The 57,671-nt window shown below is 43.9% G+C and carries 35 protein-coding genes (2 of these 35 cut by a window edge); 12 read left to right on the forward strand and 23 right to left on the reverse strand.

What is annotated here, in order from left to right; genetic code table 11:
• The 3 genes from ACRRMM_RS16585 to ACRRMM_RS16595 all read left to right on the forward strand — a co-directional run.
• Positions 1 to 1,061, forward strand: the 3' portion of a protein-coding gene (locus ACRRMM_RS16585; protein WP_047946163.1) for an MDR family MFS transporter. Its footprint begins 373 nt before the window's first position; only the last 1,061 of its 1,434 coding nucleotides appear in the window; the start codon falls outside the window, past its left edge; its stop codon occupies positions 1,059 to 1,061.
• A 174-nt stretch (positions 1,062 to 1,235) separates the two neighbouring features.
• Positions 1,236 to 2,612 (forward strand): aspartate kinase, encoded by a 1,377-nt coding sequence (locus ACRRMM_RS16590; RefSeq protein ID WP_008347247.1) that lies wholly within the window; start codon positions 1,236 to 1,238, stop codon positions 2,610 to 2,612.
• A 152-nt stretch (positions 2,613 to 2,764) separates the two neighbouring features.
• Positions 2,765 to 3,610 (forward strand): GAF domain-containing protein, encoded by an 846-nt coding sequence (locus ACRRMM_RS16595; RefSeq protein ID WP_025206746.1) that lies wholly within the window; start codon positions 2,765 to 2,767, stop codon positions 3,608 to 3,610.
• Positions 3,611 to 3,796: 186 nt separating this feature from the next.
• Here the strand turns inward: ACRRMM_RS16595 and ACRRMM_RS16600 are convergent, their stop codons facing one another.
• Together ACRRMM_RS16600 and ACRRMM_RS16605 are read right to left on the reverse strand one after the other, a co-directional pair.
• Positions 3,797 to 5,224, reverse strand: a complete 1,428-nt coding sequence (locus tag ACRRMM_RS16600) for a sensor histidine kinase (RefSeq protein WP_007498154.1) — start codon at positions 5,222 to 5,224, stop codon at positions 3,797 to 3,799.
• A complete protein-coding gene (locus ACRRMM_RS16605; protein WP_217816174.1) occupies positions 5,214 to 5,909 on the reverse strand; it encodes a response regulator transcription factor in 696 nt (231 codons plus the stop codon). The genes ACRRMM_RS16600 and ACRRMM_RS16605 overlap by 11 nt, the downstream gene beginning before the upstream one ends.
• Before the next feature lie 146 nt (positions 5,910 to 6,055).
• Between ACRRMM_RS16605 and ACRRMM_RS16610 the strand changes: the two genes are divergently transcribed.
• Entirely contained in the window at positions 6,056 to 6,187 is a 132-nt protein-coding gene (locus ACRRMM_RS16610; protein ID WP_255201828.1) for a hypothetical protein, read from the forward strand.
• Between the two features lie 89 nt (positions 6,188 to 6,276).
• On the opposite strand, the gene ACRRMM_RS16615 is transcribed toward ACRRMM_RS16610, so the two are convergent.
• The 9 genes from ACRRMM_RS16615 to ACRRMM_RS16655 all read right to left on the reverse strand — a co-directional run bounded on the left by ACRRMM_RS16615 (position 6,277) and on the right by ACRRMM_RS16655 (position 15,718).
• The gene (locus tag ACRRMM_RS16615) at positions 6,277 to 6,825 is read right to left on the reverse strand and encodes a GNAT family N-acetyltransferase (RefSeq protein ID WP_017358525.1); all 549 of its coding nucleotides are present in this window, start codon (positions 6,823 to 6,825) and stop codon (positions 6,277 to 6,279) included.
• 272 nt (positions 6,826 to 7,097) lie between these two features.
• Positions 7,098 to 8,432, reverse strand: a complete 1,335-nt coding sequence (locus ACRRMM_RS16620; RefSeq protein ID WP_428828779.1) for an MmgE/PrpD family protein — start codon at positions 8,430 to 8,432, stop codon at positions 7,098 to 7,100.
• Positions 8,423 to 9,580 carry an amidohydrolase gene (locus ACRRMM_RS16625; RefSeq protein ID WP_025206742.1) on the reverse strand — a complete coding sequence of 386 codons (1,158 nt, stop codon included), beginning with the start codon at positions 9,578 to 9,580 and terminating at the stop codon, positions 8,423 to 8,425. The genes ACRRMM_RS16620 and ACRRMM_RS16625 overlap by 10 nt, the downstream gene beginning before the upstream one ends.
• Before the next feature lie 33 nt (positions 9,581 to 9,613).
• On the reverse strand, positions 9,614 to 10,360 hold the full coding sequence (locus ACRRMM_RS16630; RefSeq protein WP_008347264.1) for an amino acid ABC transporter ATP-binding protein: 747 nt from the start codon (positions 10,358 to 10,360) through the stop codon (positions 9,614 to 9,616).
• A 12-nt stretch (positions 10,361 to 10,372) separates the two neighbouring features.
• Entirely contained in the window at positions 10,373 to 11,047 is a 675-nt protein-coding gene (locus tag ACRRMM_RS16635) for an amino acid ABC transporter permease (protein ID WP_007498163.1), read from the reverse strand.
• Positions 11,048 to 11,071: 24 nt separating this feature from the next.
• Positions 11,072 to 11,866: an amino acid ABC transporter substrate-binding protein gene (locus tag ACRRMM_RS16640; protein ID WP_007498164.1), complete on the reverse strand. Its 795-nt coding sequence runs from the start codon at positions 11,864 to 11,866 to the stop codon at positions 11,072 to 11,074.
• A 22-nt stretch (positions 11,867 to 11,888) separates the two neighbouring features.
• On the reverse strand, positions 11,889 to 12,392 hold the full coding sequence (locus ACRRMM_RS16645) for a GNAT family N-acetyltransferase (RefSeq protein ID WP_007498165.1): 504 nt from the start codon (positions 12,390 to 12,392) through the stop codon (positions 11,889 to 11,891).
• 17 nt (positions 12,393 to 12,409) lie between these two features.
• Positions 12,410 to 13,735, reverse strand: coding sequence for an LLM class flavin-dependent oxidoreductase (locus tag ACRRMM_RS16650; RefSeq protein ID WP_428828778.1), 1,326 nt, complete (start codon positions 13,733 to 13,735; stop codon positions 12,410 to 12,412).
• A gap of 198 nt (positions 13,736 to 13,933) precedes the next feature.
• Positions 13,934 to 15,718, reverse strand: a complete 1,785-nt coding sequence (locus tag ACRRMM_RS16655) for a right-handed parallel beta-helix repeat-containing protein (RefSeq protein ID WP_366965085.1) — start codon at positions 15,716 to 15,718, stop codon at positions 13,934 to 13,936.
• Positions 15,719 to 15,981: 263 nt separating this feature from the next.
• On the opposite strand from ACRRMM_RS16655, the gene ACRRMM_RS16660 reads away from it, so the two are divergent.
• Positions 15,982 to 17,475: a peptide MFS transporter gene (locus ACRRMM_RS16660; protein ID WP_144610442.1), complete on the forward strand. Its 1,494-nt coding sequence runs from the start codon at positions 15,982 to 15,984 to the stop codon at positions 17,473 to 17,475.
• 44 nt (positions 17,476 to 17,519) lie between these two features.
• On the opposite strand, the gene ACRRMM_RS16665 is transcribed toward ACRRMM_RS16660, so the two are convergent.
• Entirely contained in the window at positions 17,520 to 18,953 is a 1,434-nt protein-coding gene (locus tag ACRRMM_RS16665) for an amino acid permease (protein WP_008347282.1), read from the reverse strand.
• A gap of 288 nt (positions 18,954 to 19,241) precedes the next feature.
• Positions 19,242 to 19,862, reverse strand: coding sequence for a dienelactone hydrolase family protein (locus tag ACRRMM_RS16670; protein WP_428828777.1), 621 nt, complete (start codon positions 19,860 to 19,862; stop codon positions 19,242 to 19,244).
• A 361-nt stretch (positions 19,863 to 20,223) separates the two neighbouring features.
• On the opposite strand from ACRRMM_RS16670, the gene tcyA reads away from it, so the two are divergent.
• Genes tcyA through ACRRMM_RS16685 form a run of 3 tightly spaced genes read left to right on the forward strand, consistent with a single transcriptional unit; the run spans position 20,224 to position 22,474 of the window.
• Entirely contained in the window at positions 20,224 to 21,039 is an 816-nt protein-coding gene (gene tcyA, locus ACRRMM_RS16675) for a cystine ABC transporter substrate-binding lipoprotein TcyA (protein ID WP_007498178.1), read from the forward strand.
• Complete coding sequence (locus ACRRMM_RS16680) at positions 21,026 to 21,718, forward strand: amino acid ABC transporter permease (protein WP_035390475.1); 693 nt, start codon at positions 21,026 to 21,028, stop codon at positions 21,716 to 21,718. The genes tcyA and ACRRMM_RS16680 overlap by 14 nt, the downstream gene beginning before the upstream one ends.
• 12 nt (positions 21,719 to 21,730) lie before the next feature.
• Positions 21,731 to 22,474 (forward strand): amino acid ABC transporter ATP-binding protein, encoded by a 744-nt coding sequence (locus ACRRMM_RS16685; protein ID WP_007498183.1) that lies wholly within the window; start codon positions 21,731 to 21,733, stop codon positions 22,472 to 22,474.
• 39 nt (positions 22,475 to 22,513) lie between these two features.
• Here the strand turns inward: ACRRMM_RS16685 and ACRRMM_RS16690 are convergent, their stop codons facing one another.
• The 3 genes from ACRRMM_RS16690 to ACRRMM_RS16700 all read right to left on the reverse strand — a co-directional run bounded on the left by ACRRMM_RS16690 (position 22,514) and on the right by ACRRMM_RS16700 (position 27,089).
• Complete coding sequence (locus tag ACRRMM_RS16690) at positions 22,514 to 22,798, reverse strand: AbrB/MazE/SpoVT family DNA-binding domain-containing protein (RefSeq protein WP_428828776.1); 285 nt, start codon at positions 22,796 to 22,798, stop codon at positions 22,514 to 22,516.
• 109 nt (positions 22,799 to 22,907) lie between these two features.
• Positions 22,908 to 23,468 (reverse strand): class D sortase, encoded by a 561-nt coding sequence (locus tag ACRRMM_RS16695; protein ID WP_041091092.1) that lies wholly within the window; start codon positions 23,466 to 23,468, stop codon positions 22,908 to 22,910.
• 6 nt (positions 23,469 to 23,474) lie between these two features.
• Positions 23,475 to 27,089, reverse strand: coding sequence for an isopeptide-forming domain-containing fimbrial protein (locus ACRRMM_RS16700; RefSeq protein WP_432450911.1), 3,615 nt, complete (start codon positions 27,087 to 27,089; stop codon positions 23,475 to 23,477).
• Positions 27,090 to 27,635: 546 nt separating this feature from the next.
• Between ACRRMM_RS16700 and ACRRMM_RS16705 the strand changes: the two genes are divergently transcribed.
• The gene (locus ACRRMM_RS16705) at positions 27,636 to 28,280 is read left to right on the forward strand and encodes a YczE/YyaS/YitT family protein (protein ID WP_007498187.1); all 645 of its coding nucleotides are present in this window, start codon (positions 27,636 to 27,638) and stop codon (positions 28,278 to 28,280) included.
• 85 nt (positions 28,281 to 28,365) lie between these two features.
• Positions 28,366 to 28,956 carry a hypothetical protein gene (locus ACRRMM_RS16710; protein WP_428828774.1) on the forward strand — a complete coding sequence of 197 codons (591 nt, stop codon included), beginning with the start codon at positions 28,366 to 28,368 and terminating at the stop codon, positions 28,954 to 28,956.
• 25 nt (positions 28,957 to 28,981) lie between these two features.
• Here the strand turns inward: ACRRMM_RS16710 and ACRRMM_RS16715 are convergent, their stop codons facing one another.
• Positions 28,982 to 29,842 carry an effector binding domain-containing protein gene (locus ACRRMM_RS16715; protein ID WP_428828773.1) on the reverse strand — a complete coding sequence of 287 codons (861 nt, stop codon included), beginning with the start codon at positions 29,840 to 29,842 and terminating at the stop codon, positions 28,982 to 28,984.
• Between the two features lie 143 nt (positions 29,843 to 29,985).
• On the opposite strand from ACRRMM_RS16715, the gene ACRRMM_RS16720 reads away from it, so the two are divergent.
• The gene (locus ACRRMM_RS16720; protein ID WP_428828772.1) at positions 29,986 to 30,687 is read left to right on the forward strand and encodes a 4'-phosphopantetheinyl transferase family protein; all 702 of its coding nucleotides are present in this window, start codon (positions 29,986 to 29,988) and stop codon (positions 30,685 to 30,687) included.
• Here the strand turns inward: ACRRMM_RS16720 and ACRRMM_RS16725 are convergent.
• Positions 30,674 to 32,011 carry a PLP-dependent aminotransferase family protein gene (locus tag ACRRMM_RS16725; protein ID WP_428828771.1) on the reverse strand — a complete coding sequence of 446 codons (1,338 nt, stop codon included), beginning with the start codon at positions 32,009 to 32,011 and terminating at the stop codon, positions 30,674 to 30,676. The genes ACRRMM_RS16720 and ACRRMM_RS16725 overlap by 14 nt on opposite strands.
• A 131-nt stretch (positions 32,012 to 32,142) precedes the next feature.
• Here ACRRMM_RS16725 and ACRRMM_RS16730 point away from each other — a divergent pair, with 131 nt between their 5' ends.
• A complete protein-coding gene (locus ACRRMM_RS16730; RefSeq protein ID WP_098680845.1) occupies positions 32,143 to 33,057 on the forward strand; it encodes a DMT family transporter in 915 nt (304 codons plus the stop codon).
• Between the two features lie 38 nt (positions 33,058 to 33,095).
• Here the strand turns inward: ACRRMM_RS16730 and ACRRMM_RS16735 are convergent, their stop codons facing one another.
• The 5 genes from ACRRMM_RS16735 to ACRRMM_RS16755 all read right to left on the reverse strand — a co-directional run.
• On the reverse strand, positions 33,096 to 33,836 hold the full coding sequence (locus ACRRMM_RS16735) for a thioesterase II family protein (RefSeq protein ID WP_411232070.1): 741 nt from the start codon (positions 33,834 to 33,836) through the stop codon (positions 33,096 to 33,098).
• A gap of 6 nt (positions 33,837 to 33,842) precedes the next feature.
• The gene (locus ACRRMM_RS16740; RefSeq protein WP_428828770.1) at positions 33,843 to 42,041 is read right to left on the reverse strand and encodes an amino acid adenylation domain-containing protein; all 8,199 of its coding nucleotides are present in this window, start codon (positions 42,039 to 42,041) and stop codon (positions 33,843 to 33,845) included.
• A gap of 13 nt (positions 42,042 to 42,054) precedes the next feature.
• Positions 42,055 to 52,197 (reverse strand): amino acid adenylation domain-containing protein, encoded by a 10,143-nt coding sequence (locus tag ACRRMM_RS16745; RefSeq protein WP_428828769.1) that lies wholly within the window; start codon positions 52,195 to 52,197, stop codon positions 42,055 to 42,057.
• A gap of 62 nt (positions 52,198 to 52,259) precedes the next feature.
• Positions 52,260 to 56,093, reverse strand: a complete 3,834-nt coding sequence (locus ACRRMM_RS16750; protein ID WP_428828768.1) for a non-ribosomal peptide synthetase — start codon at positions 56,091 to 56,093, stop codon at positions 52,260 to 52,262.
• A 45-nt stretch (positions 56,094 to 56,138) separates the two neighbouring features.
• Positions 56,139 to 57,671 carry part of the coding region annotated (locus ACRRMM_RS16755; protein WP_432450915.1) for a condensation domain-containing protein on the reverse strand (this coding region is incomplete at its 5' end). Its footprint extends 684 nt past the window's final position, so 1,533 of the 2,217 annotated nt are shown.

The raw sequence follows: 57,671 nt of genomic DNA on the forward strand, positions 1-57,671 counted from the left end.
TCTTAACCATTTTCCCAAAAGAAAAACGCGGGCAAGCCATGGGTATGGTCGGACTAGTGATTTCATTCGCACCGGCGCTTGGACCAACACTTGGCGGCTGGATTGTCGATTCCTTTAGCTGGAAGTTCTTATTCTATATTGTTCTTCCAATCGGTATTATTGATCTCATTCTTGCTTTCTTCTTAATGAAAAATGTCACACAGCAAAGAGACACTCGTATCGATGTCTTATCGGTGATCCTGTCTTCCTTCGGATTTGGTGGACTGCTGTACGGATTTTCAAGTGTCGGAACGTATGGCTGGACGAGTGCGACCGTTCTGATTTCACTCATTGTCGGCGCTGTGAGCTTGTTCTTCTTTATCCTGCGTCAGTCGAATTTGAAAAGACCGATGCTTGAGTTTGGCGTCTTTAAGTTTGCGATCTTTAGCTTAACGACCTTCCTCGGTATGCTCGTCTTTGCTTTACTGATTGGAACAGAGACGATTCTGCCGCTCTATACGCAGAATGTCAGAGGGTTATCAGCCCTTGATACAGGGCTGATCTTATTGCCAGGGGCTCTCTTTATGGGATTCCTATCGCCGATTATCGGACGAATTTTTGACAAAGTAGGCGGTAAAGGGCTGGCTCTAGGCGGATTTACGATATTAGCTGTCACTTCCCTGCCATTTATGATGCTCAGCCTTGATTCATCGATTACCCTCATTACAGTGGCCTACACACTTCGCTTAATCGGGGTTGGAATGATCATGATGCCGCTGACAACAGCCGGTATTAACTCGTTACCACCGCATTTGATTCCGCACGGGACAGCAATGAATAATACGATGAGACAAATGGGCGGCTCTATCGGGACGGCTGTGCTTGTCTCCATTATGAGCAGCTCTGCTGCCAATGCAGCATTATCCGATCCAATGAAGTCAGCCGTTCATGGCATGAATACGTCATTTATCGTGTCTGGTGCTATTGCGGTGATTGGACTTGTCCTCTCATTCTTCTTAAAAGAAAAACGTGAAAACAAAGTGATGAAGCAGGAGCTATCTTCTTCGTCCTCTTCTTCATAAAGACAAAGAGCTCGGCATATAGCCAGCTCTTTTTTCATATATTCACACATAACGTCCTCCCTAAAAACACATTTGTTCATATAGAGAAGAAAAACCTTGATAATTTGAAGAAAAGAGTTGATAATAGAAACTATTCAATTTGTGAGAAAATTTTTACTATAGGAGATGTATGCATTGAAGGTCGTTAAATTTGGTGGCAGTTCTCTTGCTTCTGGCAAGCAGCTGCAAAAGGTATTTGACATTGTCACAGCAGATCCAGCTCGAAAAGCAGTCGTTGTTTCCGCACCAGGAAAACGGCATTCAACGGATACGAAGGTCACCGATCTATTAATTAGCTGCGGTGAACAATATTTACGTTTAGGTGAAGCACACGATTTACAAGAAGCTGTCATCGAGCGATATGCATCGATTGCGGATGAGCTGGGGTTAGGTCATGACATTATTGACACCATCCGGCAAGATGTAAACACGTTATTACAGGCTGATTCTTCTCATCCTGAGCGTTATCTTGATGCGATTAAAGCAAGCGGTGAAGATAATAACGCAAAGCTGATTGCAGCCTACTTTCAGCATCAAGGCGTCGAAGCGCACTATGTGAATCCAAAAGAAGCCGGTCTATTTGTCAGCGACGAGCCTGGTCAAGCGCAAGTCCTTCCAGAATCGTATGATCATTTGTACAAATTAAGAGAACGCTCTGGCATCATTGTGTTCCCTGGCTTTTTCGGTTTTAGTCTAGCGGGTGATATCGTCACTTTTTCCCGCAGTGGATCAGACATTACCGGTTCCATTTTGGCAAATGGACTGAAGGCAGATGTGTATGAAAACTTTACGGATGTGGATGCAGTCTACGCCGTCAATCCAACGATCGTTCATGAACCAAAGGAAATCACAGAGCTGACGTACCGTGAAATGCGTGAATTGTCCTATGCGGGTTTTTCTGTATTTCATGATGAGGCACTTATTCCAGCCTTTCGGGCAGGCATTCCTGTTCAGATTAAGAACACCAATAATCCAACGGCCAAAGGTACGAAAATTGTAAATCAACGGGATCATACGAATGGCCCTGTTGTGGGAATCGCATCAGACAATGGATTTTGCAGTATTTATATCTCCAAGTATTTGATGAACCGAGAAGTGGGCTTTGGACGTAAGGTGTTGCAAACGTTAGAGGAATATGGACTTACGTATGAACACGTGCCTTCTGGCATTGATGATATGACCATTATTTTAAGACAGGATCAGCTGGAGGAGCAGCAGATTGAACAAGAGCTTTTAGACCGATTAAAGCTTGTACTTGATGCAGATGAAGTGGTTTTAGAGCGGAACCTCTCGCTTATTATGGTCGTAGGAGAAGCGATGCGTCATAATGTTGGTACAACAGCAAGAGCAGCAAAAGCGCTGTCAAAAGCCAAAGTGAATATTGAAATGATCAACCAAGGCTCTTCAGAGGTGAGCATGATGTTTGGCGTCAAAGCGGCTCAAGAAAAAGAAGCCGTTCAAGCCTTATATGAGGAATTTTTCTCTATGTCCACGGTGCCTGTCTCCATTTAATCAGCAGACTGTCAGATCTCCGGATCGGCAGTCTTTTTGATCTCGCACGATTTGCGCATTAAAGTATATCTATTTCTCGTTTGATTTTGTATGATAGAGACAAATCAACTATTGTTCCGGCCATTGATCGGAGCTACAAGGAGTCCTAATCCATGCCTCGTCAACAACTATTAAAACAGTTTCGCAATTTTCATGATGCTTCTACAAGTATTTTAAACATGATGAGTCAATTCATTCATGTGAATACACTGTTTATTGCTAAAAATGATCAAAACACCAATCAGATTGTGAAAGTGCTAAATCAAGACGAGCAGCTTCTTGAAGAAGGGGAAGAAAATCCTTACGAGAAGACATTTTGCAAGCTGGCGGTCGATCATCGCGATACGCTGTTGATCCCTGATATCCGCTTGGACGAGCGTTCAAAAAACTTAGACGTCACGAAACAGCTGCAAGGCGGATCATTTATTGGGGTTCCCATCGATTTTACTGATGGTACGAACTATGGAACCATTTGTGGACTTGATCTAAGGCCGCAGCAATTTACAGAAGAGCATGTTCATATGTTTGAAACGATGGCATCTTTGTTGAGTTACGTCTTAGAACTCGACCAGGCCAATCGGCAGATTCAGCAATTATCTGTACCGATCGTACCTGTTGTTGACGGTGTCGCCGTGCTCCCTCTTCTTGGTGATATCGAAGAGACACGTGCGCAGCATATTTTAGAAACCATTTTACAGGAAAGCTACAGGCTGTCGCTCTCTCATTTGGTCATTGATGTTTCAGGGACAAAACGACTCAATGAACAAAGCATTCAATACTTGGTCAGCTATGCGCAAACGTTAAGACTTTTAGGCATTTCAGCTGTTTTAACAGGAATAAAGCAAGACCTTGCGCTAAATGCGATTCAATCGAATATTTCATTTAAAGACATCACCATTCGTAAGGATTTACCGCAGGCACTTGCTCATATCGGCCTAACGTTTTCCAAAACAGAATAAGTGATGATACACCAAAAAGGGCTAAACCGAGTTTAGCCCTTTTCTTCTTTTCAGCGTGATAGAAAACCTTTGCAGCCCTAGGAAAGACGAGTACCGGCGCGGAGCGAATTTCACATTCGTGAGCACCGGCACGCAGGACTGACACCGAATGCGAGGGTTTGTCTACACGCTGAGGCTAAACGGAGTTTAGCCCTTTTCTTGTGGGAGCGGTAAACGAATGATAAATGTTGTTCCTTTATGTTTTTCGCTTTTTAAATCAATCTGTCCGTCATGCAAGTCCACAAGCTGTTTGACAATTGACAGGCCAAGTCCGTATTCTCCGTATGGTGTATTCGTTCTCGAAATATCCGCTTTATAAAAACGTTCCCAAATGTGTTTGACTTCTTCAGGTGCGATGCCGATTCCCGTGTCTTCTACTTCAATGATCGTTTCCCCATTCTCTTCTTTCCCTCTCAAAGAAATACGGCCGCCTTCTGTAAATTGAATGGCGTTCTTTGTGATGTTGACGAGAATTTGAATGAGCCGGTCATAATCTGCGTATACCTTTTGTTCAGGGTGAACCTCTACCATGAGCTGATTGTTTTTCTCTTCAGCCATTCGGCTCAGCTGCTCCTTAATCACTTCAAACGTATCAATGAGTGGATAGTGAAATTTTTGAAGGGTGATTTGATTCGACCTGATTTTCTCATAATCCATATTTTCATTGACGAGACGCAACATTCGTTTTGTTTCATCAGTGATGAGCGCATAGCATTTCTCTTTCTCTTCTGCCGGCACATCCGCAGTATTCAGCCATTCGACCAATCCTCGAATGGTCGTCAGCGGTGTTTTCAATTCGTGAGACACATCTGCGATGAATTGTCGCCTACGCTTTTCGAGCCGGTCAATTTCCTCTCTTGACCGTTGAAGACGATTGGCCATCATATTAAAATCCTCACCTAGTGTACCAATTTCATCAAGGTGTTTGTTTTCAAGATGAATGTTGTAGTCACCATGCGCAATTTTCTCAGTTGCCTCTCTCAGTTTTTTGATACGATTCACATGGAACTTCGACAGAAACAGACTGAGAATAAAGGTAATCGTCAATGCCACAAACACGATGATATATAAATACCGGTTCATTTGAGCAATCAGCTCTTCTGCTCCTTGAATAGGAGCTATGAGCACCACCCCGCCCTTCAGCTTTCCGTCTTCCATGACAGGAAGTGCCACAAGTGATGCTTCTTGATCAAGCCGGCGTGAATCACTTCGCTTGACAATAATTTCTTCTCCTTTTGCGAGCTTGGCCCACAAATCTTTTGTGAGTAACGCTTCATGCGGCGGCATCTCTTGCTGCTGAGATAGCACAGTCCCTTTTTCATCAAAGACGAAAAAACGGATTTGTCTCGTCGAAAGAATGTCTTCAAATGGACGCAAACGGAAGTTCATCTCGGCTTTCGACAATTGTTTAAAATTCTCCAAAATTTCATTCCCATACGAACTCATTTCGTCTACCCTATTTTGATAAGCAATATCTTTCACAAAATGAGACATCAAGGTGCTGATAATAATGATGGCAATGAGCAATAACCCAAGGTGACTAATCAGCAACTGGTAAAAATATTTAATCTTCATCGAACTTATACCCTACGCCCCATACCGTATACAGAAAGGGCTTAGACCCGTCTCCGATTTTTTGGCGCAATCGTTTAATATGAACATCAACCGTTCGTTCATCACCATAAAATTGGTATCCCCAAATTTGCTCAAGCAATTGTTCTCGTGAAAATACTTGCCGAGGATGCTGTATAAAAAAGCACAGCAAATCGTATTCCTTTGGTGTTAAATTTTCGATCCGTTTCCCCTCTAGAAACACTTCTCTCGTTTTTTTATCTAACTGAAAATGTTCGGTCTCTAGCCGTTCACCCTCTTTCGCTCCTTCTTGAGTAGATGTTGTTTGAGCAAAACGTCGTTTCACTGCTTTGATTCTTGCCATTAAGGTGAGCGGACTAAAGGGTTTTGTCACATAATCATCAGCCCCAAGATCGAAGCCCAGCACCTGATCAGATTCCGTTTCCTTTGCTGTCAGCATAATAATCGGAACATCACTAATCTGGCGTACTTTTTGACAAATGGTCAGTCCATCCATTGAAGGAAGCATGACATCTAAGATGAGCAGATCCCAATCCTCCTCTTGCTTAAATCGATTCAATCCTTCTAATCCATCATGGACGAATTCCGCTTGAAACCCTTCTCGTTGAAAAAACATATCCGTCATTGTACAAACACTCTGGTTATCTTCAATCATTAATATTTTCATCATCAGCCTCCGCTGTTGCCTTTGTTTTTCTTTATGTAGCTTTATTTTACATGTTCCTTCTCAAATCTCAATTGGATTGATACGATTTCATGAACTTATCATGCTTTGGTCATCTTTTATTCATACTTTTTGATGGAGCTGAAATTTTGGAGAATCACATTGTTCTTTTTAATATAGTAGAATGGAAAAATGAAGGGATTGCAGAGGATAGTCTAGATGAGGACAGTGTCATTTACACTCTTTCAGATGAAGAAGTCTCCCCTGTAGTAAAAGAATGAAATGACACGCTTCCTGATCGTTATAAATGGTCTATATAAAACAGTTTGGAACTGGACATGCATATCGAGGGCGGTGTGCCCTAACGAAGTTAATTGTGATTTTCTATAAGGCACCCCATTTCGATGCGAATTTCCTTTTTCTTTATATCTTCATTTGAATAAGAGTTGACATTTAATCCAATCAGTTGAAAGCCATTTTTCAAATAAAACTGGATAGCTGGAAAATTGGATGATTGGGTTTCTAATACAATCATTCTAACTCCCAATTCACGAGCTCGTTTTTGTGCCATTTTAATGAAAGTGCTGCCAATACCTTTTCTTTTAAATTGTTTATCCACATATAAATCATGAATGAGTAATGTATTATTCCATTTCATGTGTTGAATGACTATAATTCCAGTTTCTTCACAATTCATCTCTGACACGTAAACCTCTGAACCCTCTTTATATGGATCGAAAATCTCCTCTTTTAGATTTTTTTTAACTGGCGCTTCAAATACTTCTTCTGTAAGGGAGATGTTCCAACCATTGTGACTGGTTTCCATATGAATTTCATAGTATTTTTCAGATGTATATTGATAATATACTTGTTTTCCTTTAGGATAATTTTTTTGATAGATACGACGAATAGTTAACATTTCATACTCCCTTCATTTCAATGATTTAAATCTTTGAACGTACTACTAAATTCGTCGATTTGCGATTTGATACCTTTAAAAATAAACCTAAAAGATAAAACTCGTTTTGCCTCTGTCATAGAATAGGGTCGTTTTTAAATGTGATTGTTGTAGATCAAGATCAATTGTTCACCTGACGAAGGAATATCTTCTTTGACGTCATAGAGTATATTCACTCTTATAAAAATAAGGACATTTAAAAAGCTCATCTCCAAAGATGAGCTTTTTTCATATCACACGAGCAACTTCAGATAAGCAGCGTCATTCCCCTCTTCAACCGCCTGTAAAAGCTGCTTTGCCTGTGATGTGCTGGTGACGCTGCTTAACTTTTGTATGATGTCTTCTGTCGATAATGCACAGCCTGGTGCTCCCCGGGGGATATCGACTCGTTTGCTGATGGTGGACCCGTCAGATAAGGTGAGCTTTACAATCGTAAATCGCCCTTTTGGTACTGCGTCTGGATGGGGTTTTATCGTTTGATCATATACTCTATTTACCCGCTTCATCCATGTACGCAGCTCCGGTGAAATGGCTTTTTTCGTAAAAGCATCCAGTGATAAAGGTTGTCCAAACACCGCTAGTGCGATGACATACTCGACACTAAATCGTCCCTCTTCTCCTGTCAAAGGTGCCCGCTCCGTTAGTGCGGCATCTCCGCCAGGCGGAAACATGACGTCGACCTGTTCGATCTTCTCCTGTAAGGAAGAGTGTTCTTGTACTAATGACTCAATCGCATCGGCTGCATGATGCGCCGCTGAACAGAACGGATACACTTTAAACCATAGACCTGGCGACACGATACGCCATGCAGTGCCATAGTCCTCTAGCAGACGTCTTTCCGCCAGTTTCTGATCCCCATAGAGAGAAAAGAAGCCCAGCTCCCCATCTAGAAGCGATTCACTCCCGCCAAAACCTGAGCAAGCTAAATCCATGGACCATACGGCGGTTTGAGCGGCGAGGCCAGCTTGTAATGGTTTCATATCAGCCCCAAACTGCTTTCGCATTCCAGCTGATTGCGCACCTGCAAAGCCGATCGCTTTCGCCAGCTCTTTCTGTGAAACTTGTTTCAAATAACCAATCGCACAGACCGCTGCAATGGCTCCGAGAGTTCCGGTATTATGCCAGCCCCTCTCATAATGCGACTTGCCGATGGATTCACCTAGCCTTGCCATCACTTCGACGCCAGTAATGTAGGCTGCTAGAAATCGATCACCGTACGCCTCCCCGTTGGTCAGCTGGGAAAGCAAGGCCGGAATGATCACCGCACTTGGGTGTCCTCTCACATCAGAATGCACATCATCATAATCAAGGGCGTGAATCAGGTAGCCATTTAGCATGGCTGCGGATTGGCGGCTGACCTTCTTCCCTTGTCCAATGACGGGAATTTGAGCTGCTCCGCCTTCTTGTTCCACAAGTGCTATGAGCTTTTGAATTCCTTCATCCTCTTTCGCGGCAAGCGCTGCCGCCGCAGCATCTAATAGACCGTTTCGAGCCATTTGAACGGCTCGTTGATCTTGCAGCGGATCAGCAGAGAGCACTGCCTCTGCGAGCTGTTTCGTTAGTTCCATGATCGTGACTCCAATGCCCGAACCGCAAGCTCTGCAAAGAAGGCAGCAGCGACTGGAAGTGCCTCTTCATTTAACGTAAAGGCAGGGTGATGCCATTCCTCGGTACCGCTTGTCCCCATCCAGACGAAAAAGCCTGGAATGCGCTCTTGGTAAAGAGCAAAGTCTTCTCCGCCTGGTGACTGCTCTGCCTCTACTACTGCGAGATCAAGCGCTCCTGCTGTTTCTTCCACAACCTTTGTCAAACGCTCGTCATTCATCACAGAAGGCAAATACGGATGCCATTTCACTTCTGCCTTTGCGCCAAACCCTTCTGCGATACCGCTCACGATTTGTTTCATGAGACCTGGAATCATCGCTCTCACTTCAGGTTCAAACGTCCGAACGGTCCCTTCCATCTCGACGCGATCAGGTATCACATTCCATGATGTGCCGCCTTGAATACGTGTGATGCTGACAACCGCATGATGCAAGGAACTAATGCGGCGGCTGACAATTTGCTGTAGGGCGCTTGTGATCTGACCGCTGATGGCAATCGGATCAATTGTGTGATTTGGAATTCCAGCATGACCACCCGTCCCTTTAATGTCAATTTCAAACCGATCGACGCTCGCCATTAATGCTTTTTCTCTTATCCCGATGGTGCCAACTGGCAGGTTAGGTTTATTGTGCATACCAAATATCGCATCCACTCCATTTAAGACGCCCGCCTCTATGACGTGTTTCGCTCCTTGCGCCACTTCCTCAGCCGGCTGGAACAAAATGCGCACTGTTCCCTTGAGCTCATGTTTCCGTTCGTTTAATAGGACGGCCGCACCTAAAATCGAAGCGGTATGGAAATCATGACCGCATGCATGCATTTTTCCTTGTATCTTTGAAGAAAATGGTTCGCCAGATGCTTCTTCAATTGGAAGTGCGTCAATATCGGCTCTCAGAGCAATCGTTGGTCCCTCTTGTTCTCCTTTGATTTCACAAACGACCCCTGTTTGAAGATCTGGAAAATCGAGTACAGTGATCCCTTCCTCTTCTAACCAGCCTCGTAGTTTTTTTGTCGTTTCATACTCTTCAAATGCCAGCTCTGGATGCTCATGAAGCGCTCGGCGTATGTTAATTAAACGTTTGTTTAAAGCTTCATTTCCTAATGATTTCACTGATACTCACCCCTCTAAAGAGTAAAAAGCAGCTTATGCTTCTTCAGCCGCTGCTTCTTTTTGGATAAATCGTTTTGTTCGTTCATTCTTCGTTTCGTCAAATAGTTCGGTTGGCGTTCCCTGCTCAATGATATGACCATCTGCCATAAAAATCACATGATCTGCTACTTCTCTTGCAAACGCCATTTCATGTGTCACGATGATCATCGTTGTTTCTTGAATGGCAATGGATTTAATCACTTGAAGCACACCTGAGACAAGTTCTGGATCTAGTGCTGACGTTGGTTCATCCAGCAAAATCGCATGTGGATCGACCGCTAACGCACGGGCAATCCCAATTCGCTGCTGCTGACCGCCGGATAGTGTAACCGGATAGCTGTCCGCTTTTTGTTCTAGCCCTACTTGTTTCAATAGCTCCATGCCGATCTCATTTGCTTGCTGTTTTGTCATTTTTTTCGTCACAAGCAGTGACTCGGTAATGTTTTGCAAGGCTGTTTTGTTTTTGAATAAATTATAGTTTTGAAACACCATGGCCGTTTGCTGACGCAGGTGATGGGCTTCTTTACGTGTATATTTAGACGCATTCAGCTTCGCATCGCCAATTTCAATCGTACCTTCATCTGGCGTTTCTAATAGATTTAGACAGCGCAGCAATGTTGATTTACCGGAGCCAGAAGGTCCGATAATGGCCACAACCTGCCCTTTTTGCACGTCAAGATTAATTCCGTCTAAGACGACAAGGTCGCCGAATGATTTTTTCAAATTGGTGAGCTTGATCATGTCCACACCTCCTTAATTCCGGTAAGGTTTGCTGATTTTTCGTTCAAATAGGTCTTGCAGGAAACTATAAATGATGGTGAGCACCCAATACACAATGCCAACCGCTAAATACGTTTCAAAGTACTTATAGTTGGCCGATGCAATCATTTTTCCTTGCGCAAACATTTCTGCCACCCCAATGGTAAAGGCAAGCGATGTTTCTTTTAAAAGACCAATAAAGGTATTCCCCGTCGCTGGAATGGCATTTCTGACGGCCTGCGGGAAAATAATTCTGACGTAAGACTGCCATCTTGTCATGCCGACAGATAAACAGGCCTCAAGCTGCCCTTCATCCACTGAATTAAGAGCCGCTCTAAAAATTTCTGCTAAGTACGCTGAGTTTTTAATACTTAAACCGATAATGACCGCTGTTAAGGCATCCATTGAGGTCATCGCAGGGAATAGCTGCGGAAGACCAAAATAAATGAGAAAGAGCTGAACCAAAGTTGGAACCGCTCTGAAAAAAGAAATATACAGCTTGGCAAATTGGTATAAGACAGGTATCCGGTTTTTCGTTATAAGCGCGAATACCACACCAATGATAATGGCAAATACCATGGAGACAATCGCCATGAAGATCGTTATCGGCAAGTATTGAATCAAGGTTGGAAAAACCGTCACCATATACTGCCAATCAATGTGATTCATGTCTGCTTTTCACCGCCGCTGTTGTTATTTTTTAATCGGCACTGTGACATCGTCTTTGAAATATTTCTCAGACAATTTCTTCAGTGTTCCGTCTTCTCTTAATTCTTTGATCGCTTGATTGAATTCTTCTCTTAGCTTGTCGTGCTTTTCATCTTTGGCAAATGGGTAGCCGACTTCTTCATATACGATTGGGTTGCCGACGATTTTGAGTGGAAGTCCTGTTTTTTCAATTTGAGCTAACAAGACACTGCGTCCGTTGACGTAAGCATCTACACGGCCATTTGCAACTTCATTTAAGACACCGTCTTGTGTTTCATATGTTTTGATGTTGATTTTCTTGTCTGGGTCTTTGCTCTCTAGGTTTTTGGCATGGTTTGAGCCAAGAACAGCCGCCACCGTTTTTCCTTTTAAGTCGTCAAGTCCTTTAATGTCCTTGTTGTCCTTCTTGACAATGATTTGTGTTCCTGCGTATGCATACGTATCTGTAAAGTTGAACGTTTGTTTACGCTCATCTGTAATCGCAACTTGGTTTGATACGGTATCCAGCTTACCAGATGTCAACTGGCCCATCAGTCCGCTGAATTCACTCAGCTGCCAGTCTAGTTTGTAGCCTAGTTTTTTCGCAATGGCTTCTGTGACTTCGACATCAAATCCTACTAGTTTGCCGTTTTCTTTATAAGCAAATGGATAGCTTTGGCCTGTAGCGCCCACTTTAAGCACTTTCTCATCTTTTCCTTCACTCTGATTGCCCCCGCCGCATGCCGCTAACACCGCAAGCATTGCCGCAAATAAAACAACTAGCCACTTTTTGTTTTTCATGTTCGTACACCCTTCTTTCCTCTTATGGTTGTGTAATATCTGATCGTAATTGTTTTTTAAAATAAATGGTGATATGGCCTTTGCCTAGATCCTTTTCACCTGCTCTGACATAGCCTTTACGCTCATACATGTCCATGAGCCACGGATGCTTATCAGCTGTACCGAGAGAGACATATGGTACCTTTAGTGTGTCCCTTAGCACTTCAGTTTCAACCCACTCAAGCAAGGCTGAGCCTGTGCCTTTTTTTGCCGCTGGTTCTGAAGCAAACCACCATATATGCGGAACGCCGAATGGTCCTGGCTGTTCTCCCCAAGGCATACGGAGTGATAAGGTGGAGAGAAGCTCTCCATTTTCTTCCATTACATAGCAAAGGTTCTTTTGTACATTTTTCTGAACGAGGGCGATATCTGCATGTGCTGCTTGGAACTGAATGCCGAGCTCACGAATCGGCTCATAGGCTCTTGTTGTCAGTTCAAGCAGCGCTTCTATATCATCCTCAGTTGCCAGACGAAACGTATATCCCAACGTTAGTCACCTCACCTTTATGTCGTGTAGCGATTTTTTGGCTGTTTTAATCCGAGATTTTCTCGTAAAGTTTGTCCTGTGTATGCTGTTTTGAACAGGCCTCTTTCCTGAAGGATCGGAACGACGCGGTCTACGAAGGCATCAAGGCCTTCTGGCAATAATGGCGGCATCACGTTAAAACCGTCGGCTGCTTCTTCAACGAGCCATGTCTCCATCACATCTGCTAGTTGCTCTGGTGTTCCAATGAAGATATGGTGCCCGCGGGACCCTGCAACAGATTGGTAGAGCTGGCGAATGGTCAGGTTGTCCTTTCTCGCCATATTCATCACAAGGTCAAAGCGGCTTTTCACGGCATTTGACGCGCTTGGATCAATCTCTGGAAGCGGTTCGTCTAGTGGATACTGCGAAAGATCAATACCCCCTAAGTAGTTTTGTAAAATGCTAAGGCCGATCTCTGGAACAATCAGCTCTTGTAATTCTTCATACTTCGCTTTTGCCTCTTCTACTGTCTCGGCAATAATTGGGAAGATGCCCGGCATGATGCTGACATCTTCTCTCGCTCGTCCAGCAGCCTCTACTTTCCCCTTCAAGCTTTGGTAAAATTCCTTCGCTTTGTCGAGATCGTTTTGTGCCGTGAAAATGAGCTCAGCCGTTTTAGCCGCAAGCTTTTGACCATCTTCAGAAGACCCTGCTTGAATGATCACCGGCTGTCCTTGAGGGGTGCGTGATACGTTAAGCGGACCCCGTACGGAGAAAAATTCACCTTTGTGCTGCAGCTCATGAAGCTTACTAGACTCAAAGAATTCTCCTGTTTCTTGGTTTCTGATAAGTGCGTCCTCTTCCCAAGAATCCCACAGACCTTTGACGACATCGACGAATTCTTCAGCTCGCTCGTATCGTTTGTGGTGCGCTAAATGCTCTTCTCCGCTAAAATTTTTCGCTGTTTCTTCAATAGAAGATGTGACCACATTCCATGCTGCTCGTCCGCCTGATAAATGATCGAGTGAGGCAAACTGTCTCGCAATATGGAACGGCTCACTGTATGTAGTTGATGCTGTTGCTGCTAAACCAATTGTTGAGGTAGACTCTGCAATCGAAGAAAGCAGGGTGAGCGGTTCAAATCTCGTTAATACATTTGGATGAGATGTATGATTAATTGATAAGCTGTCGGCTAAAAAGAGCAAATCCAGCTTCCCTTCCTCGGCCTTTTTCGCTAATTGTTTAAAGTAATCAAGATTCATGGCTGCGTCTGGTACTGCTTTCGGATGTCTCCAAGAGGCGACATGATGTCCAGTTCCTGCGATGAATACGCCTAGCTTGAGCTTCCGTTTCGGCTGTGACACTTGTTCTTCATCCTTTCTATATCTTCCTTGTATCAAGTTATTATTTTACAAGATACATTTTTCTGATTGAATTAATCGGTTTTATCCATAAAAAAAGGGCAAATGTTGTGAAAAATGAAAAATAATTATTACTATATGCCCTTTTTACATGATTGTCAACCGCCTTCTGAACCTCCAAAAAAAGGGATTTACAGGCGTTTACGGCGGATCAATTTCAATATTTCCGATGAGCCGGTCCGTGGAGTGTGTCATCAATTGACTGCGCTCCAGTACATTATGGGCAATCACCGAATGAGTGGAAGATACGGTGCGGACGGCAATCGCTTTTTGAGGAGAGAGATTAATGATGTTATTCCGTAGCACACGTGCTGAGACAACCTCATCAAGAAAAACGGCTGTTGGCTGTCCGATCGAACGATTTAAATAAAAGCGGTTATCTCCAATTTGGGGTGAGCCATTTTTAATATACATCACCACATATAAGGACGTTTCTTCAAAGGAATTGTCTTTAATCTCTAAAGGAGCGGTCGTATTGCTGTAGACGGCATAGTTTTGATAGTGCTTAAAACGATTCTGCCATATGAAAGCCTTTGCAGCTCCTGTCACGCTGATCGTATACGAAGATGCGAGCTGTGAATGTCCTTCTTGAATAAAGTGATTGCCGTTGATCCCTGCTTCTCCCTCCTGCACCCATATCCCTCGGCTGAATTCCTTGAATTGATTATGCTGAATGAGAATATTCGTTCCTCTGACCATCGCCGCATCGATGACAGAGTAGACGGTATTGTTTGAAAAAACAATGCTGTCTGATTGATAAATACGCAGCGATGTACTTCTAAGCCGTGTGTTTGTCCCTGACTCAATATGGTTTCCTTCTATTAAAATACGATTGGCCATATAGACAGACACAGCCGCATCTTCAAAAAGACTAATTTTATTACCTGTGATGTGCACGCTGTCTCCCCTCACATCAATCCCCTTTTCAAACCCTTCAATCATATTGCCAATAATGATCACATTGTTTTCCGATTGATCAAGCGGCACGCCTAAGCTCGTAATCCCTGCTTTTGTCACGCCTCCACCCACTGCACGAATCAAATTATTCGCAATGATCATTTCAGTGGCGAAGCCATAGGAGATACTGCTGTCCGTTTGATTGCCTTCAATGATCACACCATAGCCATTGAAATTATAGATAGAGCTGGCTGCGCCGCCTCTGACTATGTTGTTTCGAATTTGAATATTCAGCGGTTCCTCCAAGTTGGTCGCATTTTCTCCGTATCCTTCAATATCAATGCCCATTTTTGGCTCGACCCCATTTACCCCTGCCCTTTCAAGCAAACAGTCTTCCACAATGACACCATCACAGCCTGTAATAGAAATATTGTTTCGCCTTGAGTCAGTGATGGTGCAGCCAGAAATATGAATAGACGAAGCAGGCGAGTACGATTCGATATGGGTCAATAAACCGTGCGGACTGACAATGATGCCGTCTCCCGTACAATTGTTGATTTGAACACGATCGATATTCACATGGGAAGCACCTTCAATACACACCCCGAAGCCCCATTCATGTGTTTTTCTTTCTGGCGGGAGTGCCTTGTACACATGCTCATCACGGTCGCCTTCAATCCGCCCGCCCCGAATGGTCACATGCTCTACCTCTCCAATATAAAAGGCTGCATATCCCCACGAATCATTTGGTTTCACTTTGATAACGGCATCTGATGCCATCTCAATACAAATATGACTTGGCACTCGTATGCCGGCATTACGAAAAGGAAAAAATTGATCCCCCCTGTACACCGCATCTATTAGATACGTTCCGCTCGGCAGCCAGACGTGGGAGTAGCCCTGTGCTTTTGTCCATTCCAGGCATTCGTTCAGTTTCGCTGTACAGTCCGTTTTCCCGTCAGCAATCACGCCAAAGTCTAATACATTGACAATGGGTTTCTTCAGATCAGATTCATTTACATCCCCCAATGAAAACCCCTCCTTTTTACACATGTCCTCTTGTCATCCTATGCATGTGTAAAAGGTTTGCTTGTACGATATTTCAAATTTTATATAAATTCTTCTGGAATAGCTTTCCGATGATTTTCACTTGAGCGAATTTTTCATTTTTTTGAGTCTTTACGCCTATTGAACTAACATTTTCCTGTTTTAGAATAGTTTTATATTGACACAAGAACTATACAAGAATATCATTTTTCTCATATCTCTTTTTTTAAGAAAGGATCTATGCCATGTCTACAATTGACCACGATAAAATTGTTAAAAGTGTTCCTCAAAAAGGGTTTTTTGGACATCCTAAAGGACTTTACACACTGTTTTTCACTGAATTTTGGGAGCGTTTTTCTTATTATGGCATGCGTGCACTGCTTATTTATTATATGTACACAGAGGTGACAAAAGGCGGTCTTGGCTTCGACCAGACAACCGCTAATTCGATCATGTCTGTCTATGGTGCGCTTGTCTATATGTCAGGCATTATTGGCGGATGGCTTGCCGACCGGGTATTTGGTTCGTCCAGTACGGTCTTTTATGGCGGGGTTTTCATTATGCTTGGTCATGTCATTTTGGCACTACCTAGCGGTGCAACAGCGCTCTTTATTAGTATGGGGCTGATTATTATTGGGACAGGTCTCCTAAAGCCGAACGTATCAAACATAGTCGGCGACCTGTATACAAAAACAGACCCTCGCAGGGATTCGGGATTCAGTATTTTCTATATGGGGATCAATATGGGTGGTTTTATCGCCCCATTAATTGTCGGAACACTCGGTCAAAAAGTGAATTTCCACCTTGGTTTCTCACTCGCTGCCGTTGGTATGCTTGTTGGACTGATTACGTTTGTGATCACGAAAAAGCCGAATCTTGGACTTGCCGGCACTTATGTCACAAATCCACTATCAGCTACTGAACGCAAGAACTTCAAAATTTTCGGTACATTGATCGTGATTGTACTTGCTGTTTTTGCTGTCATCGGCATTCAAACAGGAGCGCTCACGATTAATCTATTCACTTGGTTTGTCAGTGTCCTTGGTGTGCTGATTCCAATTGTTTATTTTATTGTGATGTATTTTAGTCAAAAAACGAGTGCAGTGGAGCAGTCGAGGGTACTCGCTTATATTCCATTGTTCCTAGCTGCGGTGATGTTCTGGGCCATTCAAGAACAAGGCTCAAATATTTTAGCGACATATGCAGATCAGCGAACAAACTTGAATTTCCTTGGCATGACATTAGCCTCTTCTTGGTTCCAATCATTGAACCCAATCTTTATTGTGCTCCTGTCACCAGTATTTGCTTGGTTATGGGTCAGACTCGGTAAGAAACAGCCGTCTACCCCGATTAAATTCTCACTTGGTCTTCTGTTCGCAGGATTGTCCTTTATCATCATGATCATTCCTGCCTACATGTCTGGACCAAATACACTTGTAAGCCCACTATGGCTCGTTCTAAGCTTCTTCCTTGTCGTCATCGGAGAACTTTGCTTATCACCAGTTGGGCTGTCAGCCACAACAAAACTGGCACCTGCTGCCTTCTCAGCGCAAACGATGAGCCTTTGGTTCCTTTCAAATGCGATGGCACAGGCGATCAATGCACAAGTGGTCAAGCTGTTTGATAAAATACCAGAAACCGTCTATTTCGGGATCATCGGCATGCTCGCTATCGTTTTATGTGGCGCTATGCTTCTGCTTACACCGGTGATTAAGAAAGCGATGAAAGGCGTGCATTAAATTGAAAAAGAAGCCTCCCAAATGGGAAGGCTTCTTTTTTTGAATTAAAACCGAATCTCATCATCTCCGTGGATTTGCAACTGGAGCGGTTCACTTTTCACCTGATGTTTTTTCACATAGCGGTGATAGACAACATATCCAATGATCATGAGCGGTACGCCGACATACAGCCCAATCCGCTGCTCCGCATCAAAGGCAAGACTGATTAGCACAATCGAATTCAGCGTGATCGCAATGATCGGCAGTACCGGATAAAGAGGGGTTTTAAATTTTAGGTTTTCCAGCTTTCCGCCTGCTTTCAAATATCTTCTGCGGAAAAGCAGCTGTGATAATGTAATCGTAATCCAGCCGGTTTGGGCACTCATGCCCGCAATAGACACGATCCAAGCAAAAACGGTTTTCTCTGCAAAGAATCCTGATAATAACGAAATACCTGTAAACAGGAAAGTGAGCAGTAATGCATTCATCGGGATGCCCCGCTGATTGACTCGTCTAAACGCCTTCCCTGCCATTCCTTCCTTCGACAAAGAGTACAGCATTCTCGTAGAGGCATATAGGCCAGAGTTCGCCACAGATAATAAAGCAATGATAATGACAAAGTTCATGATATCTGCCGCATAAGGAATGCCCGTTCTCTCAAACACAGTGACAAATGGGCTTTGCAGCACACTTGCTTCCTTCCAAGGCACCATGCCCGCTAAGACAAAAATAGATAAAACGAAAAAGACAAGGGTGCGCCAAACCGTCTGATGAATCGAGCGAGGCACGGTTTTCTCTGGATTTTCACTTTCTCCTGCCGCAATCCCGATCAGCTCCGTTCCTTGAAACGAAAAATTCACCGTGATCATCGTGACGACAACGGCGAGCAAGCCATTCGGAAACAGACCGTCACTCACAAAATGACTAAAGTAAGGAGCTGGTTCCCCGCTCGTCGTTTGAATAAAACCAAACATCGCCGCTCCGCCTACGCCAATAAATAGTAAGATGGCAACAATCTTAATGGTTGAAAAGAAAAACTCCGACTCCCCGAACGCTTTCGCTGACCTGGCATTTAATAAGAACAAACACAGCCCAAATATGAGACACCAAATCCACACATCCACTTGTGGAAGCCAGCGTCTCATCAGCTGCCCTGCTGATAAAAATTCCAGCGCCACAGTGGCTGCCCAGCCAAGCCAATAAATCCAGCCAACAGCAAATCCTGCTGCAGGACTCACAAATTTCGTCGCATACGTATGAAACGACCCCGACACAGGAAGCGCGACTGAGAGCTCTCCAAGACACAGCATGGTTAAATACATAATCAATCCGCCCACAATATAGGAAAGAACAGCTCCAACTGGCCCTGCTTGTCCAATCGTATAGCCCGTTCCAAGGAAAAAGCCTGTCCCAATGACACCGCCAAGAGAAATCATAAATAAATGGCGGGAGGTCATCGCCCTTTTCAATTGTTCGGGCTGATTTTGTCCAACATCCACAATGATGCCCTCCTTCTTCTAAGATGTTCTGTTATCAAAACATGTCTCCATGTGATTATTCCATTTTCAAAACAACCTACTAATTATACATCTTTTATAATAAATATGCTTCCTTCTATCGTCACTGTAACAAAGTCTTTATTTTAGTAATGTTCGCACAACTATACGGTGATTTTGATCATTTGATAGGATGCCTAATATCCAACAGAATTGTACGAAAAAACCAGCATGCAAACTTACATGAGACACTGGTTTCATTTCCCTCTATTCGAGTCTCATTTCAAACAGTCATGAGTCATTTTCCTTTTGTAGACACTCTTTGATAAAACCATCGATTTCTTGAAAGCAGCGATTTTTAGATTCAGCGTGAAAAGTCGTAGAATCTGGATTGGCGAACCCATGCTGCCCCTTTACTATTTTCACGCAAAGCTTTTCCTTTTTCTCCAAAACATTCGCAACCTCCCGTGGGTTAAAAGATGCTTCAACTTCCGAGAAAAATAACAACGTATTGCAGGCAGGCTTCATATCGAGAAAATCTCTTATCCTTGAACCATAAAATCCAATGACTCCGGTAAACAACTGATCATATTGGCTGCATTGCCAAGCAATTGTTGCCCCCACACTAAAACCTATCAGACATATGTCTCTCTCTGCATTTTTCGTTTTTAACTCTTTTGCCACATTCAATACGATCTTTACCGATTCATCAAAACCAACATTATTCATAAAGTAGTCATATGCCTCATTCTCACTGGCATAAGGGAAGTGTTTAGCCTGTCCTAATAAATGAGGACAATAAACCTCAAAACCAGCTTTGTCAAAATGATCGATCATACTCTTCATATGATCATTTATTCCGTATATTTCGTGTACTAAAATCATGACAGGTTTTTGTTTCGATGTATGCAAATGATCACACTTCCCTTTTATTTCGTTTGTTCACTGGAGGATCGTGTACTTTAAAAAGTCATTTAAGTCGACTGATCAACACTCACATAAACTTCTTTCGATGTGAAAATCATAGCATATTTTTCCATTAAATAGTCTATCTCACATTCTCATCAATCGAACTCTCTTCATCATCGTTTGAGAATGCGTTTGGTTTTATCCACCTTTTGTTTTGGGTATAGTTCTATCGTTTATCCGTTCAACCAGTTCAAGGCATAAAGTTGGTGAGATTCGCTCAAGCTAGTTTCAAATGCTTTACTTTTAGGTTGCTTCTCTGTAAGATCATATGTTGTAAATACCAACAAGAAAAGTGGGGAATAAAATGAAAAAAATGTTCTTTGCCATTATTTTAGGCGCTTGTGTTGCATTGATCACAGCATGTGGATCAGCTGCAAATGACAGCGCAAATAAACAATCTGGGTCTAAGGAATCGGGTGACCTTTGGAAATCCATTCAGGATAAAGGCGTATTAACCATCGGTACAGAAGGTACATATGCTCCTTTCACCTTCCATGACAAAAAAACAGATAAATTAACTGGCTATGATGTCGAGGTCATCACAGAAGTCGCAAAACGTCTTGACTTAAAACCAGAATTCAAAGAAACACAATGGGACAGCATGTTTGCTGGTCTGAATTCTAAACGTTTTGATGTGGTAGCGAACCAAGTTGGTAAAACTGGACGTGAAAATCAATATGATTTCTCTGATAAATACACAACGTCTCAAGCCATTGTTGTGACAAAATCAGATAACAATGACATCAAGAAACTTTCTGATGTGAAAGGCAAAAAAGCAGCGCAATCATTAACAAGTAACTATAACAAATTAGCTACAGATGCTGGCGCTAAAATTGAAGGGGTTGAAGGTCTTGCACAATCCATTCAATTGATTCAGCAAGGGCGTGCTGATTTGACGTTCAATGATAAATTAGCTGTCTTGAATTACTTGAAAACAAGCGGTAACAAAAACCTAAAAGTTGCATTTGAAACAGGAGATCCACAAGAAACGTATTTTGCCTTCAGAAAAGGTAGCGGCGAAGTCGTTGACAAAGTGAATGGCGCATTAAAAGAAATGAAGAAAGACGGTACACTCGCTAAGATTTCTAAGAAATGGTTTGGTGAAGATGTTACAAAGTAATACCCTAGGAGTCGTCATTCCTTGGGATCTTCTTCAGCAATCTTTTTGGCCAATGGTGATGCAGGGGATTTATTATACAATCCCCCTTGCCATCATTGCCTTCATTATTGGTCTTTTTATCGCGCTTGTGACAGCTCTTGCTAGAATGTCTAAAATCAAAGCCCTCAGATGGATTTTCTCCATCTATGTGTCGGCCGTTCGCGGAACGCCGCTTTTTGTGCAATTGTTTATTATTTTCTATTTCTTTCCGACATTTAATATCACACTAGATCCATATCCAAGTGCCATTATTGCTTTTTCATTAAACGTAGGTGCGTATGCGTCAGAGATTATCCGTGCATCCGTCCTGTCTGTTCCTAAAGGACAATGGGAAGCTGGTTATTCAATTGGGATGACCCATCGCAAAACGCTCATCCGCGTGATTTTACCGCAGGCAGTGCGTGTATCGATTCCGCCGCTGTCTAATTCATTCATTAGTTTGGTGAAAGATACATCGCTTGCCTCCCAAATCCTCGTGGCAGAGATGTTCCGTAAATCACAGGAAATTGCTGCGGCGAACTTGGATCAAATTTTATTTATTTATATGGAAGCAGCCCTGATCTATTGGGTATTCTGCTTCATTCTATCGCTCGTTCAACACCAAATTGAAAAACGACTTGATCGATATGTCGCAAGGTAAGGAGGGAACGACATGCTAACAGTCAAAGGCTTAAACAAATCCTTTGGTGAAAATGAGATTTTAAAGTCGATTGATTTTACGATCAACAAAGGGCAGGTTGTGGCGATTCTTGGTCCATCAGGTTCAGGAAAAACAACGATGCTTCGCTGTTTAAATGCACTTGAAATTCCAAATGCAGGCTCCTTTACCTTCGATGATTTCTCGATTGATTTTTCTAAAAAAAATAAACAAGCTGATTTGCTCAAGCTTCGCCGGAAGTCAGGCATGGTGTTTCAAGATTATCATCTGTTCCCACATCGCACTGTTCTTGAGAATGTGATGGAAGGTCCAGTCCAAGTCCAGCGCCGTCCGAAAGAAGCGGTGCGAAAAGAAGCGATTCAGCTTCTGCAAAAGGTAGGACTTGAGGATAAAAAAGATTTGTATCCCTTCCAGCTGTCAGGCGGTCAAAAGCAACGTGTCGGCATTGCCCGAGCACTTGCCATTCAGCCAGAGCTTATGCTTTTTGATGAACCAACCTCTGCGCTTGATCCTGAGCTTGTCGGGGAAGTCTTAAAGGTCATGAAAGATTTAGCGAAAGAAGGCTGGACGATGGCGGTTGTCACACATGAAATCAAGTTTGCCCAAGAAGTGGCGGACGAAGTGATTTTTATTGATGGTGGCGTCATCGTCGAACAAGGTCCTCCTGAAGAAATCTTCAAACGACCAAAGGAAGAACGAACAAAACAATTCTTAAATCGGATTTTGAATCCAGTATGATCAAAAAGGCTGTTCTCATCATGTGAGAACAGCCTTTTTTTATATCTCTTTTTGCAGCCGCAGCGCTAGTAAATCTTGCAGGAGCAGTCTCGCTCCCTCTGGGCTGACAACTACACCACCTGACAGGGCCTTATTGGAACAGGTGACTTGCCCTGTAACGATACAAGGTTTATCCTGCCAATAAGGCTTTATCACAATGTGACTTTCTTCTTGATAGATTTCTATAAAGTCTTGCGGTCGAATTTTTAATTGTTTTCTAATATCTGTCGGGAGAACAACTCTCCCAAATTTATCTATATACCGTACATAGTCTTCATTTATCAAATTGATCCCCTCCTGCATCTATAGATACTATATAGACGATCACCTCCTTATCAGACGATCTGCTCGATCGGCGGGAAAATGAAGGAGGAGCCGCAGGCTGGATCAGTGTCTACACACGCTTTCCATATATAATATATCTGTTTGGTGCAGGACCAATAAAAGAAAAAGGATAACATGTGGTTAAGACAAGTTCTTCTTTTTTATGCTGCAATGTAATAATACTTGTATCCTCTTTTTTGACAACCTTTGTTTTCTCAATTTCATAGACAAATCGACCGTATGAAAGCTCAATGATGAGCTGATCCCCCTTCACAAGCTCTCCTGTTCGTCTAAATACAGTATCTCGATGCCCAGATAACACAATTTGTCCCTGCTCATTAGGAAAATAACTCTCGTGATAATGACCAACGCCTTTTGCTAAATCCTCCGCTTCCGTTCCTTCTACAATCGGTAACTCAGCTTTTAACTTTGGAATGTGCAATAGCCCAATGGTTTCACCAGCCTTCGGCACAAAAGGGGAATCCGCTTTCCCCTTTTGCTGGATGGCTGCTTGCGCAGACTGGAATGATTGATCTACTTGTCTTTGTCCATCAACGATTTTCATATATCCTACAATCACAAGACAAATACCTGCTGTAATCAATAGAGCTGAGATGATTTTTTGAAACATGGACGATTATCCGTTTCTTTTTCTTCTTTTCCATACAATAAGGGATGCACCTATTAGTACAAGTGCAAATCCTGCTAGTAAAAGGTTGTACATCTCTGTTGCAGTGTTCGGAAGATGATGACCAGGTGTATCCGATTCTGAATGAGAAGGCTGCTCTGGATTTGCTGGCACCTCTGGCACATGCGGCGGTACTACCGTTGTTGAGTTTTCAGGTTTGTCTGGTTCGTCAACATTATCACCCTTCACAACTGCGATATTTTGAATGGTTTTACCTCCAGATCCTTTCGCAACCTTCGCTTCAAACGTCACCGTATGCCAGTCCGTGTCTTTGATATCACCAAATTGTCCGGTGACTGTGCCTTTTGTGTAGTCTCCGTTGTCGTCATCTTTTGCATCTGTGACGGCTTGGTCATCTACTTTTAATGATCCTTCGACGTATTCAAGACCTTCTGGTAGTTGATCTGTGATGACTAGATCTTTGATGACACTGTCTTCTACACTATTTTTTGTTTTGATCGTGTAAAGGAGAGTGTCGCCTACCTGAACTTGTTTTTCATTTGTATTGCCTTCTGCTTTTTGAGAGATCTCAGATGTTTTTTCTGATTCAAGCTTTGGATCTCTTGGATCAATGTTTGTTTCGGTTGTCGGCTCATCTGGTGGCGTGTTTTCGCCTGTTACTTTTGCTGTGTTTTGAATGGTTTTATCCGCTTGGCCTTTAGCGACCTTCGCTTCAAACGTCACCGTATGCCAGTCTGTGTCTTTGATATCACCAAATTGTCCGGTTACTGTGCCTTTTGTGTAGTCTCCGTTGTCGTCATCTTTTGCATCTGTGACGGCTTGGTCATCTACTTTTAATGATCCTTCGACGTATTCAAGACCTTCTGGTAGTTGATCTGAAATCACGAGATTTTCGACGATGCTGTCCTCTTCAAGGTTCTTTGTTTTGATCGTATACAGAAGGGTATCGCCTACCTGTGGTGTTTTTTCATCTGTGTTTCCTTCTGCTTTTTTCTGAATGCTCGCTGTCTTTTCTGATGCTAGTTTTGGTTCACGAGGATAAATTTCTGTATTCGTTGTTGGATCATCTGGCGGTGTGTTTTCACCTGTTACTTCGGCAGTGTTTTGAATGTCTTGACCAGCCTGTCCCTTTTCAACTGTCACTTCAAACGTCACGGTATGCCAATCTGTGTCCTTCACATTACCAAAATAACCTGTGACCTTTCCATCTGTATAGTCTCCGCTATCGTCGTCTTTCACATCTGTGACAGATTCTCCATCAATTTCAAGAGACCCAGCGACATACTTCAGCCCTTTTGGTAATTGATCTGAGATCACTAGATTTTCCACAAGGCTGTCTTCTATCGTGTTCTTTGTTTTAATTGTATAAAGCAGGGTATCTCCCACTTCTGGATGCTTCTCATCTTTGTTACCTTCTGCTTTTTTCTGTAAGACGGCTGATTTTTCTGATTCAAGCTTTGGATCACGAGGATAGATTTCTGTTTTTGTTGTCGGATCGTCTGGTGGTGTGTTTTCACCTGTGACACTCGCTGTATTTTGAATGTCTTTGCCAGATTGACCTTTTTCAACCGTCACTTCAAATGTCACGGTATGCCAATCTGTATCTTGAACGTCACCAAATTGTCCTGAAATGGTACCATCTGTGAAGTCTCCGTTATCGTCATCCTTTGCGTCAGTGACTGCCTCTCCATCCACTTGAAGTGAATCCGGCACATACGCTAATCCTTCCGGCAGTTCGTCTGAGATCACTAAATTTTCAACGAGACTGTCTTCTATCGTATTCTTTGTTTTAATCGTATAAAGAAGTGTATCACCGACCTCTGGATGCTTCTCATCTGTATTGCCATCTGCTTTTTTCTGCAAGACGGCTGATTTTTCAGAAGTCAGATTCGGGTCACGAGGATAGATCTCTACATTCGTTGTCGGCTCGTTTGGCGGTGTGTTGCCGGTTGTGACACTCGCTGTATTTTGAATATCTTTGCCTGCCTGGCCTTTTTCAACTGTGACTTCAAACGTCACGGTATGCCATTTCGTATCTTTCACTTCACCGAGCGTTCCAGTGACAGTTCCATCTGTCATATCACCGTTGTCGCCATCTTTTGCATCTGTGACTGGATTCTCATCTACCTGTAGAGAATTTGGTACATAAGATAATCCTTGAGGTAACTTGTCAGAAATCACAAGGTCTTCTATTACACTATCTTCAACAGCGTTACGGGCTTGAATGGTATACAGCAATGTGTCCCCTACTTCTGGGTGCTTCTCATCTGTATTCCCATCTGCTTTTTTCTGTAAGACCGCTGATTTTTCTGATTCAAGCTTCGGATCACGAGGATAAATTTCTATGTTTGTTGTTGGATTGTCTGGCGGTGTGTTTTCCCCTTTGACATTCGCTGTATTTTGAATATCTTTACCCGCTTGCCCTTTTGCTACTTTCGCTTCAAATGTCACAGTGTGCCAATCGGTGTCTTTCACATCACCTATTTGACCTGTCACAGTACCGTTTGTAAAGTCACCTTTGTCTTGATCCTTTGCATCTGTTACGCTTGTGCCATCTACCTTAAGAGAACCAGAAACATAGGTTAAGCTGCTCGGAAGGTTATCTGATATGATCAGATTTTTAAGAATGCCGAATTGCACCGTATTTTTTGCTCTAATTGTATAAAGCAAAGTGTCGCCTACTTCTGGATGCTTTTCATCTGTGTTGCCTTCTGCTTTTTTCTGTAAAGCAACCGATTTTTCTGATTCAAGGTTAGGTGGATATGGATCGAATTCAGGCTTCACCCTTGAAGCTAAGTCGTAAGATAATGAATCACCTGCAGTGCCCATATATGTTGTACTTAATGTTTTCGCATCAAGTGTAAAAAGAGTGGAATGACCAATGGATTCATTTAATCCTGACTGTAATAGCATCTGCCCATTTGGCAAGAAGCTAATTCCCCGCACGCCTCCGTCAATCGTTTTACCATCCGCATTTGTAATCGGAATGACACGAATGACTTCAGCTGTTTCAGGATTCATTTGCGCAACGGCTCCACTGTTATTAGATGCAAACCAAAGATAGCCATCCTTATCGACTACAAGATCTCCGCCAATGTCACCACCAATGCCAGAGCCAGCGTCATAACCGACGATTTTTTTGGACGTTTTTTGACCCGTAACTAAATCGTACGTTCCAAGGAAAGAATCACCATTAGAAAAATAAGAATAAATATATTTATCTTGATGCACAACGGCATTAGTAGCGCCTTCAGGTAGTTTCGTTACGACTTGTGCTTGCCCTGATGTCGCATTTATTTTATATAGAGTAAGGCTAGTGCCATTTGCAGTTGCATACACTACATTTTCTCGATCGCTAACAGCAACACCATTCACTGCGCCTATATCGATTCCTTTCACCTCTACACTAGCTTTAACATTTGTTGGATCATTTCCATCGAGTTGCTGAAGAACTAGTGGCCTAGTCCCAATCATATAGGAATCCGTATTGTTCACGACCACTGTTCCAGCAGCTTTTGTAACAGGTGGTGAGACCGTTAATAAATTTCCAGCGATCAGCACCAATATAAGAAATAATTGACTCGTTCTTTTTAATATGTTCATTTTTTGACATCCCCTTTTCCCTGCTTTACATCATAATGGTATGTACCAGTTCACCTCCCACACTTTGGTAAAGAATATCAGTAACATTTCAGAACCCTCAACATGACTAAAAGACTATTTTCGACAAAAATAGCCCTTTGGTCATATACAGCTTTCGACATCTGATTCATCTATGTTTTTTCCAATAAAACAAGTTTTTTTATCGTGTATTAAATATTTTATCTATCAATAAAAACAGGCCTAACGACGCAATTTACATACAATCTATTCTATTTTATCTTGAATATTCTTTAATTGGATAAAGGTTGTTTTTTTGTCATTTTATATTGAATTTTTTTCTTATTTTCATAAAAATTGGTAATTATTGGTTCGCTTTGTTAAAAAAAACAATTCAAAAGTCTTGCTCCAAAATTTGATGTTTTCTGCTCTTTTTATGGAAAAAATTCTTTTTATCGAGTAAGCGATTACAATTGAGCAAAGCCATTTAAAGGGGCGTGCGAGTATGTTACGATTGAAATCGAGTGTTTAAGAAAGAAGGGAAAGCTTTTGAAGCGGGAACATCTTTTACGTTGGTTTTTTTATTTTGTTGGATTAATTGTACTTGCTTTTGGACTATCGCTGACAGTGAAGGGAAAGATCCTTGGCATTGGTCCGTGGGACGCTTTTCATTATGGACTGTTTCAGCATTTTGGTTTAACCATTGGACAATGGTCGATCATTATTGGTGCACTGATTGTGACACTGACATCTGTTTTCACGAAATCTTTTCCAAAGATCGGCGCCCTGCTCAATATGGTGCTGATCGGCGTGTTTATTGATTTCTTTAATGCAGTATTACCTGCACCACATGGGTATTTACCTGCTTTATATGTGTTTATTACGGGCGTGATTGTGTCTGGGTATGGCGTTGGCATTTATGTCTCAGCCAACCTTGGCGCTGGGCCAAGGGATTCATTAATGTTGCTCATCTCAGCAAAAACGGGGCTGAACGTGCAGTGGGTTCGAAATGGTATTGAGTTAACCGTGCTCCTATTTGCATGGATGCTCGGCGGCCCGATTGGCATTGGAACGATTCTGACGGCCATCTTTACCGGACTCGTCCTTCGCTTTTCATTGCCACAATCGACACGGCTCTTGCAACTGCTCATTACAAAAACAGCGGAGAAACCTGTTCAGACCCTTACCCGATAAGAACAAGCCATTCTACTAAATGAATGGCTTGTTTTGTGCTAAACTAAATAGACGCAATATTCTTAAAACAGGAGATGATCCTCTGATGCAGCTTTTCCATTATCATTACTGGACACCATTTGTTGAGGAGACAGAGAAGGCGTACACCTCATTAGGCTTTGAAGTAAAGGGGCGTTTCGCAAAGGAAGGTTCCTTTCCCCCTCCGCAGACATGGGATGATTTTAGAGAGAAGAAGCCCTCTTTCCGAATCATTGAGATGAGAAAGGGACAGATCAATATCACATTTGGTTATAGTAAAAAAGTCCTTTTTGATCACATCGGCTTTCTAGTGACTGATGATGAATATGATCAGCTGCTGGTACAAGCGCAAAAGAGAAACTGGGCAATCCAGACTGGGGAGCGAAGAACGTTTCTTTCTACACCGATGCGCTTAAGGCTTGAATTGCAGCGGCGGAAAGATGTGATTGAAACTGGTGAAGAAGCAATTGCCGAGATGACGATCGCAGTACCTGATTTGACTCATACACCTACGGTCGATCAGTTGCTGGACGGTTTGACACAACCTATTCATTGGAAAAAGGGAGAACGTCTCTCTTTACTTGAAGTGAAGATGATAGATTCTCATGGGATGAATACGACCGATCCAAACGGTGTTCACGTCCTCACACAAGGATAAAAAGCAGCGAGATACGCTGCCTTTTTTATGATTGTTTACGGATTGGAATCCAAATCAATGTCACATGATCTGGAGAATGTATCTCTCCATCTAAAGGGTACGTTTCCATCTCCATTCCCCCAGCATGCTCATATCCTGAGGCAGGAAACCATTCTGTGAAAATACGTGTCCATGTTGAATGCACAGCGGTTTCGACAGGCCCCTTTGCCTGAAATACAGCCCACGTACTGGCCGGAATCTGCTCGACTGTCATGGTCGAATCTGGTTCTTCCTCACCTTGCTCAATCCCAATGATATAGTCAAATGTTTCAAGCGTTTCATCAAAATGCGCACATACACCGATATATCCGAGTTCTCCAGCTGCATGAGCCAGTGAATCCGTCCATCCTTCTTGATTGACACGCTTCCAAAAGGCGGGAATATCCTGTTTGTTTTGGCTATTCTTTGTTGTTGTCTTTAGTTTTCTGCCCATGATTGAAAATGAATCCTTTTCCACAATTCGATAATGCATCGGTTCGACTCCTTTTATTTGAAGTTCGAAGGAGAGACGGGGGTAGGCTTTCACTGTATACTCGCCTGTTTTCACTGCTGCCGGTGTATATCCATGATGCCGCTTGAAGGCTTTCGCAAACGACTCTGGGGTTTCATAGCCATACTTCACCGCCGCATCAATGACTTTCACTTGCTTGGTCATGAATTCTTCTGCCGCAAGGGTTAATCGTCTTTTGCGAATATATTCTGCTACTGCAATTCCCGTCAGCATATGGAATAGCCGCTGATAATGAAATTTAGACATACATGCGGCCTCTGCCACTTCTTCGATCTGCAAAGGCTGATCCAGCCTCTCTTCCATATAATTGATACTATCCATGATCAAGTGAATCATTTTTCCCTCTCCTTCCTTTTCCACTATATCGAGAACCGCCCGCACCTTCCTGTCATTTTGTGCTTTCATTGAACAGGATGTCTGTTTCTCTTTTGCATGTGTTCATCCAATGGTACAATAAATGTAAAAAATCGAGGTCCGTTATGAAGATTTTCGCTATTCAATTACAACCTTTAGATGATAAAAATGCACGAAACCAAATAGAACAGCTGAAGCCTTTTGTGTCACTTGAAAAACGCGCCGCCACTGAGCGCTTTCGTTTTTTGATCGATGCAAGAAGAACGCTTTTAGGTGAGGTACTGATTCGTCACATCATTCATGAGATGTACGCACTGCCTATGGAACAGATCATTTTTGAAACAGAAGGGAATGGAAAGCCTGTTGTCCGGCAAATTCCTTCTTTTCATTTTAATCTTTCTCATTCTGGTGATTGGGTCGTGGGCGCAGTAGATGATGCGCCTGTTGGCATTGATATTGAAGAGATCAAACCGATTGATTTAGCCATTGCCAAACGATTTTTTTCAGCTGACGAATATCAAGATTTACTCTCACAGCCGGTAGAACGGCAGGAAGCCTATTTCTTTCATTTATGGTCCATGAAGGAGGCTTTTATCAAGCTGACAGGGAAGGGAATATCCTATGGTCTTTCATCCTTTACCGCTCGCTTGTCAGAGGATGGACAGGCTACTTTGAGATTACCTGATCACGAAGCCCCTTGCGTTGTCCAAACATATTCACTTGATCCTGCCTACCAAATGGCGGTTTGTACAAGAAAACCCGCTGCGGCTGAGCACGTCGAGATACTCACTTGTGAGAACATGCTGTCTCGCCTTAATAACGTGTGATTTGTTGAAGTGATGACTTTAACAAACCGACGCCTCGTGCGATTTCCTCTTCTTTTACATGCCAAATGTTCAGCTGAAGTATAGGCTCCTTTTGATAAGTAGAAATGAAATGGCGGTCAATCGGCTGAACCATCACAGAAGCCTTTTTTAGCTGCTGAATAAGCTGATTCATCGGAATGGACCGGTCGACACGAACGTGGGTATGGGTAGCTGGCTCCTCTTCTCCCAGCGCATAAGCGCCTTGATCATTTTTCAAACAGGCCACAAGTTGTTTGGATCGAGCTCTATAGGTCGCCTGCATCCTTTCTCTATGACGCTCAAACATCCCGCTTTTCAAATAAATTTCTAAAGCAGCCTGCGAGAGCATCGAGCTGTCGATATCAATCAGCCGTTTATGTTCACTAAAGGGGCCAATCAGCTCGTTTGGTAAGACGACAGCACCTGTTCTAAGCCCCGGAAAAATGATTTTTGAGAAGCTTTTTAAATAAATGACCTTCCCCGCCTGATCATATGAATAGATCGGGTCTCTTTTTGTATCGAATTCTAAATCAGCCAAATAATCGTCTTCAACGATGTAGACATCATATGCTTCGGCAAGGGCTGCAATCGCTATTTTTTCTTGTTTCGACAGACTCGTTCCAAGCGGGTTTTGAAACCTTGGCATCGTATAGAAAAAGCGAATATCCTCCTCTCGGAAGATACGCTCCAATTCCTGAAGATCGAGTCCTTTTTCCGTCCGCTGAATCCCCCGGACAGGCAGCTGGTTTTTCTCTAAGTATTGGAGGTATAGGTGATAGCCTGGCTGTTCGACCAATATGGTCTGTTTTCCATTTGGAAACGGGATGGTGCTTAAAATCGATAAAGCCAGCTGAATACCAGAGGTCATAACGATCTGTTCTGGAGAGGCAAACACTTGATAATCCGTTAAACGCTTTGAAATGATTGGCAGTAAAGATGGTAATCCATTGGTGGTGCCATAGATAAATAAATCATTTTGATACAGATCAATCGCTTGATTGATGCAGTGCTGAAAATCGACATATGGAAATACAATGGGATCAGGCGCAGAGGAAGCAAAATCAATCCATGTGCTGCCCTTCTTAACGGCTGACTGATTGGTTTTCACGACAAAATAGCCACTTCTTTCTACAGAGTACAGCAAGTGTTCACGCTCTAATGTGTCTAGTGCTTTTATGACAGTGCTTTTGCTCACAGCATATTGAGCCGCTAAGTGACGAATGGATGGAATTTTCATTCCAGCATTGTATTCACCGCTCTCGATTTTGTTTTTTATATTCAACACAAGCTGATCATATTTCCTCACAGTACTACCCTCCTTGTACCGGTACAGATATCAATAACTCTTATTGTACACTTTACTTGATCCGTTTACGATAAAAAGACAGAACCGGTCAATTCAACTGAAGCATGCATGCTCGTGTAAGGAGAATTCTGATGGATATGTCAAAACAAAAAGCGTATGCTGCTTCGATCGCATACGCCTGTATGATTGGTTTTTCATTCTTGTTTGTCAAAGTAGCCTTAGCATCAGCGAATCCGATTGATGTATTGGCACACCGATTTACCGTTTCTTTCGCAGCCGCTCTTTTGTTATTTCCATTTTTACGAAAAAAGTACCGTTTTTCCATTCAATGGCGTGATCTCATTTACATTGTGCCATTTTCCTTGCTTTATCCTGTGTTGTTTTTTGCATTTCAAGTGTGGGGGCTGATGTTCACCTCTTCATCAGAGGCCGGTATTATACAGGCGACCATCCCTATTTTGACAATGGTGCTTGCAGCATGGTGTTTAAAGGAACGCCCTACCTCGATTCAGGTGCTGTTTACCATTCTTTCTGTGTCCGGGGTGATGCTCCTCTTTGTGGTGAAGGGAATTGATGTGAAACATTCTCATCTCATTGGTTATGTGCTGATCTTACTTTCAGCCTTATCATCTAGTGCCTATAGCGTATTTGCCAGGGTGATGACACGGCGATTCCATGTCATTGAACTGACTTTCGTGATGACATTCTTTGGATTTGTTTTCTTTAATGCTGCTGCTCTCATTCGGCACTCGGTAAATGCTACACTACCGCAGTTTTTCAGTCCGTTTACGCAGCCATCCTTTGTATGGTCTATGCTCTTTTTAGGCATTCTCTCATCACTGCTCACAGCGTATTTATCAAACTATGCTCTTTCCCACCTTGAAGCAGCAAAGGTGAGTATCTTTAACAATCTTTCTGCTTTCATTACCATTGCCGCTGGCGTGCTTATTTTACATGAAACGATTGATATGGTTCACCTCATCGGAGCTGTGCTCGTCATTGGCGGAGTGATTGGCGGGAATGTGGTGAGGAAGGGGAATTCATAAAGAAAACGGCCCTCGTTTGACGGGGCCGTTGTTTTCTTTTATTGACTGATGAATTGCCTTTTTGTTGTCTGCTCAATGACATGCCTCATATGTTCTGCGAACTGCTCGAGGTGTGTGTTGATATACATGTGGCCTCCTTCGAAATCAGTGCGTTCGATGGCGTTTGCCCATGTTAGCCAGCCGTCTGCGTCTTCCATGCATTTCTTATCTTGCTTTCCGTTCAATAAATAAACGGGTGATTCGATGATCGTTTTGTCCGTATGCTGGAAGGATTCTAATGCTTGATAGTCGGCACGTAAGGATGGTGTAAAGTAATCCATCATTGGCTTGTTCTCTAACAATTCTTTTGGAATCCCGCCCATTTCAGCAATATGCTGAACAAATGCTTCATTCGATAAATGGGTCAATATTTGTCTTTTTGTTTGCGGCGGCTGAATGGCAGAAATGACAACTGCTGCCGGATCGATGCCTTCCTTTTCTAGCAGCTGAGTCAGTCTGTACACCACAAGTCCACCCATGGAATGTCCGAACAAAATAAATGGACGGTTTAATTTGCCTGTCAGTCCTTCTTTATACAATTCAGCCAGCCGGTCAATGCTTGACTCAAGCGGCATGAGGTTCGTTCCATGACCCGGAGGCTCTGCTGCTGTCACTTCGGCCGTGTCCTTCAGCTGTTCAAAGAGCGGACGGTAAGAGGCGGAATATCCGCCTGCAAAAGGAAAACAAATAAGCTGAATGAGATCTGATTTTTTTTCAAAGGTTTTAAATAATTGGTTCATACGTCCTTACCCCTTTACGATCGTTTCAAGAATCTGCGCAAGTTGATCTGCCTGCGGTCTTTTCATCATGGTCACATGGTCGCCTTTTATTTGATAATACGAGCACGTTTCTCTCGTGTAAGCTTCCCAATCGGCAAATTTCTTCTGGAAATCTGTGGCGTGATCGCTGCTTTGTATAATATAAAACGGCACAGAGAATGGGTCTTTTTCTAATTCAATGGCTTGTGACATGATGGTATTATGAGTCTGCATTTGCAAGTATTTATCTAAATAGTGATCATTCATAAATTGATGAACGACTTCATCCTTTTCTGCTTCTTTGAGGATTTTCTGCTTCACTTCTTGGAAACTGAGCCCTTGTAATGCTTCTGGTTTGATGCCGACGAGGTTCCCCATACCTAGGACGAGGGCGAGCATTTTCACTTCTTCTTCGTTCATATCGGCATGAAGCGCTTGATCTGCCTCATCTCTTAATACCGGAACCGTATCTAAAATGATCAATCCTTTTGGCGCTTTTCCTGCATGACAGAGTCTCTGATTCATTCCGTAAGCAAGATGTCCGCCCATAGAATGCCCTGCCAAATAATCAATGCCTGGTCGATAGAATGTCTCAATGGCTTCAATAAAAATGGTGACAAGCTCTGTATAATGAAGGAATTGTGGTTCTTCATCCTCATATAAGCCTGGAGACTGCAAGGCGTAAACAGCTCCTTCATGTGTCATGAGCTTGGCCACATCGATATACCCCATCACCGTTCCACCAGCAGGCGGTGCAAAGAAAATTCTCGGTTCAGCCGGATCCCCTTTTTTCAACTCGATTACATAGTCTTTCGGCGCTCTTTCGACAGGCTCGCCTATTTCTGGTACTGTGTCCAAATATGCCGCTAACTGTGCTGGCGCTGGGTGCATAAAAATCCATTTCGGATCAACACGGACACCTTTTTCTTTTAATTTGGCAACGGCTTGAATACTCATAATGGAATCTCCACCTAAATCAAAGAATGAATCATGAATTCCTACTCGTTTGACACCAAGCACTTCACTGAAAGCTGTCACAATCAGCTGCTGTGTTTCTGTTGCCGGTTGATCGTCTTCATGTGAGGATGAGACTGCGTCTGTCGGCTCCGGCAAAGCTTTTTGATCGACCTTCCCATTCGTTGTGACGGGAATTGCGTCAAGTACGATAAAGTAACTTGGAATCATATAGCCTGGCAGGCTTTCCTGTAAAAATGCTTTCCATCCGGGAACAGGCTCTCCCCCATCTGTGACAAGGTAGGCTGCCAGCCGTTTTGAGCTGCCGTACGTTTTAGCAATGACGGTACATTCTTTTACTTGTGGATGTTTGAGCAGGGCTGTCTCAATTTCTCCACATTCAATTCGGTAGCCTCTAATTTTGACCAAGTTGTCTTTTCGGCCAAGGTATTCAATACTGCCATCAGACCGCCATTTCCCTAGGTCACCGGAACGATACAGTTTGTCCCCTTTTAATGCCGGGAATGGATTGTCAATAAACCTCTCCTTCGTGCGCTCTGGGTCATGCAAATATCCTTTTGCCAGCCCTGTTCCGCCGATATAGATTTCTCCTTTGACGCCTGTTGGTACTGGATTGAGATGATCATCTAGTATGACAACCGTTGAGTTGGCGACTGGCACACCGATTGGCACTGATCTTGCATCCTCCGGTACGTGTGTGACTTGATAAGTGGTCGCTAATGTTGTGTTTTCTGTTGGACCGTAAGCATTGATCAGCACACCCTTCATATGTGGCAATGCCTTTCGTGCATGCTCACTAGACATGGCTTCTCCGCCAACGAGTAATGTACGGTATCCAGCCACACTTTTTGGATCATGCTCAATCAGCCGGTTGAATAATGCAGTTGGCAAACAGTTGGCTGTGACTTGATGCGTTTTGATTAAACGAGTTAATTCGTCCATATTCAGCGCAGCATATTTCGGGATCAGAACCAGCTGACCGCCACTTAGCAACATTCCCCATAATTCAAAGGTAAAGGCATCAAATGCATAGTTAGACAGCTGAAGCATTTTATCTTCTGAACCAAGCTCAATATAGTTTGTTTCTTTCACTAAGCGGACCACTCCTGCATGAGGAAGCATCACGCCTTTTGGTGTGCCTGTTGAACCTGAAGTGTAGTTCACATAGGCAAGCTGGTCTTCTCCTACAATCGATTTTTCCCTTTGATACACTGCGCCTGTTTCTGGTAACGGCTTGTCCATTTCAATCTTTGTGCCGCTCAGATCGTCTAAACGATTGATCAGATGCGACTGGGTTAAAATGATATCGCTTTGTGTATCGCGAACGATCAGACCGATGCGGGCATCTGGATACTCAGGTGACATCGGTACATAAGCAGCACCCGACTTGACGATCCCTAGAACTGAGACCATCATGTCAAACGAACGATCAAACAGCATCGGGACAAGTGAACCGGGTCCAACGCCCTTTGACTGTAAATAGGCAGCCAGATTTGTCGCCTTCTCGTCTAAATCTTGATACGTCATATGCTCTTCCATATAAGATACAGCAATCCGGTACGGATCACGCTGCACTTGTTCTTCAAATAATTCTTGCAGCGTACGCTTTGGATAAGGCGTGTCAGTTTGATTTTTCCCTATGATCATGGCATTCTGTTCTGTTTTGTCCATGACGCAAAAGTCAGCGAATGTCCGTTCAGGCTGAGCCGTCATGCCATCTAACAAATTGAGATAATAATTCATCATACGGTGGATCGTTTCTTGCTCAAATAAATCCGTATTATATTCCACATGGATAGACAGCTTGTCCTCCTGCTCAAATACATGCAAGGTGAGATCAAATTTAGAGACGGTATGATGGACCATCACTTGTTCCGATGTCAGTCCTTTTAGGTTGATATCCAGCGAATCAGTGACATACCCCATGGCGACTTGGAAGATCGGTGAACGACTTAGGTCTCTATCAATTGAAAGGTCATCCACAAGCTTGTCGAATGGATAATGCTGATGCTCAAAGGCTTTTAACGTCATTTCTTTCACCTTTGCCAGTAAATCGGCAAAGGTATCGGCTTTTGAAACATCCTGTCTCAGCGCCAATGTATTGACAAACATGCCGACGAGCTTCTCTGATTGTTCGACATCACGGCCAGCGATCGGCGATCCAACAATGACATCTGTTTGTCCAGACAACTTGTGAAGTAGGACATAATAGGCTGACAACATCGTCATAAATAGTGTTGTCCCCTGCTGCCTCGACAAGGCATGTAAACGACGAACAAGCGGTTCATCTATCACGATTTGCTCTGTAGCTCCATTAAATGTTTGAACCGGCGGACGAGGACGGTCAAACGGGAGCTCTAATACCGGCAACTCTCCTTGTAACGTTTCTAGCCAATAGCTCTGAGCCTCATGGTGGTTCTTTAATTGCTCATTCTCCCAATGAACATAATCGGTCCATTCAATCTCAAGTGCAGGTAGCTCAGGCGTTTTCTCTGATAATAGCGCACCATACACGACTTCTAATTCTTGAATAAGCAGGCTGAGCGACCATGCATCGGAAATGATATGATGCTGCGCACAAAGCAAGTAATATTCCTCTTTCCCCATATCAACAATTGTCCACTGTGCAAGCGGTCCCCGTTCTAAGTCATAGATGCGGTTCGCCTCTTGCTGAATCAGCTGTTCCAATCTTCTCGCTCTTGTTTTTTCATTAAATAATGAGAAGTTCGCAACGGTTACTGATGGCGGAAGATCTTCACGGATGACTTGAACCGGCTTGCCGCCAATGGTTTGAAATGTTGCGCGCAGTGCTTCATGACGTTTTGTTAAGAGACCGATCGCCTTTGTTAACGTTTGGATGTGTAATTGGCCCATCAGTTTCCAAGCACCTAATATATTGTAATGATGACTCTTTTCTAATGTAGATAAGAACCAAATTCGCTTTTGAGCGTGTGACAGCTCATAGCTTGTTCGTTTTTCCAGCTTTGGAATGCTGGCTTCCTGAATGGCTGGTGCTCCATTGATGTCATCGACCATTTGTGCCAAGTGTGCCAGATTCTTGCTTTCAAATAATATTTTTAGCGGTGCCTTTATTGAAAACTCATGATTAATACGAGAAATCGTTTGAGTGGCCTTTAATGAATGTCCACCAAGGTCAAAGAATTGATCCTCTTTGTACACACGATCGACTTCTAAAATATCCTCCCAGATGGCCGCAAGCACCTGCTCTGTCTTCGTTTCTGGCAATTGCTTTTCAAACGGCTGTGCGTTTTTGTGATGGAACTGTTTGAGGGCTTCGTGATCAATAGAGCCATCTTGTTTTTTCGGTATATCTTCCACTTGCCTAATGTCCCATTTCCCCTCTATGATGCCTGTGATCTTGTCAGCATCCACTTCTTTGCCTGATTGCACCGTATAGTACAGTTTCTTTTCAAAATGTGGGATTGGTGCTGGTTGAAGATGTTCAGCGATTTCTTGATTCGCCCCATCTAGGCCAATAAATAGATGCGCTTCATTCAGCCGAACACCTAGACATAATGAATGGAGTCCTTGTTTTTTTCCAATCAATTGAAAGCCCTTGCGAACGGTTAGCGCAGCCCCAGTATGTCCCTTAGACAAACCAAGATTATCCCACATGCTGAAATTCAACGAAATCGCTCTTCTTCCCTCATGATAGGTAAGGGCATGTGCGAGTCCATCTAAAAAGCTGTTCGCCGCAGAATATGCGCCAAATGTGGTGCCGCCAAAAAAGCCATTCACTGATCCAAAAAAGACGAGTGGAACTGACGGATCATGCTTGAAGGCTTCTTGCAGCACCCAAGCACCATCTGCCTTCCCTGAAAGTTCTTTGACGAAATCTTCTTCTGTTGTATGAGACAGTGTGTACGTATCCACATGCTGAAAGTGCTCAGATACATTGCCAGCACCGGCTAAATGAAGCGCTCCTCGGATCGACTGTCCGAAATGCTTTTCTGCTTCATAAATCGCCCGCTCGACGTCACATAAATTCGTCACATCGGCTTGTACATAAAGGGCGTCTCCCAGATCTTTCAGTTGTGAGAATGACGCCTCTTTTTCTCTGTCTTCTTCAAGGGATGTCCGTCCAATTAACACGAGCTTCAAGCCAAATTGGAGCATTTGCTTAGACAGTTCAAATCCAATACCGCCAAGCCCGCCAGTCAGCAAGTACAAGCCTTCATATTCTAAAAACCCTTCTGTCTGAGGTGCCGTCATCATATTCACTTTTTCCAGCTTTGGTACGAGGCGCTGGCCATGCCGGTAAGACACTTCTGCTTTCAAATGAATCGCACCTAGTTCGTCCGCAATATGCTTGGCATCCTGTTCCACATTCTCCGCTTCAATATCAAGGTGAGACACTTCTGCCCCTTCCCATTCTTGCGGGATGGTTTTTAATAATCCGGCAAGAGACGTTTTCTCCACATGAAGCTCATCTTGCGGTTTTACAAATTGACCACCTTTTGTGACAACAACGAGACGCATCGGCTCTTTATTTTCTTGTCTCAATGCTTGATACAAATACAAAATGGATTGGCTAGTGCTTGCATTCAGTTCTTTGAACTGCGCAGGGCTCGCCATCATCTCCTTGTCTGATACATTCCACAAGTGGAGCATACGGCCAATTTTTAATTCATCGGCTTCAAGCGCCGCCACAAGTCTGACGTAATCCCCCTTGATTCGAGGGTTCATCTGATACATCCCTTTTGACAGGCGTAAAAATTCATAACCCTTTTTTACAGAAACATAAGGCAGGTTCATTTGTTCAAATTGTGTATAAAGCGATTGATAAAGCCCTTTTTCATCCTCAAATACGAGTACATGATCAGTGGATACTGGCTGAGATGGACCGATATTCTCTTTTACCCAAATACGTTTAAAGAACCAATCTGGGAGGGTTTGTTCATTTTCTGAAGCAAGATCAAGTGCACGTTCAATGTCATGAAATACCCCATCTTTCAGTGCCGCACCTAGTTGGGCACGTTGGATTTTTCCGCTTTCTGTTTTCGGAAATTGGTCTTTTTTCACCGGAATGATATGGTCAGGTTCGATTCCCATTTTGCGAATGATGCTCTCTCTAATCTGCTGAATCATTGTGATTTGATCCTCTATCGAATCCTTCTCCGTGACAAAAAAGACGGCAAGTGTGTCATTACTTGATTCGGGATTGTAAATGCCGTACGCAGCGGCAAAGGTGACTTCAACCCCCTCAACTTCTTCCACAACGGCTTCAATTTCGTAATTCAAATAGTTCGCTCCGTTGATAACGATGATATCCTTTTCTCGTCCTGTGAGGACTAGGCGCCCTTCATGAATAAATCCTAAATCTCCTGTATGAAACCAGCCGTTTTCCGCAAATACTTCTTCATTGGCTTCCTCATTTTGATAGTAGCCCATCATAATCGTTGGACTCTTCACCTGCAAGCGGCCGACTTGATCTTCTGGCAGCACATGGTGATGCTCATCAACAATCCGAATCCATACAGAAGGGATTGGTGCACCAACTTCTGTAAAGGTCATCTTGTGCGGATGATCGTGCGTCACATATTGAATCTCACTTGTTAATGAGGTCTGATCAATGGTCAGTTGTCCATCCTGATCATCATGACGCATGAATTCTTTTGACTGGACAATGGCTGATGATGTTTCTGACATGCCATAAGCCGGCACCATCGCATGGCGGCTTAATCCGTGCTCACCCATGATGTGCATGAAACGCTGCGTCACTTTAGGAACAACTGCTTCGGCGGCGTTCATGATATAAGTCAAGGTGGAGAGATCCCAGCTCCCTTTGCGAATGTCGTCTTCATATTCATTCATCATCGCAAAGGCAAAGTTTGGCGCCCACGTCCTTGTGACACCGTATCTTTCTACCCAATCCAGCCACACCATCGGACGTTCGATAAATTGGTCAATGGATGGACTAATTTGCTGGCAGCCGAGGTACACATCATGGACATGAAACATGACAATGCCCCCTACATGATCAAGCGGCATCCAGTTCATTGATACATCCTCATGCGTGAAACCATTTGCCTGCTCAAAGGAAATGATTCTAGATAAAATGCTTTGATGGTTGTGCCGGATACACTTTGGCACACCCGTACTTCCTGAGGACAGCAGCTGAAGCACAGGCTCATCCGGCTCTGGTTCATAATGCTGTTCATCTGGATCACAGGCAAGTAATGTTTCGATTGTTAAAATCGGAATCGCTTTTGATTCAAACGTTTTACGTAGCCCTGCAATGTCCTCAGCACTCGCTTCGTTTGTAATAATGAATGGCTCATTTTGCAGCTGAAACACGCCCTTGAGCTTGTTCACGCCTTGATTCATTTCATCATACACAGGCGGTACAGAGACTGGGGTTGGAATGATTCCACCGAGAATACAGCCCCAGAATACCGTGATAAAATCTTGATGGTCTTTCAATTGAAGCAGCACTTGATCGCCGTTTGAAAGTCCGGCTGCCCTTAATCCAGATAGGACACGTTCCGCTCCTGTGAGCAATTCCGGGTAAGTCTGGATCACCTCATGACCGCCTTCTTTGAGATACGTGACTCCGCGATTTGGTGACATAAAGGCGGCTCGGATCAGTACCTCTGTCAATGTGACTGGTGTACCTGGTTTTCTGATCACATCACCTCCATAAACAAGAGCTGGTGGTTTTTCTTGTACGGAGGATTGTATGGTTTGGCTGACTTCATCTTTTGAAAACGATTCGTTTCCATTTGTACGCTGTCTATCCGGGAAGAGGTCATCTAAATGATAAGGTGTTTGTTTTTCTGTCTGACTCTCTATCAAAACAGCTGCTTCCTCTACTCCATCTATGGCTTTCGTGCGCTCTTCTATCTTTCTTCGTTCCTCTTCATCTAGTACATCAATGGCAAGCAGCGCCTCGGTATCGACCGCTCCACTTTCTTTTCGCGGCAAGGAAGGGACGAGGACGAGTGCGGCTGGCACTTCATCAGGATGAAGCGGGCCTTTCATCAAATCCTCTCTTGTCAGCGAAGGGTCCTTCGCCTGTGCAAAAAGCACAAGCGATAGGCCTCCTTCTTGATTTTTCTTCGGGATGAGCGCACATTCCTTTAGTGGAAAGTGAAGCATGAAGACTTTCTCTAATGCTTTGAGATCGATTCGTTTTCCATTGATCCTGACAATATGATTTGCTGCATTTCCTTTTCGTCTACTAACTAGCATTCTTTTTCTCCTCCTACATCCAATCCAAAATCTGAATCTTGCTTTCTTCCGTCCAAACGCCGACATCCCCTGTCGGATAAAGGTATTCGCCTGTTTGATGTTTGAATGGATGCGGAATTTTATGCGCCTCCATCCAATCGGCTAGCTCTCCAAAAAGTGCTTTGATCTCTTTTGCGCCGATAAAAATATCTCCAGGAAATCCAACCGGCATGAGCTGATGTTCTTCATTCAGGACATATATTTCCGTTTCATAGGCAGGATCATGTACGCCTGCATAAACTTCTTCTTGGTCTGGGTATAGCACGCTGACATGTGCGTTTTTCGCCCAATCACTAATCATCCGCTCTTTTTCCTCACTCGTCACAATGGTGAAGGAAGATAGCGGCGTATCCACTTGTTCTGTCATGGCTTCAAGTGTGTGAATCAGCTGCTGCATCAGCGTTTGTATTTGCTTTTCTGTATATTGATGTAAGTTGTATGTGATCCGGAGCTCCAGCGTATCTCCCGGCACTGCGACAAGGGTTAAGTCATAATTTGTTTCTTCATGACTGGCGATGTCTAAAATGCGTACGCCATACGGCTCAATGGATTCAATCGGATAGTTTTCAAACACGACAATGCTGTGAAACAATGCCTCTCCATTTGGAATTTCCGTCATCTGCTGAATATCTGGCAGTACGGTATACTCGTATTCTCTCATCTGAAAAACGGTTTCCTGTGTATGGGCGAGCAATCGTGCAATCGTCCAGTCCGAATGGATCGGTAAACGAAGCGGCAATGTGTTAATAAAGAGCCCTGTCATGCTTTCCACTTCTGGTAAGTCGGCTGGCCGGCCAGATACGGTCACCCCAAATATGACATCCTCTGCGCCCGAATGAAGGTGCAAGAGTAGTCCCCACGCTGATTGAATCAGTGTGCTCATCGTGACCTTCTGCTTGCCAGTCATCTTCTCCAGCTTCTGCTGCATCTCTGGCGTCAATTTGACGCTGGACTGCGCCATGCTTACTTCTTGGTCTAAAGCATGTTCTTCGCCGTCTCCTGGAAGCGGTGTCGCTTCCTCTACGCCTGACATATAACGCTGCCAGAATTCTTGCGCCTTCTCTTGATCCTGCTTTTGCAGCCATTCGATAAAATCTTTATATGGACGGACTGTAGAAAGACTGATCTCTCGGTCGTCCACAAGAGAGCGATACAGCGCAAAGGATTCCTGAATAAAACTGAACAAACTCCAGCCATCGATTAAAATGTGATGAAAACTAAAGACAAACGTGCATCTTTCCTCATCACAACGGAATAAAGCAATCCGAATTAGCGGTTCATCTATATGGTCTAAATGGAAATCCTTTGAACGATCAGATATTAAAAAGTGTTCGATTGTCTCTTCTTGCTTCGCATCACTCAGGTGGCGCACATCGTGCTGAGTGAGATGGATGCTTCCTTCTGATTGAATGAACTGAACAGGCTCCTTCAGCCCTTCCCAAGCGAATTTTGTTCTCAAAATCGAATGACGTTCTACAAGAAGATTCCAAGCTTGTTCATAGGCATCGCCGTTTGTTAAGCCTTGGAGCGTCATATGCACCTGACCAAAATAAGCTTGTGAGTCTTGATCTAGCAGTGCATGAAACAGCATTCCTTGCTGCATTGGAGACAGCGGATACACATCGACTACATTGTCTGGAAGTTCATCTATTTGCTTTTGCGTGAGCTGAACCATCGGAAAATCAGATGGTGTAAAGCCGCCGCTCGCTTCAACACAATGCGTCAAGATGATCTCCATCTTTTCTTTAAAACGCTCAGGTAACAACCGCACCTCTTGATCTTGCAGCAGTTCTCGATTGATCATAAAGTTCATCTGCAACTGACCATCTGTCACATATCCATACACATCGATCAAATGCTGTCTTTCTGCTTTCGGATCGTGAACATGTCCATTTCGTTCGTCTGCTATATAAAGCTTGGCTTCGCCATCTGCCTGATCTAACTGACCGAGGTAATTAAAGCTCATCTGCGGCGTTACCGTTTTGAGTAAACGAGATTCTGTCATATATTGAAGCAAACCGTAGCCGATTCCCTTTTGCGGCACAGCTCGTAAGGTTTCTTTGACGTCTTTGATTTGTCTTGCAACATCGGTTTGAATAAAAGGAATAAAAATAGGATAAGAGCTTGTAAACCAGCCGACTGTCCGTGACAAATCCATCTGTTCAAATAAATCCTCGCGTCCATGCCCTTCTAACGTGATGAGCATTGGCTTTCCAATTGCTTGCGTGAGGCCTGATAACAGTAAATCGTTAATCTCTGTTCGGTATGCTTGTGAGGCCTGTCTAAGTAACCTATCTGTTTGTTCCTTTGTGAGCTGAACCGACAGGATCTCTGCATGTTCTTCTATATTAGAAAGCGCAGGCAGTTGGAAAGGAGAACCTTCTTCCTCTTGATCCTTGATTTTTTGCCAAAAAGAGGCCTGCGCTTGTAATTGATCTGTTTGTGCATATTCATATAAGGCATCTGCCCACTGCTTATAGGAAGCGGTTTTTTTCGCAAATATGATGTCCTGCCCCGAAGCAAGCTGTTTCAATCCATTTAGTACATCTTCTTGTATCATGCGCCATGATATGCCATCCATGACGAGATGGTGTGCAGCAATAAAGAGCTCAGACGTGTCTTCACCTGTATGGAAAAGAATCGCTTTGATCACTTCTCCGCGCTGTAATGACAATGTTCCTTGACAGGCACTTGTCTCCAAGCGGATTTGTTCCCGTGCTTCCTCTTGAGACACATCCGTCACATCAAAGAATGTGACACAAGGTGTGACACCAGGCTCACGAATGGTTTGAATCCATGTGCCATCTGCCTCTTTTGTATATATAGCTCTCAGCATATCGTGATGATCGACCAGTTTTGAAAGAACCTGTGTTAACTGTTCATGTGGAACAGATCGCTTCATTTCAATATGCGCCGATAGATTCCAATAATCTTGATTGGTCATCGATTGCTCAAAGAACCATGATTGAATCGGGAGAAGACGAACCTCTCCTGTCACAGGTGATTGATCATAGACCGTAGAGACCTCTGCCTTTCTCATGGCTTGTGCGAGTTGTGAGATGGTCTGTTTTTCAAATACATCTCTCGGCTGGATGACGTAGCCTTCCTGTGCTAAGCGTGCCACCATTTGTATGACAATAATGGAATCTCCGCCAAGCTCAAAGTAGTTATCATGGACGCCAATAGAAGGAACGCCTAGCAGCTGAGACCACACTTTTTCTAACACACGTTCTTCCTCAGTAGCTGCTTTGTCAATGGCTGTTTCTACTTCTTCTTGTCTCCACTCTGGCGGGGGAAGACGCTTTTGGTCTACCTTGCCATTTGGCGTGAGCGGTAATTCATCCAGCTCTATTAATAGGCTTGGTACCATATAATCTGGCAGGATGTCTTTTAAGTTTTTGCGAATGTCTTGCGTGGTCATGCCGCCTTTTTGGACAAAATAACCGATCAATCGCTTATGACCACTCTCATGCTGATGCGGGATAACGGCACATTCTGTGATGTCATCAAATGTCAGCATAGCGGCTTCAATTTCTCCACATTCCACGCGGTGTCCGCGAATTTTCACTTGATGATCGATTCTTCCAAGACAGTCAATGATGCCATTTGACAGCCAGCGGCCCATATCGCCTGTTTTATATAAACGCGCTCCTTCTTGGAAAGGATGCGGGATAAATGATGATGCTGTTTTTTCTTCATCTCCAAGGTAACCAAGTGCTAGCCCTGTGCCGCCAACGTAAATTTCGCCGATGACGCCTTGCGGAACTGGCTGCATTTGGTCATCTAATACATAAGCTTGTGAATAAGCAATAGGCTGTCCAATCGGGACCGTCGCCTGATCTTCTTCCAGTGCTCGAATGTGATGCACACAGGAGAATGTTGTATTCTCTGTTGGTCCATAACCATTTAAAAGCCCTTCAGGCAAATACGGTAGTGCTTTTCGGATATGAGCGGCTGATAAGGCATCTCCGCCGATCAATAATGCATGAAGTCCAGATAAAGCTTCTGGATGTTCTTCTGTTAAACGGTTGAACAGCGGCACAGTCAGGAACCCTGTTGTAATCTGATAAGTTTTTAGTGCTTCCGCTAATGTATCCATTGATAAAATGGTATTTCGATCCGTCAGTATGAGCCTTCCCCCGTTTAAAAGGGCACCCCATATTTCATACGTAAATGCATCAAAAGAGAAGCTAGCGATTTGTAAAATGCGCGTTTGTTCATTAAGGGTGACATAGTCTGTTTCACACACAAGCCGGACGACCGCTTGATGCGGGATCAGTACTCCTTTTGGCTGTCCAGTTGACCCCGATGTGTAATTGATATAAGCAAGTCCATCAGGTCTTAGTGCAGCGGGCATGACCTCTGCTTCTGGTAAAAATTCTTCATACCCTTGATCAAGACAAATGAGTTCCGTTTGATGGATGGATACTTTTTTCAGCCATTCATTTTTTGTCAGTAAAAGCCGAATCCCTGTATCTCTCAGCATATAGTCAATGCGGGCATCTGGATATTCAGGATCAATTGGCACATAAGCCCCTCCTGCTTTCACAATGGCCAGCACCCCAAGAATCATTTCAGGCGATCTGTCGATGAGCAGTCCAACTGGTTCATGCGGCGTCACGCCTCGCTGCTGCAAATAGGCTGCAAGACGATCGACTTTCCCGTGTAACTCCTGGTACGTCCACTCATCTCCCTGGAACTCGAGCGCCACTGCATGAGGTGTCTTTTTCACTTGCGCTTCAAATCGTTCCGTCATGAGTAGCGGACCTTTTGGTTGATCAGTCTTTCCGCTCCATTCATAGAGCAATTGATGCTTTTCTTTCTCTGGCAGGAAATTCACTTGTCTGATCGGCTGCGCTGGATTTTCACAAATTCCTTCAAGCAGGTGCTCGTAGTATGCAAGGAATCGCTCCATCGTGTCATCAGAAAATAAATCCGCATGATACTCAAGCTTTAACTGAAGCCCTTCAGCTCCTTCAAACACAAACAGGGATAGATCAAATTTCGCTGTATCATTATCTTCAATGGCTAAAACCGACGTCGCCTCTCCCATTGGAGAAGCTTCAAGCGGTAGGTTTTGCAGAACAAACATGACCTGAAACAGCGGCTGCTTACTGGCATCACGCACAATATTCAATTCATCGACCACCATCTCAAACGGCACATCCTGATGTGCATAAGCACCGACGGTTGTCTCCTTCACTCGCTCTAATAATTCCGTAAAGGCTGGATTCCCGCTATGGTCGATCCGAAGCGCCAATGTATTCACGAAAAATCCGATTAAATGCTCCATTTCCGTTCGATTTCTCCCAGCAATGACCGAGCCAATGACAAACTCATCCTGTGAAGACAATCGATGTAAAAGTGTAGAGAAAGCCGACAGCAAGGTCATATAAAGTGTGCTGTCTGTTTTCTTAGATAGCGCCTCAATCTTTTTAGACAGTGACTTCGACAGCTGATATGTTTTCGTCTTCCCTTTGTAGGATTGAACGGCCGGCCGCGGATGATCATACGGCAATACCAAATCTTCAACAGGTGCCGCAAATTGCTCCTTCCAATAGGCAAGCTGCTTACGTAATGGTTCTCCTGTCAAATACTCCTTTTGCCACAGTGCGTAATCCGCATATTGAATTGGCAGTGCCGGCAAGTGAGGCTCCCGCCCTTCAATCGCCGCTGTATACCACTCGGATAATTCTCTTGCAACAATGCCGATCGACCAGCCATCTGACACGATGTGGTGAATGGACATAAGCAAGATATGCTCTGCGGGTGAAAGTCGAATCAGCTTTACTCGAAAGAGCGCTTCGTGTTCTAATTGAAAAGGTGTGGATGCCTCTTCTTTCGCCCATTCAGCCGCTTTTTGTTCTTTCTCTTCCTGTGACGCTATGCCTGAAAGGTCCATCACCTCAAGCTCTGGAAGGGCCATCTGTTCATGAATGACCTGTACCGGTTCATCCCCGCTCATTGTAAAGGACGTTCTGAGCGATTCATGTCTTTCCACCATATGATGCAGACTTTCCTGAAGCACCTTGATATCTAAAGGCCCGTTCATCCTAAAAGAAATCGTATTATTGTAAAATGGCAGATCCGGCTCTAATTGATAAAGGAACCACTGTCTTTGCTGGGCATAAGACATCGGAATTTCCCGATCCTTCTCCATTTTTCTCATCGGAATCACTTCATCTGCTTTGGCATTTGAATCGATCCAGTCTGCTAATTCTCCGAGTCTCGTATGTTCAAACAACACAGCAAGCGGCACGTCAAACCCTGTTTTTTGTCTAACCGCAGACAGCATTTGCGTCGCCTTCAGCGAATGACCTCCTAGTAAAAAGAAATGATCGCCGCAGCTGACATCCGAGACATCGAGCAACTCTGACCAAATGTGTGCGAGCAGTTTCTCCGTTTCTGTGTGAGGTGCTCTGTTGTCTGAATCCATTCCGCTTTCCTCTATTAATTCATGAAAATATGCCTCATCTGGCGTTCCATCTTCTGTTTCTTTCCAATATTCCTCAGGAAACAAATGCACGGCATATTCACCAGATAGACGGGACTGTAAACATGTATGAATCGATTGATAAAGCCGCTCTTCCACCGCCTTTGTTTGATCAGTTTTGAAAAAGACGTAAAAGGTCTGCTCTGTTTGCATCTCCGCATCCGCATGGACCATCTCGTGAATCTCTTTCTTCGATCGATCCAATCCCGTATAAATGAGCGGAGCATCTGTCATCAGACATGCGAGCATCGTTTGGAAGCCTGCCTGCTTTGAAATTGGGAGATAACCTCTTTCTTTTAACATGCCTTTTATCATGGAGCCTTCACTCATGCCAATCTCGTCCCACATGCTGAAACTAAAGCAATATGGCTTCACTGTAGATGTCAGCTTCTGATAATGAGCAAATTGTTCAACGAACTCATTGGCAGCGCAATAGGCGCCGACAGTCATACCGCCCTTTAGCGTTCGGGCTGACGAGCTGGAAAGAAATAAAACATTCCTGCGTTTGGAGGCAGCTTCATGAAGCGCAATCGTTCCATATACCTTCGCTTCGTACATGTCATTCAGAGACACAGATGTCATATCAGCAAGCAGTTCTTCTTGAATGATACCTGCGAAATGAATGATGCCATCCAGCCTTCGATTTCCAGCGACCTCATGTCTAGAGATGATCGCTTCTACCTCTTTTTCAGCCGTGATGTCTGCTTTCTCATAAAGAACCTTACCGCCATGCAATTTTGCCTGCTTTTCTAGCAAAGACAATGTCTCTTGCTGGTCACTAGAAAGTGCCTCTCTCTCTTTCCTTCCAAGCAACACGAGATGTGCTTGATAAGATGTCAGCAGGTATTCACTGACTAAACGTCCAATTCCGCCTAGCCCGCCTGTTATGACATAAAGCCCAGATGATTCAAATGGCGGCTCTTTCCTTTTCTGTTCCTTTTCCAAATGAAGAGGTGCTAAAAAGGGAATATAACGAACGCCTTGACGATAAGCAGCGACATGACGGTTTTGGTCATGTGTGAGTTCTGCCATTATCGCCATTGCATGGGAATGACTAGATACCGATTCTGCTAGAGAAAAATCAAGACATTGCACCTTGATAAACGGCCATTCATGCTGAATTGCTGTCATCAGTCCTACTGTCGTTGCTTTTTCTACATCGTGGATTTGATCCTCCGGCACATTCATCGCATGGGCTGAGACAAAAGTGATGGCCACCTGCTCCTCATAGACGGAAATGGCTTTTGTTAAAAATAATGCACTCATGCTGCCCGTTTTCTGCGCTTGTTTTGCCTTGTCCACATAAAGCTTGTCTTCTTGGTTTGTATAGTTCCAAAGGTGAATGATGTGTTTCACCGAAACGCCATACGAACGGAGCGTCTCAAAGAGTTGTTCGTAGTCAGACGGCCGATTCGGGTGGATGATGAAGTGAGTGTGTGTGAGTTGTTTGAACGCTTGACCCGGTTCAACCGTAATGTATGTTTGTTCACTGTTGGCAAAAGATTTCAATTGATCTGCCAGTCCTAATGGATCTGCAAAGATCACAACGTCCCCTATGATCTGCTTGTCAGCTGCATCAAGTGGAGCAGGTATCCACTTCTTTTGATAACTCCAATCAGGCAAGGTATGTTCATTTTCAAGTCTCATGTCCATTTCCATGATCATTTCATCAAATTCGCCTTCTTGCCATCTTGTCTTGAGCTGTGCCCTTTCTATTTTTCCAGAGCTTGTTTTGGGAAATGCATACTTCTGGACAGGAATGATGCGAGATGCAGACAAGCCCATTTTTGTTGCAATATGGGATTTAATGTGCTGACTTGCCCTCATAATATAAGCTGGCTCATACAGCTTCGGTGTAAAAAAGAGAATCAGTTCATCGGATGCAGAAGCCTCCATTCGGACAGAACAAGCAGCCACAAAGCTCGTTTCTACTCCCGGTACTTCCTCTGCTATGGCTTCAATTTCATAGTTGTGATAGTTTTTCCCGTTGATGATAATCATGTCTTTTTCTCTACCGGTTAGTGTCAGCCTTCCTTCGTGCAGGAAACCTAAATCACCCGTGTGAAACCAGCCATCCGCTTGAAATACTTCTTGATTCGCTTCGTCATTCCGGTAATAGCCCTTCATGGTGGTTGGACCTTTTATTTGCACACGGCCAATATGATCTTCTGGAAGAAGCTCATGCTGATGATTGACGATGCGTATCGTGATACCTGGAATCGGTTTGCCCAACTCTGTAAAGCTGACGGTTCCTGTCTCACGTGCTTCTGCAGGTCTTAGCTGCTCTGTCAGCGACGTTTCCTCAAAGGTCAGAACCCCGCTGTTTTCATCTCCACGCTCAATCGCAAAGGAAAACACAACCGCTGATGAGATTTCAGACATGCCGAAAGCCGGTCTGATCACATCTCCCTTTAAGCCGTGCGGAGCAAGCAGGTGTAGAAATCGGTGGATGGTTTTTGGCACGACCGCCTCTGCCCCATTGATCATGCAGGTCATCGCCGACAGATCCCAAGACCCTGATGAAATCTCTTTCTCATAATCATTGATCATCGCAAATGCAAAGTTAGGTGCCCACGTCTTCGTTGCACGGTAGCGGTCCATCCAGTCAAGCCACCGCAACGGCTGAGCGATAAAGTCATCCGTTCTTGCCCGAATCTGCTCGCAGCCTGTGTACACATTGACAAGGTGGAACATCACGATGCCACCAATATGATCTAAAGGCATCCAGTCTAATGAGACATCCTCTTGTGTAAATTGATTTGCTGCCACTGTTCCTTTGACGTTCGCCAGCACACTTCTATGGGAATGCTCTACACACTTTGGCATCCCTGTACTTCCAGACGTTAAGATAAAGAAGACGGAATCATCCGGCGCGGCAGGATGAGCGGCTGTATCTCTTTCTAATGTCAGCATCGGCTCAACTGCTGCGACACGTAATTGGTCTGTATGCCACAGTAAGGCTAACCCTTGCACCTCCTCGATCAGTGAGTCATCTGTTAGGATGAGCGGATGCTCGAGCAGCTTCCAAGCGTGATGAAGCTTCTTCACTGCAGCATTCATCTCCCGATAGGTTGGGGCAGCCGACACAAGCGTTGGAACAAATCCGCCTAATACACATGCCCAAAAGGCAGTGACCATGGCATGATTCGATGAGAATTGAAAGAAAACAGGATCGCCTGCCTTAAGCCCCAGTGCCCTTAAACCAGTCAGAACCCTTTCAGCATCTCCTTGTAACTGCGCATAAGATTGTGTGAGTTCGTTCTTGCTATTCACGATATACGTAAGCCCATTTGTCGTTTTTGCAGCCTCTGTTAAGACTTCCTGTAAGGTCTGTGCGCCTTGTGTGACATCGAGATCTCCTCCATAGGAAAGAGCGGGCGGCATGTCGGCCAAAGCAGGTACAGCCTTTTGCGTCTGTATCGCTTCCGCTGCGGCCTCCTGCTCAATGTGCTTGTCGAGAAATAAATGAGAGAGGTGATACGGCCGCGGTCGAATGGTTTTTTCACGTGAAAAAACAGCGAAGCGTTCGATTTCGTTGGTTCGTAAAATGGTTGTCTTTACATCTTGTAAAATCGCATCCATTGATTCATGTCTACTCGTTTGGTTAATGGTTGATGGTTTCATATGAGTTCCTTTCCTTTTTTGTTAGGCAGGACTGCAAAACTGCACCCTGCCTAATCTAAAGTTTACAAGACTCGTTCTCTATTTGTTTGATTGACAATATGTTTGATCAACTGTGCATTTTGAGCTGCACATTCTTTATGTTTGAACATATCAGCATGCCGGCCATAGCCTTGGTATTGGGTAAAAGATCCGGCCGTTGCCTGTGTCCACTCTTCCATCCAGTCCGGGATCGCTATTTGTTCTTCAGATTGGATGAACGTAATATCTGCCTGTATTTTGCCTTGATTCACCCCCTTAACAAACGTTTCATAGTAGGCGCGCGTCTTTTGGGCAAGCGCTTCTTGAACGATCTCCCCTTGAGCAAGTTCGCTTTGTTTCGTTTGATGAACAATCGCTTCAATATCATCATCAATGGATCGTCCTTCTAAATCACTTTCTCCAATTTTCTTATAGGAATCGATCATGATGACCTTCTCGACTGTCCGTCCTCCTTGTTCAAGCGCTTGAACAAGCTCAAAGGCGAGGTAACATCCGCCTGAGTACCCCATCAACGTCAGCGGCCCTTTTGGCTGAAGGTGCTGAATATGCTGAACGTACTGCGCCATTCGGTTATTCGTTTCAATAAAATCAAAGGCGACTAGCCGAACATCATCAAGCGTTTTTGCTGCTTCCTGATAGATAAAGCCGTAGCCTGGTAATGGCGGAAGAGCAAAGACTGTTGATGTTTGAGATTCATTGAATACAAGATAGCCAGCGGTTTCCCCGTCCTGATGCTGAATATAATGACTAAGCGCTTCAATCGTCGGGGTCTCAAACAACAAATGAAGCGGCACCTGAACTTCAAACTCTTTTGATACTTTGGACAAAAGAGACATCGCTTTTAAAGAATGTCCGCCAAGCTCAAAGAAATGGTCATCTGTGCTAATATCCTCTCGTTCAAGTACTTCTCGCCACATCACCAGCAGCTTTTGTTCCACTTCATTTGCGGGCAGTTTCACACGGCGGTTTCCTTGCGGTGCCTCTGGTTTTGGCAGCTGGCGTTTATCAACCTTCCCGTTTGGCGTAAGTGGGAGGTTCTCCAGTTCAATCAGCTCATGAGGCAGCATATAAGCTGGAAGACGCTCTTTCAGCCTTGATTTGATGTCATCGAGTTTGCCTTTCCATGCATCATCACACGTGATATAGGCAAGCAGCCTTGTATGATTGGTTTCATCATGATCCGCTAGGAGTACAGCTTGTTTTACACCTTGATGCATGAGAAGGTTGGCTTCAATTTCTGTCAGTTCAATTCGGTGCCCCCGAATTTTCACCTGATCATCGACTCTGCCTGCATACTCAATCAGACCGTCTTCTCGAAAGTAAGCTAAATCCCCCGTGCGATACAGGCGCTCACCCGCAGCGAATGGATGGGCGATAAAGACTTGTTTTGTCAGATCAGGACGATTCAAATACCCTTTTGCCAGTCCTTTGCCGCTCAGACAAAGCTCTCCAACCATTCCAATCGGCTGAAGCTGTCTGTGCTCACTCAATATATAAGTGCCCGTCTGGTTGAGCGGCTTCCCAATTGGAATAGAACGTGCCTCTAAAGGGATCGCTTCATCTATCGGATAATATGTGGCAAAAACCGTTGATTCGGTTGGTCCGTATACATTCAACAATCTGCCTTTTCCCATCACATCAAAGGCTTTTCTCACATGCTGAACCGATGCCCTCTCTCCCCCAAACAGCACCTTACGCACACCGCGCATCCAGTCTGTTCCTTCATCAACGAGAAGATGGAATAAAGCGGTTGGGACAAACATGACAGAAATATGCTCTCCTTTTATCAGCTCAGTGAGCTTCCCCATATCTAAAATGGTTTCTTTTTGCGGCAGGACAAGCTTTGCTCCGTTTAAAAGCGCACCATATACATCAAATGTAAAGCCATCAAATACGCTATTTGATAACGACAGCAATGTATCTGTTTCTAAAATGGTTAAGTAATTCGTATTTTTGACCACCCGGGCAATATTGGAATGGGTCGTCATGATGCCTTTTGGCTGTCCGGTTGTTCCAGATGTATACATGATGTATGCCGTATCATCTAAACCAGCTTCAAGTGGCAGATTCTCTGAGCTCATCAGTAAAATTTCTTGATCATCTGCAAAAAGATACGTGCCATCAAATGCGAGTGACCTCGTCTGACTGATAAAGGATGAATGAGTCAGTAGATGCGTCGCTCCGCTGTCTTTCAGCATATATTGGATACGGCTTTCTGGATAATCTGGATCAATCGGCACATAGGTGGCACCTGCTTTTAAGACAGCAAGTAAGCTGACAATGAGTTCAGGTGTCCGCTCTGCTAAAATGGCGGTCACCGTTTGATGACCCACCCCATTTTTTTGCAAATGCCTTGCCAGTCGATTGGCTTGTTCGTTCAGCTCCGCATATGTCATCGTGTGATCACCTGCTGATAATGCCACTGCATTCGGCTGTTTTCGAACATTATGCTCAAACCACTTTGTCAAATAAAGCTGATCATGCTCCAGCTCAGGTGCATTCCATTCCTCTAACATTCGCTGTTTTTCCTGCTTTGTCACAAGTGTCAGTGTATGAACTGACTGATCTGGATGTTTGATGGCCCCTTTGATCAAAAGGGTCAGCTGATCCTTTAATTTACGGACAAATGCAGGGTCAAATGCACGCTGATTAAAGGCCAGCTTCAGCTGCAATTGTTCCCCGGGCGACGCCAGTAAATTGAGATCATAGTTCGATTTCTCATAGACATTCATGTCTTCTACTGTAAAGCCAAGCAGTGACTCCTGCTCGTCTTTCTTTGCAGCAGGGACATTCTCAAACACCACAATATGATCAATGAGCTGCTGCTGACCTGCCTTAGCCTGAATATCATAAATCGGGATATATTGGTGCGGTTCAGCCGCTAAAGACTGCTGCTGCGTTTCTGATAATAGAGAACGGAACGTCATTTGGTCTGTCAGCTGAATTCGTCTTGGAATGACATTGATGAACAACCCCACCATCCGGTCCACACCAGCTAAATCTGCCGGACGTCCTGACACAACCGTTCCAAACAACACATCGTTTGAGCGCTGATACCTGCTTAGTAAAATGGACCAAGCCGATTGAAGCGCACTGCTTAACGTGGCATTCTGCTGCAAGGCTAACTCTGATAAAGCAGCAGTTTCTTCTTTACTCATGGCCCATTCGATTTCACCTAATTCATGCTCATTTGTTTGCTTTCGCTGTTCTTTAAAAGTCGATTGCCCCTCAAAGCCAGCCAAAGATTGCGTCCAATATTCAAGTGAGGCTTGTTTATCTTGTTTTTCCAGCCATTGAATATATTCTTTATATGGCTTGACTGGCTCCAGCCTGTAAGGGATGTCATGCAAAAGTGCATGATAAATCGCAAACAATTCCTGCACAACTAGGCCAAAACACCAGCCATCTAGAAGGATATGGTGATAGCTCCATATCCAGCGATAGCTTGAAGGACCCGTTTGAAAAACAGAGGCCCGCATGAGCAGATCCTTTGAGAGATCAAATCCTCTCAGCTGATCCTTTTGTTTAAAACGATCAATACGTTCAAGCTGTTCACTTTCAGAAAGATCCTGTATGTCCACAACATCAAGCTGGAAAGGTCGATTCTTTAATACAACTTGGACAGGACGCTTCACTTTTTCGTGGAGGAACACGGTACGAAAAATATCGTACCGTTCCACAATGATATTCATGCTTTTCTCAAGCAGATCAGACCGAAGTGTGCCCTTCACGTTCATATCCATTTGTTCTACATAAAAGCCTTTTTCTTGATGATGGAGGGTATGAAACAGCATTCCTTCTTGCATCGGTGACAGATAGTACATATCTTGAACTTGATCCCTTTTAAATTGACTCATCTATTTCATTCCTCCTTTCCCTTTTTCATGACTGATCTAGTGGTGTTAGGTCAATTTCTCCTCGAGCATGTCAAAGATATCGTCCATTTCATCCATTTCAAGGTCTGCAGCCGAGAAGTCACTTGGCGTAAATTCTCGCTCTTGATGCGCTAAGCAATGGGTGATGATGGATCTGATTTTCTCCTTCAACAATGCGATGAACTGCTGTATCGTTTGTTCTTCATATTCACTTGCACAATATGAGCACGACAGAATGAATTGATTGTGCTGAACAAGACCGCTGAGGTTCAGCTTATAAACAGCTTCAGATTCAGGGCTTGCTTGACGGCCCATATCATAGGTTGAGGGCCCAAAGAGTTCTGTCGTCACTTCCTGATCAATCTGCCCAAGATAGTTCAAGCTGATTTCAGGCTGCACGTGTTTGACTGACGGTTCGGATGGTGTCATGTATCTTAAAATACCGTAACCAATCCCTTTATTCGGTACACGCCGTAGCATCTCTTTCGTTCCTTTGATAGCGTCTGCAATGGTCTGATTCGGTTTCGCTTCAAGAACGACTGGATACATGCTCGTAAACCAGCCAACTGTGCGGGATATATCTAATCCTGATAAAATGTCCTCTCTTCCATGACCTTCAAGCTGTACATGTACATGAGATTGACCTGTCCATTCCTGAACGGCCAGCCCAAGCGCACATAGAAGAATATCATTCATTTCTGTTGTGTACGGAAGATGGATATTCGTTAACAGATGCTCGGTTTCTGCTTCTGTCAGCTGCATTTTGACCGCTTTCGTATCCGCGACTTTTCTTTCTTTTACTTCATGGTCAACAGGTAAAGTCGTAAACGGTCTATTTTCAATCGCTGCCCAATACTCCTTCTGGTTTTTTAGCAGCTGTGACTGCGCATATCGTTCAATCGCTTCTGCCCATTCTTTGAAAGAGTGCGTTTTTGGCGGCAGAACCATCGTTTCTCCTTTTTCTGCCTGATGATAAAGAGACATAAAGTCTTCTAGTAAAATCCGGCAAGAAACGCCGTCAATCACAAGATGATGTGTGATGATGAGTAAGTGATCACCGTTTTCTGTATGGAAACAAATCACTCTCATCAATGGACCTTTTTCAAGATTCAGTTGACGCTGATACTCATTGGCGTATGTGGAAATCGCCTGTTTCACATCTTGCGCTTTTGAAACATCACAAGAAATAATTGAAAATGGTTCTGTCAACTCCCGCTGATTGTATTGCAGCATGTCATCATGCTCCTGTCTGAACACCATGCGCAGTGCATCATGATGTGAGAGCAGTTTTTGCAGAACTTGTTCTGTGACAGCCAAGTCAAACCCTTTTGGTGCATGAAGCATCATTGAGAGATTCCAGTGGTGCTGGTGATCAAAGTTCCGTTCAAAGAACCAGCGCTGAATCGGTGTTAAAATGACCTCTCCTTCCACAGCTGACTGATCAGCTGTGAGAAGGTCCGCTTCTTCGATATATGGGCGAAGCTCCGCAATCGTTGGGTATTGGAAAAGCAGTTTCATATCGAGCTTCCAGCCTTCTTGCGTGAGTCTGCTTGCCATCTG

It is taken from the genome of Bacillus sp. XT-4 (assembly GCF_050864245.1).
GTDB classification, from domain to species: Bacteria; Bacillota; Bacilli; order Bacillales; family Bacillaceae; genus Bacillus; species Bacillus altitudinis.

Bases quoted from the DNA above. Each gene is read 5' to 3' on its own strand.
- ACRRMM_RS16740 (WP_428828770.1), bottom strand. From the start codon at position 42,041: ATGCTAGTTAGTAGACGAAAAGGAAATGCAGCAAATCATATTGTCAGG.
- ACRRMM_RS16615 (WP_017358525.1), bottom strand. From the start codon at position 6,825: ATGTTAACTATTCGTCGTATCTATCAAAAAAATTATCCTAAAGGAAAA.
- ACRRMM_RS16605 (WP_217816174.1), bottom strand. From the start codon at position 5,909: ATGAAAATATTAATGATTGAAGATAACCAGAGTGTTTGTACAATGACG.
- ACRRMM_RS16720 (WP_428828772.1), top strand. From the start codon at position 29,986: ATGAAGATTTTCGCTATTCAATTACAACCTTTAGATGATAAAAATGCA.
- ACRRMM_RS16745 (WP_428828769.1), bottom strand. From the start codon at position 52,197: ATGAAACCATCAACCATTAACCAAACGAGTAGACATGAATCAATGGAT.
- ACRRMM_RS16640 (WP_007498164.1), bottom strand. From the start codon at position 11,866: ATGAAAAACAAAAAGTGGCTAGTTGTTTTATTTGCGGCAATGCTTGCG.
- ACRRMM_RS16685 (WP_007498183.1), top strand. From the start codon at position 21,731: ATGCTAACAGTCAAAGGCTTAAACAAATCCTTTGGTGAAAATGAGATT.
- tcyA (WP_007498178.1), top strand. From the start codon at position 20,224: ATGAAAAAAATGTTCTTTGCCATTATTTTAGGCGCTTGTGTTGCATTG.
- ACRRMM_RS16635 (WP_007498163.1), bottom strand. From the start codon at position 11,047: ATGAATCACATTGATTGGCAGTATATGGTGACGGTTTTTCCAACCTTG.
- ACRRMM_RS16750 (WP_428828768.1), bottom strand. From the start codon at position 56,093: ATGAGTCAATTTAAAAGGGATCAAGTTCAAGATATGTACTATCTGTCA.
- ACRRMM_RS16620 (WP_428828779.1), bottom strand. From the start codon at position 8,432: ATGGAACTAACGAAACAGCTCGCAGAGGCAGTGCTCTCTGCTGATCCG.
- ACRRMM_RS16735 (WP_411232070.1), bottom strand. From the start codon at position 33,836: ATGAACCAATTATTTAAAACCTTTGAAAAAAAATCAGATCTCATTCAG.
- ACRRMM_RS16730 (WP_098680845.1), top strand. From the start codon at position 32,143: ATGGATATGTCAAAACAAAAAGCGTATGCTGCTTCGATCGCATACGCC.
- ACRRMM_RS16715 (WP_428828773.1), bottom strand. From the start codon at position 29,842: ATGATTCACTTGATCATGGATAGTATCAATTATATGGAAGAGAGGCTG.
- ACRRMM_RS16630 (WP_008347264.1), bottom strand. From the start codon at position 10,360: ATGATCAAGCTCACCAATTTGAAAAAATCATTCGGCGACCTTGTCGTC.
- ACRRMM_RS16700 (WP_432450911.1), bottom strand. From the start codon at position 27,089: ATGAACATATTAAAAAGAACGAGTCAATTATTTCTTATATTGGTGCTG.
- ACRRMM_RS16595 (WP_025206746.1), top strand. From the start codon at position 2,765: ATGCCTCGTCAACAACTATTAAAACAGTTTCGCAATTTTCATGATGCT.
- ACRRMM_RS16660 (WP_144610442.1), top strand. From the start codon at position 15,982: ATGTCTACAATTGACCACGATAAAATTGTTAAAAGTGTTCCTCAAAAA.
- ACRRMM_RS16680 (WP_035390475.1), top strand. From the start codon at position 21,026: ATGTTACAAAGTAATACCCTAGGAGTCGTCATTCCTTGGGATCTTCTT.
- ACRRMM_RS16695 (WP_041091092.1), bottom strand. From the start codon at position 23,468: ATGTTTCAAAAAATCATCTCAGCTCTATTGATTACAGCAGGTATTTGT.
- ACRRMM_RS16600 (WP_007498154.1), bottom strand. From the start codon at position 5,224: ATGAAGATTAAATATTTTTACCAGTTGCTGATTAGTCACCTTGGGTTA.
- ACRRMM_RS16710 (WP_428828774.1), top strand. From the start codon at position 28,366: ATGCAGCTTTTCCATTATCATTACTGGACACCATTTGTTGAGGAGACA.